This is a genomic window from Sphingomonas sp. NPDC019816 (genome assembly GCF_050274375.1).
Classification (GTDB): domain Bacteria; phylum Pseudomonadota; class Alphaproteobacteria; order Sphingomonadales; family Sphingomonadaceae; genus Sphingomonas.
This window is the reverse complement of sequence record NZ_JBNNOB010000001.1, coordinates 1-57,671: the sequence shown is the minus strand read 5'-3', so window position 1 is coordinate 57,671 and position 57,671 is coordinate 1. Positions and strand designations below refer to the sequence as shown.

Annotated in this window: 46 protein-coding genes, 1 tRNA gene and 1 pseudogene (1 of these 48 running past the window's edge); 31 read left to right on the top strand and 17 right to left on the bottom strand. The window is 66.6% G+C overall.

What is annotated here, in order from left to right; genetic code table 11:
* Window positions 1–265, bottom strand: the start of a protein-coding gene (locus ACQKJZ_RS00240; RefSeq protein WP_427729544.1) for a beta-carotene 15,15'-dioxygenase, Brp/Blh family. The gene continues 578 nt to the left of window position 1, outside the view; the window shows 265 of its 843 coding nt (coding positions 1–265); it begins with the start codon at window positions 263–265; its stop codon lies off the left edge, out of view.
* The gene (locus tag ACQKJZ_RS00235; protein WP_427729543.1) at window positions 262–972 is read right to left on the bottom strand and encodes a bacteriorhodopsin; all 711 of its coding nucleotides are present in this window, start codon (window positions 970–972) and stop codon (window positions 262–264) included. The genes ACQKJZ_RS00240 and ACQKJZ_RS00235 overlap by 4 nt, the downstream gene beginning before the upstream one ends.
* A gap of 301 nt (window positions 973–1,273) precedes the next feature.
* Between ACQKJZ_RS00235 and ACQKJZ_RS00230 the strand changes: the two genes are divergently transcribed.
* The 3 genes from ACQKJZ_RS00230 to ACQKJZ_RS00220 all read left to right on the top strand — a co-directional run bounded on the left by ACQKJZ_RS00230 (window position 1,274) and on the right by ACQKJZ_RS00220 (window position 5,683).
* Entirely contained in the window at window positions 1,274–3,031 is a 1,758-nt protein-coding gene (locus ACQKJZ_RS00230) for a PAS domain-containing protein (RefSeq protein WP_427729542.1), read from the top strand.
* A 779-nt stretch (window positions 3,032–3,810) separates the two neighbouring features.
* Window positions 3,811–3,966 (top strand): hypothetical protein, encoded by a 156-nt coding sequence (locus tag ACQKJZ_RS00225; RefSeq protein ID WP_427729541.1) that lies wholly within the window; start codon window positions 3,811–3,813, stop codon window positions 3,964–3,966.
* Between the two features lie 121 nt (window positions 3,967–4,087).
* Window positions 4,088–5,683, top strand: a complete 1,596-nt coding sequence (locus ACQKJZ_RS00220; protein WP_427729540.1) for an isocitrate lyase — start codon at window positions 4,088–4,090, stop codon at window positions 5,681–5,683.
* A gap of 605 nt (window positions 5,684–6,288) precedes the next feature.
* On the opposite strand, the gene ACQKJZ_RS00215 is transcribed toward ACQKJZ_RS00220, so the two are convergent.
* Window positions 6,289–7,725 (bottom strand): PLP-dependent aminotransferase family protein, encoded by a 1,437-nt coding sequence (locus tag ACQKJZ_RS00215; RefSeq protein ID WP_427729539.1) that lies wholly within the window; start codon window positions 7,723–7,725, stop codon window positions 6,289–6,291.
* A gap of 99 nt (window positions 7,726–7,824) precedes the next feature.
* On the opposite strand from ACQKJZ_RS00215, the gene ACQKJZ_RS00210 reads away from it, so the two are divergent.
* The 8 genes and pseudogenes from ACQKJZ_RS00210 to ACQKJZ_RS00175 all read left to right on the top strand — a co-directional run bounded on the left by ACQKJZ_RS00210 (window position 7,825) and on the right by ACQKJZ_RS00175 (window position 19,099).
* The gene (locus ACQKJZ_RS00210) at window positions 7,825–10,569 is read left to right on the top strand and encodes a M16 family metallopeptidase (protein WP_427729538.1); all 2,745 of its coding nucleotides are present in this window, start codon (window positions 7,825–7,827) and stop codon (window positions 10,567–10,569) included.
* 83 nt (window positions 10,570–10,652) lie between these two features.
* Window positions 10,653–12,950 carry a TonB-dependent siderophore receptor gene (locus tag ACQKJZ_RS00205; RefSeq protein ID WP_427729537.1) on the top strand — a complete coding sequence of 766 codons (2,298 nt, stop codon included), beginning with the start codon at window positions 10,653–10,655 and terminating at the stop codon, window positions 12,948–12,950.
* A 19-nt stretch (window positions 12,951–12,969) separates the two neighbouring features.
* Complete coding sequence (locus ACQKJZ_RS00200) at window positions 12,970–14,772, top strand: ABC transporter ATP-binding protein/permease (protein ID WP_427729536.1); 1,803 nt, start codon at window positions 12,970–12,972, stop codon at window positions 14,770–14,772.
* 32 nt (window positions 14,773–14,804) lie between these two features.
* The gene (locus ACQKJZ_RS00195) at window positions 14,805–15,128 is read left to right on the top strand and encodes a thioredoxin family protein (RefSeq protein WP_427729535.1); all 324 of its coding nucleotides are present in this window, start codon (window positions 14,805–14,807) and stop codon (window positions 15,126–15,128) included.
* On the top strand, window positions 15,125–15,982 hold the full coding sequence (locus ACQKJZ_RS00190) for a hypothetical protein (protein WP_427729534.1): 858 nt from the start codon (window positions 15,125–15,127) through the stop codon (window positions 15,980–15,982). Before ACQKJZ_RS00195 ends, ACQKJZ_RS00190 begins: the two co-directional genes overlap by 4 nt.
* 29 nt (window positions 15,983–16,011) lie before the next feature.
* A pseudogene (locus ACQKJZ_RS00185) lies at window positions 16,012–17,250 on the top strand (M3 family metallopeptidase); the annotation flags it as partial.
* A 128-nt stretch (window positions 17,251–17,378) separates the two neighbouring features.
* A complete protein-coding gene (locus ACQKJZ_RS00180; protein WP_427729533.1) occupies window positions 17,379–18,035 on the top strand; it encodes a M3 family metallopeptidase in 657 nt (218 codons plus the stop codon).
* The gene (locus ACQKJZ_RS00175; RefSeq protein WP_427729532.1) at window positions 18,035–19,099 is read left to right on the top strand and encodes a PLP-dependent cysteine synthase family protein; all 1,065 of its coding nucleotides are present in this window, start codon (window positions 18,035–18,037) and stop codon (window positions 19,097–19,099) included. The genes ACQKJZ_RS00180 and ACQKJZ_RS00175 overlap by 1 nt, the downstream gene beginning before the upstream one ends.
* Window positions 19,100–19,336: 237 nt before the next feature.
* Here ACQKJZ_RS00175 and ACQKJZ_RS00170 read toward each other — a convergent pair whose 3' ends face one another.
* Together ACQKJZ_RS00170 and ACQKJZ_RS00165 are read right to left on the bottom strand one after the other, a co-directional pair.
* The gene (locus ACQKJZ_RS00170; RefSeq protein ID WP_427729531.1) at window positions 19,337–19,867 is read right to left on the bottom strand and encodes a hypothetical protein; all 531 of its coding nucleotides are present in this window, start codon (window positions 19,865–19,867) and stop codon (window positions 19,337–19,339) included.
* 279 nt (window positions 19,868–20,146) lie between these two features.
* Entirely contained in the window at window positions 20,147–22,996 is a 2,850-nt protein-coding gene (locus ACQKJZ_RS00165; RefSeq protein ID WP_427729530.1) for a TonB-dependent receptor, read from the bottom strand.
* Window positions 22,997–23,255: 259 nt separating this feature from the next.
* Here ACQKJZ_RS00165 and ACQKJZ_RS00160 point away from each other — a divergent pair, with 259 nt between their 5' ends.
* The 14 genes from ACQKJZ_RS00160 to galK all read left to right on the top strand — a co-directional run bounded on the left by ACQKJZ_RS00160 (window position 23,256) and on the right by galK (window position 37,710).
* Window positions 23,256–24,371 carry a mandelate racemase/muconate lactonizing enzyme family protein gene (locus ACQKJZ_RS00160; protein WP_427729529.1) on the top strand — a complete coding sequence of 372 codons (1,116 nt, stop codon included), beginning with the start codon at window positions 23,256–23,258 and terminating at the stop codon, window positions 24,369–24,371.
* Window positions 24,368–25,690: an MFS transporter gene (locus ACQKJZ_RS00155; protein ID WP_427729528.1), complete on the top strand. Its 1,323-nt coding sequence runs from the start codon at window positions 24,368–24,370 to the stop codon at window positions 25,688–25,690. The genes ACQKJZ_RS00160 and ACQKJZ_RS00155 overlap by 4 nt, the downstream gene beginning before the upstream one ends.
* 3 nt (window positions 25,691–25,693) lie before the next feature.
* Window positions 25,694–26,527, top strand: coding sequence for an amidohydrolase family protein (locus ACQKJZ_RS00150; RefSeq protein ID WP_427729527.1), 834 nt, complete (start codon window positions 25,694–25,696; stop codon window positions 26,525–26,527).
* On the top strand, window positions 26,524–28,623 hold the full coding sequence (locus ACQKJZ_RS00145) for a right-handed parallel beta-helix repeat-containing protein (protein ID WP_427729526.1): 2,100 nt from the start codon (window positions 26,524–26,526) through the stop codon (window positions 28,621–28,623). Before ACQKJZ_RS00150 ends, ACQKJZ_RS00145 begins: the two co-directional genes overlap by 4 nt.
* Window positions 28,620–29,408 (top strand): GntR family transcriptional regulator, encoded by a 789-nt coding sequence (locus tag ACQKJZ_RS00140; RefSeq protein ID WP_427729525.1) that lies wholly within the window; start codon window positions 28,620–28,622, stop codon window positions 29,406–29,408. Before ACQKJZ_RS00145 ends, ACQKJZ_RS00140 begins: the two co-directional genes overlap by 4 nt.
* A 76-nt stretch (window positions 29,409–29,484) precedes the next feature.
* A complete protein-coding gene (locus ACQKJZ_RS00135; RefSeq protein WP_427729524.1) occupies window positions 29,485–29,826 on the top strand; it encodes an L-rhamnose mutarotase in 342 nt (113 codons plus the stop codon).
* Between the two features lie 27 nt (window positions 29,827–29,853).
* Window positions 29,854–30,585, top strand: coding sequence for an SDR family oxidoreductase (locus ACQKJZ_RS00130; RefSeq protein ID WP_427729523.1), 732 nt, complete (start codon window positions 29,854–29,856; stop codon window positions 30,583–30,585).
* Window positions 30,563–31,735, top strand: coding sequence for an FMN-dependent L-lactate dehydrogenase LldD (gene lldD / locus ACQKJZ_RS00125; RefSeq protein WP_427729522.1), 1,173 nt, complete (start codon window positions 30,563–30,565; stop codon window positions 31,733–31,735). The genes ACQKJZ_RS00130 and lldD overlap by 23 nt, the downstream gene beginning before the upstream one ends.
* A gap of 31 nt (window positions 31,736–31,766) precedes the next feature.
* On the top strand, window positions 31,767–32,624 hold the full coding sequence (locus tag ACQKJZ_RS00120) for a fumarylacetoacetate hydrolase family protein (RefSeq protein WP_427729521.1): 858 nt from the start codon (window positions 31,767–31,769) through the stop codon (window positions 32,622–32,624).
* 69 nt (window positions 32,625–32,693) lie between these two features.
* Window positions 32,694–33,755 (top strand): aldo/keto reductase, encoded by a 1,062-nt coding sequence (locus tag ACQKJZ_RS00115; protein ID WP_427729520.1) that lies wholly within the window; start codon window positions 32,694–32,696, stop codon window positions 33,753–33,755.
* The gene (locus tag ACQKJZ_RS00110) at window positions 33,752–34,732 is read left to right on the top strand and encodes a 2-hydroxyacid dehydrogenase (RefSeq protein ID WP_427729519.1); all 981 of its coding nucleotides are present in this window, start codon (window positions 33,752–33,754) and stop codon (window positions 34,730–34,732) included. The genes ACQKJZ_RS00115 and ACQKJZ_RS00110 overlap by 4 nt, the downstream gene beginning before the upstream one ends.
* Window positions 34,722–35,531, top strand: coding sequence for an AAA family ATPase (locus ACQKJZ_RS00105; RefSeq protein WP_427729518.1), 810 nt, complete (start codon window positions 34,722–34,724; stop codon window positions 35,529–35,531). The genes ACQKJZ_RS00110 and ACQKJZ_RS00105 overlap by 11 nt, the downstream gene beginning before the upstream one ends.
* Complete coding sequence (locus ACQKJZ_RS00100; RefSeq protein ID WP_427729517.1) at window positions 35,528–36,559, top strand: UDP-glucose--hexose-1-phosphate uridylyltransferase; 1,032 nt, start codon at window positions 35,528–35,530, stop codon at window positions 36,557–36,559. The genes ACQKJZ_RS00105 and ACQKJZ_RS00100 overlap by 4 nt, the downstream gene beginning before the upstream one ends.
* Window positions 36,556–37,710, top strand: a complete 1,155-nt coding sequence (galK, locus tag ACQKJZ_RS00095; protein ID WP_427729516.1) for a galactokinase — start codon at window positions 36,556–36,558, stop codon at window positions 37,708–37,710. The genes ACQKJZ_RS00100 and galK overlap by 4 nt, the downstream gene beginning before the upstream one ends.
* A gap of 344 nt (window positions 37,711–38,054) precedes the next feature.
* Here galK and ACQKJZ_RS00090 read toward each other — a convergent pair whose 3' ends face one another.
* The 11 genes from ACQKJZ_RS00090 to ACQKJZ_RS00040 form a co-directional block, all read right to left on the bottom strand.
* A complete protein-coding gene (locus tag ACQKJZ_RS00090) occupies window positions 38,055–38,354 on the bottom strand; it encodes a DUF6538 domain-containing protein (protein ID WP_427729577.1) in 300 nt (99 codons plus the stop codon).
* A gap of 95 nt (window positions 38,355–38,449) precedes the next feature.
* Window positions 38,450–38,524 (bottom strand) — tRNA-Glu (locus ACQKJZ_RS00085).
* A gap of 93 nt (window positions 38,525–38,617) precedes the next feature.
* A complete protein-coding gene (gene recJ / locus ACQKJZ_RS00080) occupies window positions 38,618–40,372 on the bottom strand; it encodes a single-stranded-DNA-specific exonuclease RecJ (protein ID WP_427729576.1) in 1,755 nt (584 codons plus the stop codon).
* A gap of 97 nt (window positions 40,373–40,469) precedes the next feature.
* On the bottom strand, window positions 40,470–41,156 hold the full coding sequence (locus ACQKJZ_RS00075; RefSeq protein ID WP_427729515.1) for a prolyl hydroxylase family protein: 687 nt from the start codon (window positions 41,154–41,156) through the stop codon (window positions 40,470–40,472).
* Between the two features lie 84 nt (window positions 41,157–41,240).
* Window positions 41,241–42,122: an RcnB family protein gene (locus tag ACQKJZ_RS00070; RefSeq protein ID WP_427729514.1), complete on the bottom strand. Its 882-nt coding sequence runs from the start codon at window positions 42,120–42,122 to the stop codon at window positions 41,241–41,243.
* Between the two features lie 114 nt (window positions 42,123–42,236).
* Entirely contained in the window at window positions 42,237–42,794 is a 558-nt protein-coding gene (locus ACQKJZ_RS00065; RefSeq protein ID WP_427729513.1) for a (2Fe-2S)-binding protein, read from the bottom strand.
* Window positions 42,795–42,830: 36 nt separating this feature from the next.
* The gene (locus ACQKJZ_RS00060) at window positions 42,831–43,955 is read right to left on the bottom strand and encodes a CaiB/BaiF CoA transferase family protein (RefSeq protein WP_427729512.1); all 1,125 of its coding nucleotides are present in this window, start codon (window positions 43,953–43,955) and stop codon (window positions 42,831–42,833) included.
* 49 nt (window positions 43,956–44,004) lie between these two features.
* Entirely contained in the window at window positions 44,005–45,189 is a 1,185-nt protein-coding gene (locus ACQKJZ_RS00055) for an acyl-CoA dehydrogenase (protein WP_427729511.1), read from the bottom strand.
* Between the two features lie 239 nt (window positions 45,190–45,428).
* Complete coding sequence (locus ACQKJZ_RS00050) at window positions 45,429–47,555, bottom strand: TonB-dependent receptor (protein ID WP_427729510.1); 2,127 nt, start codon at window positions 47,553–47,555, stop codon at window positions 45,429–45,431.
* 77 nt (window positions 47,556–47,632) lie between these two features.
* Entirely contained in the window at window positions 47,633–47,998 is a 366-nt protein-coding gene (locus ACQKJZ_RS00045) for a hypothetical protein (protein WP_427729509.1), read from the bottom strand.
* Window positions 47,995–48,171 (bottom strand): hypothetical protein, encoded by a 177-nt coding sequence (locus ACQKJZ_RS00040; protein ID WP_427729508.1) that lies wholly within the window; start codon window positions 48,169–48,171, stop codon window positions 47,995–47,997. The genes ACQKJZ_RS00045 and ACQKJZ_RS00040 overlap by 4 nt, the downstream gene beginning before the upstream one ends.
* A 95-nt stretch (window positions 48,172–48,266) precedes the next feature.
* On the opposite strand from ACQKJZ_RS00040, the gene ACQKJZ_RS00035 reads away from it, so the two are divergent.
* Window positions 48,267–48,884, top strand: coding sequence for a S24 family peptidase (locus ACQKJZ_RS00035; protein ID WP_427729507.1), 618 nt, complete (start codon window positions 48,267–48,269; stop codon window positions 48,882–48,884).
* A gap of 41 nt (window positions 48,885–48,925) precedes the next feature.
* On the opposite strand, the gene ACQKJZ_RS00030 is transcribed toward ACQKJZ_RS00035, so the two are convergent.
* Entirely contained in the window at window positions 48,926–49,111 is a 186-nt protein-coding gene (locus tag ACQKJZ_RS00030) for a hypothetical protein (RefSeq protein ID WP_312489740.1), read from the bottom strand.
* A gap of 111 nt (window positions 49,112–49,222) precedes the next feature.
* Between ACQKJZ_RS00030 and ACQKJZ_RS00025 the strand changes: the two genes are divergently transcribed.
* The 5 genes from ACQKJZ_RS00025 to ACQKJZ_RS00005 all read left to right on the top strand — a co-directional run bounded on the left by ACQKJZ_RS00025 (window position 49,223) and on the right by ACQKJZ_RS00005 (window position 57,582).
* On the top strand, window positions 49,223–49,477 hold the full coding sequence (locus ACQKJZ_RS00025; RefSeq protein WP_312489739.1) for a hypothetical protein: 255 nt from the start codon (window positions 49,223–49,225) through the stop codon (window positions 49,475–49,477).
* A 116-nt stretch (window positions 49,478–49,593) separates the two neighbouring features.
* Entirely contained in the window at window positions 49,594–51,615 is a 2,022-nt protein-coding gene (locus tag ACQKJZ_RS00020; RefSeq protein WP_427729506.1) for a BamA/TamA family outer membrane protein, read from the top strand.
* 17 nt (window positions 51,616–51,632) lie between these two features.
* Complete coding sequence (locus ACQKJZ_RS00015; protein ID WP_427729505.1) at window positions 51,633–55,781, top strand: translocation/assembly module TamB domain-containing protein; 4,149 nt, start codon at window positions 51,633–51,635, stop codon at window positions 55,779–55,781.
* A 49-nt stretch (window positions 55,782–55,830) separates the two neighbouring features.
* The gene (locus ACQKJZ_RS00010) at window positions 55,831–56,805 is read left to right on the top strand and encodes a quinone oxidoreductase family protein (RefSeq protein WP_427729504.1); all 975 of its coding nucleotides are present in this window, start codon (window positions 55,831–55,833) and stop codon (window positions 56,803–56,805) included.
* 159 nt (window positions 56,806–56,964) lie between these two features.
* Window positions 56,965–57,582, top strand: coding sequence for a peptidylprolyl isomerase (locus tag ACQKJZ_RS00005; protein WP_427729503.1), 618 nt, complete (start codon window positions 56,965–56,967; stop codon window positions 57,580–57,582).
* The last annotated feature ends 89 nt before the right edge of the window (window positions 57,583–57,671 follow it).

Here is a 57,671-nt window from a genome sequence, read left to right as displayed (position 1 = left end):
AGGCGACCAGGAACAGCGGCAGCGCGATGGCGGGAAAGGCGGTCCACCACGCCAGGCAGATCAGCGACACGGCCGCGTAGAACAACAGGAATGCGGGTCGTCGCGCCGGGGCCACCACGCCCAAATCGCTGGCACCGTGCGCCATGCCGACGACCCCCAGCGCCAGGATCGCGAAGACCAGCTGCCCGGCGCGGGGGCCGGCGCTGGCGGCCAATGCCACCAACACCAGCGCACCCCGTCCGATCAGCGGCGCCGATCGCGTCACGCGCGCGAGTCGGAAACGCGCGACGAATGCAGCGCGGCGTCCAGATTGCCGGACGCGTAGAAGGCGTAGACGACCTTGGCGACGATATCCATGATCAGGATCGCCCAGACGGAGGCCGGATCGCCGATGATCTTCAGCCCCTCCGGCCCGATCAGGAAGATGATGGGGTACAGGAACCAGATGACGGTCAGGAAGGTGACGTTCTTCCGATAGGCGGAGGCGATCGGCTCGCCCCGTTCCACCGCCGTCGCGCGCAGCGGGCCCCAGAGCAGATAGAGCACGCCCGCAAAGGCCGCACACGACCAGAAGTACCAGACCCATTTCATTACCGGCACCGTCGCCAGCGACGAGATGAGACCAGTCGCGATCATCAGCACATCGAGCACGATGATGGCGGTCAGATAACCGCCGACCTCACCCGTGCGCCCGCGATCGTGAAACGCGGTCAGCACCAGGCCCGCCAGCAGGATGGGGGTGGTGACCGACCAGTCGGCATAGCGGGCGAGATAGACGAGCGAGCCGTCGACATGCACCAGCGTGCCGATCCCGAAGGTCATCGCCAGATACGCGGTGGCCGCGATGAAGGGTACGGTCGCGTGCAATAGCGTGTGATGCAGGGCCGGGGGCGTCTTGCTGCCCTTCGCATAGATTGCCAGCGACCCTAGCGACATGATCGTGAAGCCGATCAGGAACGCGGTCCACTCCATAAACACTTCTCCCCTTGCGGGACGACAGGAGGCCGACCCTGCCAGTTTAACAGAGGTTGGGTCGCGTTGATCCGAGATGACGAAAATGTTAGTTTCGCAGCGTCGGGGGCGATCGTCTGGATGTGGCATGCTTGATCCGGGCCGGCGGCCGTGTGGAGGCGATGTCGGATGATCGCGACCTGACGGTCCGATGGGACAGGACGGATGCGGTGATCGCGCCCCACCCTGTTTGCCGCCGGCAGGGGAAACACACCGCATTTGATGTGTTGAAGCGATCAATTGGCCAAATCCGGGATCGATAATGACCGAACACTCGACACCTTCCGATCCCCATGACCGTGACGATGTCGATCCCACCGGCCTTGCGGCGGGCCGTCAGGCGCAAGGCAAGATGGACCAGGGGGCGAACGAACCCACCGAGCGTCCCGGCCTTCACCACTGGCGCGAAAGTACCATCACCGATCCCGATCTGGACGACCGGGGTGGCGTGTTCTTCGCCGCGATCGAAATGACGCGGATGCCGATGATCCTGACGGACCCCAATCAGGACGACAATCCGATCGTCTTCGCCAACAAGGCTTTTCTGGACCTGACGGGTTACGAGGAACGCGAAATCCTGGGCCGGAACTGCCGCTTCCTCCAGGGCGCGCAGACGGATCGGGAGGCGGTGTCCGAACTCGGCCGGGCGGTCGAGGCACGGGACGCCATCGCGCTGGAGATCCTGAACTATCGACGCGACGGCACGCCCTTCTGGAACGCGGTCTTCATCGGGCCGGTATACGACAAGGCGGGCGACCTACGCTATTTCTTCGCCAGCCAGCTCGACGTGACCCGGCGCCGCAATTCCGAACAGAGCATGCGCCAGTTGCAGAAGATGGAATCGATCGGCCAGCTGACCGCAGGGCTTGCCCATGATTTCAATAACCTGCTCCAGGTGGTTAACGGCAATCTCGAACTCGCGGCGGCCAGCCGAAACCCGGAGAAGATCGGCCGCTATCTCACCGCCGCACAGTCCGCCGGCGAGCGGGGGGCCAAGCTGACCCGGCAACTGCTCGCCTTCGCCCGCAAGTCGCGCCTCGACCCCCGTACCGCCGATCTATCCGAGGTAGTGGCGAATTTCGCCGAGCTGTTGGAGAGCGCGACCGATGGCCGGGCCGTGGTGGTCCTCGATCTGGCGGCCGATCTGCCGCACGTTGCGATCGATGCGAACCAGTTGGAAATGGCGCTGCTCAACATCGTCACCAATGCGCGCGACGCGATGGACAAGGGGGGCGACATCACCGTCGTGACCCGCGCGGTCACACTGGACGGCGTCGACGAGGCGCACGATCTGCCCGCCGGCGATTATGTCGCGGTGGAGGTGATCGACGAGGGCGAGGGCATGAGCCCGCATGTCGCCGAGCGCGCGGTCGAACCGTTCTTCACCACCAAGGGGGTCAATAAGGGCACCGGCCTGGGGCTGGCGATGGCGAGCGGTTTCGCGCGACAGTCGGGCGGACGCCTGGAGATCGAAAGCGAGATGGGGGCCGGCACGACCGTCCGCCTCCTCTTTCCTACCCAGGTCGGCGCCCCCGCCAGCGCGGAGGAGCGCGCCCTGCATACGCCCGCGCAGGCCTTCGTCCAGGAGGGGTATGTCCCGCGCATCCTCGTCGTCGAGGATAATGAGGACGTGGCGAAGGTCGCATGCGAGGTGCTGGAAAATGCCGGCTACGCCATTCTGTTCGCCAGCAACGGGGACGAGGCGCTTCGGCTGTTCGACGCCACCCATCAAGACGCCCGTATCGACCTGTTGTTCACCGACCTGATGATGCCGGGCAGCCTGGACGGGCTGGCGCTGGCCGACGCCGTGGCGGAGCGCGATGCCAGCGTCTCGATCCTGCTGACCACCGGCTATAACGAGGAACTGGTCGCGAAGGATACGCCGACGCGCCGGACCGACGTGCTCAGCAAACCCTATCGCCAGCCCGACCTGCTCGACCGCGTCAGCCAGGCGCTCAATCGCCGCGGGCAGGGCGGTGAACGACGCACGCCCTCCGATTTTGGGTCGGTCGAGGCGTAACCGGGACGGCGGCGACGGCCGGCCATGATCTGGCAGGTCGGCCTGGGGGTGATGACGTCCATGGCCGCCAGGTCACACAGACACGATCAAACGCCGGGCAATTCCGTCGCTGTCGGCGCCGGGCAATCCATTCGACGAACACGGCATCCCGGTAGACCCTTGCCACCGAAATGATAGCCGATGGCAGCGAACACGTTGTCGCTTCGCCAAAAGTATCGCGAAGCACGCGCTTTTCGATGCGCTGGCGTCCTGATGTCAGGGACCCCCGTGCCCGCAACGGCAAGCCGTGCGTCCGCCATCTGACGATGCGCCGGGCGTCAGCGCCGACCCCGAACAGGTTGTCACCGGCAGCGCGCTAGACCGCGATGACATCGTATCGAATCAAAGCGAGCTCCTCCCCTTCAGGAGAGGGGTTGGGGTGGGGCATCGCCTCACACTGTCTGCCTGTGGAGGCGCCCCATCCCCGGCCCCTCCCCTGAAGGGGAGGGGTGGATTCACTTCATGTCATCCTTCTCTAAGGTTTCGATCGAGGTTGATCGCGATAGCACGTCCGGTGCGAGCGGAGCCCCATTCCCATTTTAAGCGGACTCCCGCCATTCGCCCTAAGCAAGCCGGGGTCATAACCCGGTAAATATTTTACAGCATCACAATCGAATGTTGGCTGATGCGCTACGCATGAACGCGATTAGTACCTGAGACTGGTTGGTTCGGTAGCATTCAGTATGCTTTTTACATCCCGGAGGGCGACGGATGGCACGTCGCCGATTGGGAGACAGTTTATGGCAAGCGAACCCACGCGCAGTCGGGCGGTGTTCTCGACGGAGGATTTCGGCCTGTTCAAGGAAGCCGTCGGCGCCCATCTCTGCCGGATCGCGGACGAGCCCCGGTCGGCAAAATTCTCCAACCTCTACCATCGTCTGGGCCGGCTCGGCTGATCGCCGGGCAAACGCGTCCCGAAACCCCTTGGCAATGGCCGATCCTCGCCCCCCGCGCCACCTGGCGCGGGGAAGACCGATGCGTCGTGTCCATGCCCCCTGCCTCCGAAGGACCCCGCCAATGACCTATCACGAACAGACCGCCCGAACGGCCGCGCTCATCCGCCAGCATGGCGGCACATGGGACGGGATCGACGCCGAAGCGGTGGCGCGGATGCGGCTCCAGAACCGGTTCAAGACCGGGCTGGACATCGCCCGATACACCGCCCGCATCATGCGCCGCGACATGGCGGCCTATGACGCGGATCCCGCCGCCTACACCCAGTCGCTGGGATGCTGGCACGGCTTTATCGGCCAGCAGAAGCTCATCAGCATCAAGAAGCATTTCGGCACCACCAGGGGGCGCTATCTGTATCTGTCGGGATGGATGGTCGCTGCGTTGCGGTCGGACTTCGGCCCGCTGCCCGACCAGTCGATGCATGAGAAGACCAGCGTGCCCGCGCTGATCGAGGAACTCTACACCTTCCTCAAGCAGGCCGACGCGCGGGAACTGGGCATGATGTTCCGCGATCTGGATCAGGCGCGTGAGAGCGGCAACGACATGGAGGCGCAGCGCCTGCTCCACGCCATCGACAATTACGAGACGCATGTCGTCCCGATCATCGCCGACATCGACGCGGGCTTCGGCAATGCCGAGGCGACGTATCTGCTCGCCAAGAAGATGATCGAGGCGGGCGCCTGCGCGCTTCAGATCGAGAACCAGGTCAGCGACGAGAAGCAGTGCGGGCATCAGGACGGCAAGGTGACCGTCCCGCACGAAGACTTCCTCGCGAAGGTCCGCGCCTGCCGCTATGCCTTTCTGGAACTGGGGGTCGATGACGGCATCATCGTCACGCGCACCGACTCGCTGGGCGCCGGCCTGACCAAGCAGATCGCCTATAGCAAGGCGCCGGGCGACATCGCCGACCAGTATAACGCCTTCCTCGATTGCGAGGAGATCGCCGAACTGTCGAGCCTGCGCGGCGATGTCGTCATCGAACGCGACGGCAAGCTGATGCGGCCCAAGCGCCTGGCATCCAACCTCTTCCAGTTCCGGGAGGGCACCGGAGCCGACCGCTGCGTACTCGACTGCATCACCTCGCTTCGGAACGGCGCCGACCTGCTTTGGATCGAAACCGAAAAGCCGCACATCGAACAGATCGCGGGCATGGTCGATCGCATCCGTGCGGTCGTGCCCGACGCCAAGCTGGTGTACAACAACTCGCCCAGCTTCAACTGGACGCTCAACTTCCGCCAGCAGGTCTTCGACAGTTGGACCGAGGAAGGGCGCGATCTGTCGGCCTATGACCGTGCGCGACTGATGAGCGCCGACTATGATGAGACCGAACTGGCGCAAGAGGCCGACGAGCGCATCCGCACCTTCCAGAAGGATGCCAGCGCGCGTGCCGGCATCTTCCACCACCTCATCACCCTGCCGACCTATCACACGGCGGCACTGAGCACCGACAATCTCGCCAAGGAATATTTCGGCGAGGCGGGGATGCTCGGCTATGTGAAAGGCGTGCAGCGTCAGGAGATCCGCCAGGGAATCGCGTGCGTCAAGCATCAGAATATGAGCGGCTCCGACATCGGCGACGACCACAAGGAGTATTTCGCGGGCGAGGCCGCACTGAAGGCGGGCGGCGCGCACAACACGATGAACCAGTTCGCCGCCTGAACCGCCTCGGATTTACGGCATGGGCCACGGCTATCCGCGCGATGGTCGTGGTCCATCAATGGCATCGCCATCCTCGCTATGCCGGACCTGCGCCGCAACACATGCAGGCATCGTAGTTATTGCGTGTCGGCTTGTATAACCCCGACACGCAGCGACAGGATGGGCAGAGCATTGCGGCTACCCGTCGACCGCAACAAGTCTTGCCGTGGAAACTTTGGGGGAGTGGCGATTAGGATCGCTGTGGACACATGCTCTACGAACTAAGATGATAAAGCGCCGACAAAGACCATCAAATCCGCAATTCTAACGGGCGCTGGTGCCCTAAACGGGGGGCGTTGGTTCTAGCAAAAAGCGGGCATTTTTCAGGGTTTGTGAGGAGATTTTTTCGATCGCTTCGCAAACACGCCATGTACGTGTGCGACACCCGATGTCGGGGTTGGTTATGGCCGCTTGTTAAGGTGACGCTTGCGAGAACGGCGGTGCGTTTGAGGACGAAGATCTGTGCTTCCGCGAAATGATCTTGCTTTAATTGCGGAGAACGCCTCGACTTTGGAATTCGAAGGCAACATCGTGGAGCATATAGATAAGTTAAGTGGCCTGAATGGCTAAGATGACGCGCTGCTGAGGACTTCGGCAAATGCTTGTAACGCAGACGTGCTGCTGGTTGTCACATTGAAGCGCATTTTCGACGATGGCACTCCGGGCGGGCAAAAATGCCGGCCGGGCGCCATCAGGAAGCCACGGTTCAACATTTGCCGCGAGAGGCCGCGGGTGTCGGCGCCTTCTCCGCAATCGACCCAGAGGAACATTCCTCCGACCGCTGGCGCCACGTCCAGCCTCAATCGCGTGACGTGCTGTTGCAGCGCGACCATGCTCTGCGCCAAGTTCGCGCGCACGCGCTCACATCGGCGGCGGTACAGCCCTTCGTCCAAGAAGCGATAGAAGACCCGTTCGGCGAGGAGCAGGTTGCCCAGCAAATGCGATGATCGAAAGCGGCGTAGCATGTCGACGTAGCGATCCCCGGCCACGATGTAACCGATGCCGACATCGGGTGTCAGGATGCGCGACGTGCCCCCGACATGGATCACGCGATCGAGATGGTCGAGCAGCATGAGCGGTGCGCTCAAGCGGCCGTTGCCTGGCGGTAGAAGGTCGGCATAAGCGGCATCGTCCACCAGAATCATGTCGAATTCCGCTGCGATCTCGATCAACTGGCGTGCCTTGTGCAGCGAGATGCAACTGCCGGTCGGGTTCTGGATCAGCGACGACAGCAGAAACATGACCGGCCGATGTCGCTCGCACAGCTCGCGCAGCACATGCATGTCCGGCCCATCCGCGAGGCGCGGCACGTAGAAGATCGAGGCGCCCTGGGACAGCAGCGCATTCAGATGCATGTAGGACGAGGGATTCTCGATCAACACGGGGCGCCCCGGCCGAACGAAGGCACGGACGACGATCCCGATCCCGGCGATGCACCCGGGGACGGTGAAGATCGAATCGACCGGCACATCGATGCCCTCGATCGCGAATTTCTGGCGTAAGTGTTCGCGCAAGGGGCGATAGCCCGCCAGTTCACCATAGCCGTTCGCGCGCATACCGAAGGCCGCGACGCTTTTTACCACCCGATTGAGCTCGTCGATGGCGGACGCTTCGTGGCGCAGCACGCCGCTGCCAGGCGCACAGTCGAGGGGGGGGGACGCGTAGATAAGCTGGAACGCGACACGATCGTCGGGTGGTACGGCAGCGGGGGCCGAAGGCGGCGGGGCGGCGGGCGGGGCGGAGACATAGAAGCCCGATCCGCGACGTGCGTAGATCCGTCCGCTTGCCACCAGCCTGTCATAGGCGCGCTGTACCGTATCACGGCTGACGCTATGCACGCCGGCCATGGCACGGATCGAGGGCAGCCGCTGACCTGCGATCAGCATGCCCTGTTCGATCTGCCGTTCCACCGCGTCAATCACGCGCGCCATCTGTCCGGCACCGATCGCACAATCGCGTTCGTAAAAAGTGTCCTGGTCAGCGAAGTGGGACAGGCTGGTCATTTTTTATGGCGTTGCCTGCAAGTCAGGTGCTTCGCAATCGGTAATGTTCGCCAGATGGCAAAAACGAATGCAATAATTGCTTTGATGGCCGCTACCGCGATGAATATGATCGCGACGACGCCCGCTGGTGCGTGCGAGCGGACGACGGGCCGTCCGGTTGCCGCCGCAGCCCCGGCGAACGCAGCCGCCAGCGCCATTACCGATCCGGTCACGCGCTTCACCCTGCCCAACGGCCTGAAGGTCATCGTGCAGACGAGCCGGACTGTGCCGCTGGTATCCGCAACCGTCATTTACAATGTCGGCGCCAAGGATGAGAAACCGGGCCAATATGGCTATGCCCATCTGTTCGAGCATCTGGCGATCGACGGCAGCACGCACTGGAACCAGAGCGCGCAACGCTCGCTCCTCGACCTCGGTGCCACGCGGTTCGATGCGCGGACGACGCGCGACACCACCACCTTTCTCGAAACCTTTCCGCGCGCCGCACTGGAACGAGTGTTGTTCCTGGAAGCGGACCGGATGGGCTTTATCGGCGCGGCGCTGACACCCGAGCGGGTCAAGCGTGAGGTCGGTGTGGTATTGAGCGAGAAGCGGCTACGCGCATCAAGGCCCTTCGGCACATCCGACGCGGTGATCTTCGGGGACCTGTACCCGGCCGATCACCCCTATCATCACGGCGTAGTGGGTGAGGAAGCCGATCTGAACGCGGTGACGGTCGACAAGGCGCGGCAGTGGTTCGACACCTATTACGGGCCGTCGAACGCCACGCTGATCCTGGCGGGCGACGTTACCGGAGACGAGGCGCGCACGCTGGTGACCCGTTATTTCGGAGGACTCCAGCCGCAGCCGCCCGTCGAACGGCTGGAGACCTGGGCACCAGCGCTGTCCGGCCCGATCCGGCGGCAGATGTTCGATGCGGTGAGCGACGGGCGGCTCTATGTCGATTATCCGGCACCGCCGGCCGGATCGCCCGCCATCGCAGCGCTGGATCTGACCGCGCAGATTATGGCCAATGGCGTACGTTCGCGCTTGCATCGTCGATTGATCGACGAACTGGGCATCGTCAAATCGGCCTATGTCATGTTCGATGACGGCGTCCTGTCCAGCGTCATGGGTTTCGGCTTTTCCGGCATAGCCCCCGATCAAATGGCTCGGGTGGAGGCAGAGGTGGACGCGATCATCGCGCGCTATGTCGCCGAAGGCCCGACGCCCGAGGAACTGGAGAATGCGCGAGCCGCGCGTATCAATTTCCTGCGGACCCTGCAGGAGACGACATCGGGTAAGGCGTTTCTGCTGGCGCAGGGAGCGCGTCAGAGCCAGACGTCGGATTATGCGGACCGTTATTACCAGCAATTGCTGAGCGCAACGCCGGACAGCGTCCGGCGGGCGGTGGCGGATGTCTATGGCCGTCCGGGCTATCATTTGGTCATGCTGCCCACCCCCCCGTTCAAGGCGACATCCGGTGGATATGATCTGGCCAAGGGGCCTCCACCGGTCGGGCCGATCACGCCGATCGCTTTCCCCGCCGTCCAACAAGCGCGGTTGTCGAATGGCCTGAAGATCGTACTGGTGCCGCGCCCAGGCAGCGTGTCGGACGCGATGCTGCTGCGCTTCGACCAGGGCGGCAGCGCGGGCGCCTCGCACGAAATCGCGCCGATCGTGTTCGATTTGCTGGGGGCCAAGGGCAAGACGGCGCCGCAGCAGGCGCGCGCCCAAGCGGCGGATGCGCTGAGTGGCCGGTTCAACGACAAGGTCGACCTGGATCATGCCGATCTGACCTTCAACTGGGACGCGGCGCACCTGGCACCGGGCATCGCGCTGTTCGGCCGCGCCCTGACCCAGTCGGATGTCACGCCCGAGGCGCTGGCTCAATTGAAGACAGCGCGTATCGATCGGCTGCGGGCGGAGGCGGCCAATCCGAACGCCGGAGCCCAGCGGGCGCTCTATACCGCCATCTATGGCGCGGGCCATCCTTATGCCCCGGCGGCTACGGCTGGGGATGCCATCAAGCAGGTGGAGGCGATCGACGCGGCGACGGTTCGTGTCTGGATGAATGCCCATCTGCGCCCCGACCGGGCGACGCTGTACGTCGCGGCAGATGCCGATATGGCGACGCTGAAGCCATTGCTGGAAAAGGCGCTGGGCGACTGGAAGGCAGAAGGGCCAGCCGCACCGATCGTACCGATTCCGCCGGCGCACGGCCGATCCGCACCGTCGCTGACCGTGCTGGACAAACCGGGAGCGACCCAGACCTATATCCTGGCGGGCAGGGTAATCCCGCCAGCGGATGCGCCCGGCGGCACCGATGACGCCGCGACCCAGGTCGTCAACGAAGTGTATGGCGGCAATCTGACCTCACGCATCGGCACCAACCTGCGCGGGGACAAGGGGTGGACGTACGGCATCGGATCGGGTGTGTTCGACACGCGCGGTCAGCGCCGCTGGATGATCGCCGGAACCGTCAATCGCGATCACAGCGCCGACTCTGTTGCCGAACTCGCCAAGGAGATGCGGGCACTGACGGGCGATCACCCGCCCGAACAGGGCGAGCTTGATCGCATCGTCACGACTGCGGCGAACCGCAACGCCGCGCGGCTGGAAGGCAATACCGATCTCGTGGCCGCGATGGCCGACGCGCAGTCCGAAGGCCTGCCCTATGACGATGTCGTGCGCGAACCGATGCGGCTGCGCGCGCTGACGCTGGATCAGGTGAGGCGGGCAGCGGGCGTCTATGCCGATCCCGATGCGGTCCACTGGGTGCTGGTCGGCGACTGGCAGCGGATTCGCGATCAATTCAAGGATTTGAAGCTTGGCAAGCCGGGTGTGATCGAACCGGCGCGCTGAATAAAATCACGGTCTTTCAAAACATAAGCAAGAGGAACGGGGCCGTGACGTTCGATCGTCGAACCTCAAAGGGGGGGAATCCCATGGGTAAACGTCATATCGTTGTCGCCAGCCTGCTGGCACTCGCTACCGCCGCCGCGCCCGGCACCGCCTGGGCTCAGGCGCGCACATTGTCGCAACCTTCCATGCCGCTGGCTCAGGCGCTTCAACGCATCGCCGCCGAATGGGGCGCTCCGCTCAATATCGATCCCGACGCGGTAAAGGGCATCACCGCCAAACCCGTGGTCAATGCGAGCAGCGAACGCGAGGCGGTGGCCCAGGCCACGCGTGGCCTCCCCGTCGCGGTGCAGGTCGCCGATGATGGCCTGATTTCCATCCTCAACGACGTCATCGTCGTCGCGCGCCCCAATGAGGCGGAAACCAGCGTGCTGGTGCGCGGTCCCACCAGCTCGTCGCGACTGGGCCAGTCGCTGCGCGATCAACCGCGCAACACGCAGGTGATCTCGGCCAAGCTGCTGGAAAAGCAACAGGCGGTGAACCTCACCGAAGCGCTGGCCAATGCCGGTGGCGTCGTCGTCAACACGGCGACGGTGCAGGGCGGCGTCAGCTTTTCGGTACGCGGTTTCGACTCGAACGGCGCCGTCAACGGTCTGCCCAGCGCCTCCAGTTCGTCCTTCGCCGCCGGTACGACGCTGCCGCTCGCCAATATCGAGCGGATCGAGGTGCTGAAGGGGCCCGACGCGATCCTGCTGGGCGGCGACAATCTCGGCGGCACGATCAACATCGTGACCAAGAAGCCCAATGCCGAAGAACGGCTGTACGTCACCGGCGAGACGGGATCGTTCGGGCTGGTCCGTGGCGTACTCGATGCCAATCGGGCGCTGACCGAAGACCATCGTTTGAGCGCGCGCGTCATCGCCTCTGCCGCTACCGCGGACCGGAACTTCGGGGGCTATCGGGGCAATGAGGATTATCTGTTCGCGCCGTCGATCCGCTATAAGAATTCGGTTACCGACGTCATCTTCTCGGCGACGCTCGGCAACCAATTATTTGGCGTAGTGCCCTATACCGTCATGAACACGGCCACCAAGATGCCGTTCGACGTGGCGTTCAACCGGCCGCTGATTGGTGGCAAGGATCAGGGAGTCCAGATCCAGACGACGCAGTTCAATGCCGAAGTCAGTCAGAAGGTGACGGACTGGCTATCTGTCGTCGTTCGCGGACAACACCAGATTGTCGATTTTTCGCTGAAGCAATATTCACCATTTGCGGTGTTGAACCCACAGGGCCAGATTCTCGTGTCGACCGGCGGCGCTCGCCAGCGTGCGAATACCGATGTGCTCGATTCGTTTGCACGCGTGTCGTTCAGCACTGGTGCGATCACGCACAAGATCGTCGGCGGTATGACCATCGTCGACTCGGATGTCGACAAGGTATTTGCAAACGACGGTCGAATGCTCCCGTACAATATCTTCAACCCGACGGGAACGCTGCCGCCGCTGGCGAGAAATTTCAACTCGTCTTCCGTACAGGATTCGAAGCTGTACGGTTATTACGGCCAGTATCTGATCGGCCTGGGGCCGATCCACCTGATGGCGGCCGTTCGAAACAACAGGCGGGAACTGTCATCCAAAGTCACAGGACGTCCAGCCTCCTTCACGAAGAACAACGCCACCACACCCAGTTATGGCGCGGTCGTCGACATCACCGACAAATTGTCGGTCTTCGGCTCGCTCGCTTACGGATTTCAGCCGACAACGGCACTCGACCGGTTCGGTGCACGCTTGCCTGACATCCGCACGCGCAATGCCGAAACGGGGGTGAAATGGGACCTGTTCGACAAGCGCGTCCTGCTGAACGCATCGTGGTTCAGCATCCGCCAAAGCAACCTGCTGGATCGCGACCCCGCTGCGGCGCAGTTCCAGATCGCGCTCCCCGGACAGCTGGGGCAGGGCATCGACATCAACGTCACCGGCAACCCGCTGCGTGGCTTGACGGTCACCGCCGCTTTCACGCGGACGAACTATAGGTACCTCCAGCCGACGCGGAGCCTGGGCAACACCGTGAACGGCCAGCCGCGCGACGTCTATAACCTCTATGCCGCCTATGAGCGCAAGGTGGCCGATGATGTGAAGCTGGGGATCGGCGCCGGCGTGTCCGGGCGATCCAGTTCGGCCATCGATCGCCTGAACGTCTATCGTATTCCCGGGTCGGCTCAGGCGCTGCTAAACGGTTCCGCCTCGATCGGCGCGTTCGACGTCACCATCGGCGTGCGCAACCTCTTCGACGCGATGGCCTATAATCCCACTCGGGCGATCAACTACATCCCACTCGTCGAGCCGCGCACCTGGCGTTTAACCGTCGGCTATCGCTTCTTCTGATCGACAGGAACCTTATCCCATGATGCCGCAACCCAGCCAAAGCGGGGAGGTCCGTCGCGAGACGGGCCTCGCCCCACCCCAGTCGACGCGCGCGCGGTGGCGTGACGCCTGGCGGCTGGTGAGCGGTTACTGGACGTCGCCGGACTGGAAATTTGCGTGGTTCGCGCTGATTATGCTGTTCGTCTTCCAGTTCGGCACGGCCTTCATCCTGCTGCGCGCCAATCGCTGGCAGCGGCAGTTCTTCGACGTGGTCGAGGCGCGTGACGGCAGCCAGCTCGGTCGGCTGATGATCGTCTTCATCGGCATCCTGGCGTTCCAGGTCGCTCTCATTCTCATCGAGAACCTGATCGACGGGCTGTTGTCGATCCGCTGGCGCACCTATCTGACGCGCGACTATCTCGACCGTTGGATGAGCCGCAACCGCTATGCCGAGATCGAGCGGCTGCGCATCATCGACAATCCCGACCAGCGTATCGCCGACGACCTGAACGCCATCACCGCAGCCCTGGGCATGTCGGTCGGCGTACTGCACATCGCCATGCGGGTGATCGGATCGATCGTCACCGGCGTCACCTTTGCGATGGTCCTGCTGGAAACCGCGCCGCCGATCCGTTTCTCGCTGGCGGGCCAGGCCGTTTCGATACCGGGCAGCACCGTCTGGTACGCGGTCGCCTATGCGCTCGTCGGGTCCTACCTGATCACCAAGATCGGCCAGCCGTTCGTCCGCGCGATGATGCGTCAGCAGCACCGCGAGGCCGATTTCCGCGCCGGGCTGATCCATGTCCGGCGCAACGCGGCACAGATCGGCCTAGCGGGCGCGGTGGGCACCGAGCGACAGGCGCTGGAAGAGTCGTTCGACGCGGTACGGCTGAACTTCCGGTCGGTGATCTACAGCTCGCTGGGCATCACGGCGGCGGGCAGTGTCTATGACCGCATGGGGACGGTGCTGCCGCTGTTCATCATGGTGCCGACCTATTTCGCGGGGGGCATGACCTTCGGACAGTTGATGGCCGGGCAACAGGCGTTCGGGCAACTGGGTCAGCAGCTCGGCTATTTCATCAAAAGCTATCAGCTGATCGGCCAGCAGATCAGCTATTTCAATCGTATCAAGGGACTGGACGACGCGATCGACGATGCCCGTCCGGTCGGTATTGCCGTGGGGGCGGGTACCGCGCCCGGCATCGTCCTGGCGACGCACGACCTGGCGCTGCACCGCCCGCATGGCGAAGCGCTGGTCGAGGTCGGCGACTGGCAGGTCGGCGCGCGTGAGCGGTGGGCGCTGCGCGGCGCGTCGGGTGCGGGCAAGTCGACCCTGGTCCGGGCGCTGGCTGGCCTGTGGCCCGATGGCAGGGGGCGCGTCGCGATGGCGAACGATAGCCGCGCGATGTTCGTGCCGCAGCGGCTCTACCTGCCCATGGGCACGCTGAAGGCGGCCGTCTGCTTCCCCGACCGGGCCGAGGCGCATGACGACGCCACCATCGTCGCGCTGCTCGAACAGGTGCGCCTGGGGCATCTGGCGGGAGACATTCATGGACTGCGGCTGTGGCAGGAGGAGCTGTCACCCGGCGAGCAGCAACGCATCGCGCTGGCTCGCATCCTGCTCCACCGCCCGACGCTGCTGGTGTTGGACGAGGCGACCAGCGCGCTGGATGCCGACAACGCCCGCCACTTCTACGACTCGGTGCGCCGGGACCTGCCCGATGCGACGATCATCAGCGTCGTTCACGACGAGACCTTGCTGGTCCACCACACGCACACACTGACCTTCACCGACGGTCGCGCGCATCCCGCCGGCCTGAACGACGGGGCGGGGCGCGGCTGACCGCGCCTGCCATACAAAGGACGAGAACGAATATGGCTGGCAAGGTAATCGACGTCACCGGCGCGGACTTCGCCGAGGTGACGGGGCAGAGCGGCTTGACGCTGTTCGACCTTTGGTCGCCGACCTGTGCGCCGTGCCGCATGCTGGCGCCGGTGCTCGACGATCTCGCAGTCGACTTCACCGGGGAAGTGCGGATCTGCAAGGCGGACGTCAGTGCGGACGTGGCGCTGGGCGAACGCTTCGCGGCGCGCGCGCTGCCGACCCTGGCGCTGTATCGCGACGGCCGGGAGGTCGACCGGATCGTCGGCACACGATCGCGCGCGCAGCTGAGCAATTGGCTCGAGAGCCATTTGTGAGCGAGGCACCTGCAGGCGCATTCCGGGGTGATCCGGCGATCAAGGAGGACCTTCTCGCTCGTCTGCACCATCATGCGAAGAACGGCACCCTGATGTTCGGGGCGACCCATTGGGACGGGCGGGGCGGAAGTCCCCTCGGCGTCTCGATACAAGGCGACGATCGGGCCGAATATGCGGAACGCTTCGGCTATCCGCTGGCGCTTGCCGGTTTGCTGGACCCCCTGATGGCGCTCGCTGCCACCGACGCGGCGGTCGGGCATAGCCTGCGATGGGTGTCCTGTGTCGAACCGGGAGCCGATCTGTCGTCCGTGCTTATCCGGATCGTCGACGGTTTGCTGAGGGAAATGGGCGTCGATCGACTGGCCGCGCCTTATCATTCCGCCTTGCTTGACCTTTACCGCCGGGAAGCGAGCAGCGATCCGCCCGGTCGCCGTGGCTGGTCCGAGTTGCGTGCCGCCATTGAGCGGAGCGAAGCGGCGGAGGAGCCTGGCAGCGACGCGCGAGCGGCGCTTGCGGCCTGTGCGACGGCCTGCTGGCCGCTGCGCACCAGTATGTCGGTGCTCTCGACTTTGGTCGCGGCCTGGGTTCAGGACGCGACCCGTACATCCGACCCGGCCTTCTCCGACACCGTGCAGGCACAGGCCCATGCGATGCTGGATGAGATCCGCCGCGAAACCCAGGCGCAGCGCGATGCCGGGGAGGTCGTGGACATCCCGGCGCTGTTCCGATCCCGCGCACCGGATCTGGCGGCGGCGTTCGAAGCACGGCTGAAGCAGAGCAACGCGCGCTACGCCGAACGGGCGCGCAGTGCGCCCGGCTTCGTGCTCGACCTGATCGCGGCGCACGCCGCCTGATCCGCGTATGACTTTCCCGAGGATTTGACATGACCCATGCTCTTGCGGACGCGACCAAGCTGCCGCCCTTCGACGCTATAACTCCCGCTGCGATCGGTCCCGCACTCGACGGCATTATCGCCGAGCAGGACAGGACTGTCAGGGACATCACAGCCGCCGCGTCGCCGACGTTTGCCGATGCGTGGTTGCCGCTGGAGCGCCGTCAGGTTGCGATCTCGGCTTTGTGGTCGGCGGTGTCGCATCTGAAAGCGGTGGCGGACACGCCCGCGCTGCGCCAGGCTCATGCCGAGGGGCAGGCGAAGCTTACCGCCGCCCATCTGCGCGTACGACAGGATCCGAACCTGTATGATCTCTTCGTGAAATTGAGGGCGGGGGAGGGATTCGCGGCACTGCCGCAGGCCGATCGCGTCGCTATTGCGTACGCCGTGCGCGACGCCACCTTGGCGGGCGTCGCACTGGCCCCCGATGCGCAACGGCGCTTCGCCGACATCTCGATGGAATTGTCGGCCTTGGGGAACGCCTTTGCCAGCGCGGTGCTCGACGCGACCGACGCCTGGAGCGAGCATATCACCGACGAACGGCAGCTCGCTGGCGTGTCGGACGTCGACAAGACGATGTTCGCCGCCACGGCGCGTGGGCGCGGGCTGGAGGGCTGGCTCGTCACGCTGCAGCAGCCGAGCGTCGCCGCCATCCTGACCTTCGCCGAGGATCGCGAACTGCGCGAGCGGGTCTACACGGCCTATGGCACCCGTGCCTCCGAACAGGGACCTGATGCGGGCCGGTTCGACAATAGCGAGCGGATCGATCGCATCGTCGCGCTGCGTCGCGAAGGCGCGGTCCTGCTCGGCTTTTCCGATCCGGTCGCCTGGTCGCTGGCGACCAAGATGGCGCCGGATGCGGACACGGTGCTGGACTTCCTGCGCGATCTCGCGCGTCGGGCTCGCCCGTTCGCGGAGCGGGAACTGGCGACGTTGCGGGATTTCGCCGCGTCTGAGCTGGGCTTGAACGAGCTGGAACCATGGGACCTCGGCTTCGCGTCCGAGCGACTGCGCGCGCAAAGCCATGCTGTCGACGAGGCGGAGGTTCGCGGCTATTTCCCGGTCGATCAGGTCATCGCCGGTTGGCACGCGCTGATCGAGCGCCTGTACGGCATCCGCTTCGTGCCCCGCGCCGATGTGGCGCTGCCCCATCCCGATAGCTGCTATTTCGATGCGGTCGATGCGACAGGCCAGGTGTTCGGCGGCGTCTATGTCGACCTGCATGCTCGCGCGGGAAAACAGGGCGGCGCCTGGGTGGGGAGCGCCCGGCCGCGCCTCAACGACGGTACGCTTCGCCAGACCCGGTCGCCTATCTCACCTGCAATTTCGCACCGAAAAGCGATGGCGGCGAAGCGTTATTGTCGCACCGTCAGGTCGTCACGCTCCTCCACGAAACGGGGCATTGCCTGCACCATCTGTTCACCGAGGTCGATCGGCCCAGCATCGCAGGGATGGCGGGCACGGAATGGGATGCGATCGAACTGCCCAGCCAGCTGATGGAGGATTTCGCCTGGGACCGCGAGGTGCTGACCGGCATGTCGCGGCATCATGTCACCGGTGCGCCGTTGCCGCCTGCGCTGTTCGAGCGATTGATCGCGGCGCGGCATTTCCAGGCGGGGCTGGCGCTGCTGCGTCAGATCGAATTCGCGATGTTCGACCTGCTGCTCCACCTGGGTACGCTGGGCGACGATCCGATGACCGTGATGGCGGCGGTGCGGAGTGAAATCGCAGTCGTCCGGCCCCCTTCCTGGCATCGCTTTCCGCATGGCTTCCTCCACATCTTCTCGGGCGGCTATGCCTCGGGCTATTACAGCTATTTGTGGGCGGAAGTGCTGGCCGCCGACGGGTTCGAGCGGTTTGTGGAGGCGGGCGTCGTCGACCGCGCCACCGGCGAGGCGTTCCGTGCCGAGGTGCTGTCGCGCGGCGCAACACGGCCAGCGGCGGAGAATTTCCGCGCATTTCGCCGCCGGGATGCCGATCTCACGCCGCTGCTCGTCCGGCGGGGGCTGGTCTGATGCCGGCGGATCGCGCATGGCGCGCGGAGGCGGTGCGCCGGATCGAGGCGGACTATAACCGGTCCGCCGATACCCATCTCGTTCGCCTCGAACTGCCGCGTTATTCCGGCATCACCTTTTACCTGAAGGATGAAAGCAGTCATCCGACCGGCAGTCTGAAGCACCGGCTGGCGCGATCCCTATTCCTGTACGCGCTGTGCAACGGCTGGATCGGCCCGACCACCTGCGTTATCGAGGCATCGTCGGGATCGACCGCCGTCAGCGAGGCGCATTTCGCGCGCATGCTCGGCCTTCGCTTCATCGCGGTCGTGCCAGCCACGACGGCGGCGCCCAAGCTGGATGCCATTCGTTTCCACGGGGGCGAGATCCACGCCGTGGACGATCCTCGCACCGTCTATGCCGTCGCGCAGCGGCTCGCCGAGGAGACCGGCGGCCATTATCTCGACCAGTTCACCAATGCCGAACGTGCGACCGACTGGCGCGGCAACAACAATATCGCCGAGTCGATTTTCGCGCAGATGGCCCACGAGGAACATCCGGTGCCAAGCTGGATCGTCTGCGGCGCGGGCACCGGCGGCACATCGGCCACGATCGGGCGCTATCTGCGCTATCAGCGCCATGCAACGCAGCTGTGCGTGGCGGACCCCGTGCACTCGGTGTTTCACCGCCATTTCGCGGATCGCACGGTGACGGCGCTGCCTGAAGGGTGCGCCAGCCTGATCGAGGGAATCGGCCGACCCCGGTTGGAGCCGAGCTTCGTACCCTCCGTCATAGACCGTATGATCGCGGTGGGGGACGCGGATTCCATCGGTGCGATGCGCGCCCTGTCGGCACGGCTCGGACGCCCGGTTGGCGGATCGACGGGGACGAACTTCGTTGCATGTCTGGCCCTGGCGCGCGAGATGATGGAAACGGGAGTGACAGGCAGTATCGTCATGCTGCTATGCGACGGCGGTGAGCGGTACAGCTGCACCTACTATGACGATAACTGGCTCGCCCGACATGGCATCGATCTTCCGCAATCCATGCAGCGGTTCGAACAATGTTTGGCGGTGCAGACATGACGTTTTCGGGGACTCGCTGCACATTGGTGGTCGCCCCCATGGGAACCGCCTGTCGGCGTTCGGAAGGCGGCGCGGCGACGTGTTCGTCGAGGGGGGCGCTATCGAGGTTGGTCCGGGACAATATGACGCATGGCGTCACCCGGCAGAGATAGCGTTGAACGCGCGGTCTACGCCCACCACGTTCGGGCATTGCTCCGGCGTCAACAGCAGGACGGTCGCGACGCGATCGGTGCAACGCTATTCCGGGCCCGCTTCCGCGTGCAGGAGATAGCCCAGTCGATGGATCCAGCGACGCGAGGGTGTAAATCCGTCGTGGCGTTTAAAGCCTAGGCGGCGGCTGGAGTCCGGCACTGCTTCAAGCTTTGTCTTTCGGTCGCGGAAGATTTGGAGGTCACTCCGTTCCGGCGGGCTGCCGAAGTCGTAGCATGAAAGGGGGGCATAATTGGTTAGGCCGTGGACGTGCCGGAAAGCATCAAATTCCAGCGACGCCAGCTTCTGAGGCCATGCCTTACAGTTGCTGGTCGCTGACGCCGCCAAAAAAGGCTTCGACCATGGATCGCGCCGGAACTGTTGACTAGCAAGGCCGCGCCGCGCTGCCGCAAGCTTCTGGTCGTAAACTAAAGCGTGCGGGTGGTAGCGCTGGCGAGCTTTCTTCCGGTTCGCGCGTAACACGCCGTCGAAGAACGGCCGAAGCGCTGCGAGAATGACCCGACGAAAATAGAAAATGCCAGTATGAGGATCTTTGAAAGGAGCAGCCATGCGGACCACTTTTGCACGCATCCTTTTTGCGCAAGGGTAGGTGTCGATGGTGGTTTGGCGCAGATCTGATGACGCCGGGCGGCTGGCGACTGCCGATCCTTCCGACCGATTTACCGTCGATGGCCGGGACGAGGCGATAGTGTGCGGCGCACTGAATTTTCAGGGACCGCGTGGAGGTGCGCCTTGCGACTTCGTTCGTGGCAAACACTCCAGGGCGCCGAGGTAGGCCGTCCGATCATAAAAAAAGTGGCCCGGCGATTGCGCCGGGCCAGTTGGGGAAACGATCGATCAGAAGCTGGCGCGAACGCCGAAGTTGAAGCGTGTGCCAAAATTCTGGATATTCTTCACGCGCTCTTCCAGAACGGAATAGTCGAAGGTGTAAGCGTTGGTTAGGTTGACGCCCTGGACATAGACCTGGAATTGCGGGGTGATGTCATAGGAAGCGCTGAAGTCCAGCTGCCCATAAGCGCGACGATTCTCGGGCTGGCCGTAATCGCTGAAGCAGGTCCGCAGGAAGGACGAGCGCCAATTGTACGAAGCACGGGCCTGAATGCCGTACTTCTGGTAGAACAGGCTGCCGTTCACCGTGTGCGGCGACAGGCCGTTATAGCCGCAGCTGCTGTTGGTGTTGGCTGCACGCTTGGCCGTATCGCTGACATAGGTGTAGTTGCCCGCGACACCGAACCCGCCGAAGAAGCCAGAGCTGATCCGGTCGGCCGTCAACTGCGCGCCCACCTCGACACCGGCGACCGACCCGGTCGCGCCGTTGCGGGTGCGCGTATCCTGGAAGGTGTACTGGCCGATCTGCACCGGCAGGGTCTGCTGTTCGAGGAAGTCCGAGAAGTCCTTGTAGAAGCCCGCGACGCTCAGATAGCTGATGTCCGAGATGTAGAATTCATAGGACAGGTCGTAATTGGTCGACTTGAACGGACGCAGCGCCGGATTGCCGCCACCCGATACCGCGGCGGTGATACGGCCGTTGTAGAAGTTGTTGACGCCCAGATCGGTCAGGGTGGGGCGGGTGATCGTCTGCGAGAACGCACCGCGCAGGACCATGCGATCGTTCAGATTATATTTGACGTTCGCGGACGGCAGGAAGTTGCGATAGTGGTTGCGCACGTTGACCGCGGCCGCCGCACCGAGCGGGATGTTCAGGTTGTCGTCGCCGGGATTGACGAAGATGCCCAGGATCGGCTGCGCGAAACCGCTCGAAACCACCGAGGTGTCGGTCACGCGGAAGCCGACATTACCCGACCAGCTCGGTCCGCCAACGCCGATGTTGAGATATCCGGCCCAGACCTTTTCGACCACGTCGAGCAGCTGCGTGGGACGATTCCGAAGCCCGAACGGTCCACCCGGCAGCGCCAGTTGCTGGGCCGCGACCGCCGCCTGTTCCGCTGCGGTACGTCCTTGACGCGGTAGCGCCAGCACCGACGGCTGCGACAGATAGGCAAGGACCGCCGCCGGATCGAAGGTCAGGAAATTGACCGGCGCCTTGTCGCTGCCCGAGATCTTGGGGAGGTAGTTGGTCAGCGTGTAGGGCGACAACAGACTGGTCGGGATCGGGATGTCATAGCCGCAATAGGTGCAGACCGTGTCCGAATTGTCGGCCGTCGTCTGGGTCTTGTGACGCTGGTTATACGCCATACCGAACAGGATCGACTTGACCGGGCCGTCATCATCGTTGCGATAATCGCCGTCGAAGTGGAACTCGCTGCCCTGGTCGCGAACGCGACCTTCGCTGACCGAGCTATAGTGCGCCCGCATCAGCGACGGGTCGGTGATGTTGCCCAGGTTGCTCAGTACCGGGATGGTGACACCCGGCAGCAGGTCGTAACGCGGCGCGGTCTGCGCCAGCGAGCCGACCACGATGAAGGCGTTGGGCGTGCGGTTCTTGGCCTTCGTGGTCGAGGCGTCGAACTTGAGGTCCAGATTGTCGGTGACGCTCCATTTCAGGTTGCTGCCGATCTGATAGCTGTCGCTGAAGCGGTTGCTATAGGTCGAGGCATTGTCGTTCTGCGACACGGTGACGCGCTGATCGGCCAGCGACGGATCCGTCAGCCCCGGGTTCGCCGCTAGGAATTGCTGGCCCGGCCGGTTGAAGCCGTTCACGGTCCCGTTGGCATTGGTGGTCAGGCCGATGAAGCGCGGCGTGAAGAAGGCGCCGAAATAGCGGCCGTTGCTGGTCACGTCGAATTTCGAATAGATGCCGTCGACGGTCAGCAGCAGGCGGTCGGTCAGCTTGGCCTGGAAGGTCGAGGTGACGTTCAGGCGCTCGCGACTGTCGTTATAATGATAGAAGGTCGTGTCGCGCGGCGTGAAGATGTTGGCGGCGCTGTTGCCCAGGCTGGCGGCGGTCAGTCCGGTCGAATTGGCGTTGCCGTTGATCACGCCTTCCTGCCCCGGCAGCCAGCCATGGATGGCGAACTGGTCGAACGCGCTGTAGCGCTTGGTATAGGACGCCGCGACGACCAGGCCGATCGTCTTGTCCTTGTTGGTGAAGGACGCGGTGCCCGAGAAGTCGGGGCTCGTCTTCTTGGCCATCGTGTCATACATGCCGCCAGCCGACACGGTGACGTGCGCACCAGCCTTGCCGTCCAGCGGCTTGGCGGTGATGATGTTGACCGTCGCGCCGATGCCGCCTTCCTGCAGCTGCGGCACGGTGCTCTTGTAGATCTCGGTGCGCTGGATCATGTTCGGCGAGAGCACGTCGAACGAGAATTCGCGGCCCGGATTGTCGGTCGCCATGACGCGGCCGTTGATCAACACGGTATTGAACTGCGGACCCAGGCCGCGAACGGTGATGAACTGGCCTTCGCCGCCGTTACGGTCGATCGCGACACCGGTCACCCGCTGCAGCGAGTCGGCGATGTTGACGTCGGGGAACTTGCCCACGTCTTCCGCCGACACGGCATCGACGATCATCGTCGCGTTACGCTTGATCGCTTCGGAGGACCTCAGGCTGGCGCGGATGCCGGTGACGACGATGTCGCCCGTGCTGGGGGCGCCCGCGGTGGCGTCCTCGGCGGGCTGCACGTCTGTGGTCTGCTGAACGGCGGCGGTCGGTGTGGTTTGCGCGACGACGCTGCCGGGCAAAGCGATGCTGGCAACGGCGCACAGCCAATAAGCCTTTTTCATATCCCCTCCTCTTGTAACCGCGATCGATTCGATCATCAGTCTGGGGCGTATCTAATGTTACGCTGCAATTTTAGTCAATCAAAAAACTTCACTGATATTTCAAACAATCGAATTGGCCTTTTACTGGTTGACTTTCAGCAGGTTCGCGCGGCATGATCACGATATGGCATGAGGTCAGAGCCAGCCGGCATCTCGTCTCACGAGAAAATGTGATATTTCAGGAGGGGTAATGGTTGGGGATAGGATCGCGGATTTTCGCGTGACCCGATTGCAGTTTCGGCGCGACCGCAAGGTGGGGGACTCCCAAGTCGGCGCGACCCAAGCCAATATCGTCGCGCTGGAATTGATCGACGAGTCGGGCCGCGTCGGGTTGGGTTTCGTGCAGGTGCTGTTCCAGCCGCTGCTCCCCGAGACGCAACTCGAGTGGGCCTTCCGGCAAGAGGCCTTCCCGGCGCTCGAGGGGCGGACCGCTGCTTCCCTGGCCCTTCGCGTCGGGCGGCCGCGCGGCGGCAATGTCCGCAAGATGCTCGTTCCTTTCGAGGAGGCGATCCAACATGCCGTCTGGGACCTTTTCGCGCAAAGCTGCGATCAGCCGCTCTGGCAGTTGCTGGGGGCCGAGCGTCAGGCCGTCCCCGTCTATGCAAGCGGACTCGATTTCCATCTGCCCGATCATGACTTCATGGAATTGTTCGGCCGCGCGGCCGAAAAGGATTATCGCGGCTATAAGATCAAAGTCGGCCATTCGCTGATCGAACGCGATCTTCATCGACTCGATCTGCTCAAAAAGGCCACGGGCGATGACGGTCGCCCGGTCATGATCGACGCCAACGAAGCCTGGACTGCGGCCGAGACGCGCGCAGCGCTGGCCCTGTTCGAGCGGGCCGGGCACCGCATCTACTGGATCGAGGACCCGATCCCGCGCGACGATTTCGACGGACTGCGCCGCCTGCGGCTTTCGTGCCCGGATACGCGGGTCAACAGCGGCGAATATCTGGATCTGTCGGGCAAGCGCAAACTGCTTCAGGCCGAGGCATGCGACATGCTCAACGTCCATGGCCAGGTCAGCGACGTGATGCGCGCCGGATGGCTGGCGGGCGAGCATAATGTCGAGGTGACGTTCGGCAACAGCTTCCTGGAAGTCGGGGTCAACATGGCGCTGGCGTTGCCCGGCGTACGGTGGCTGGAATACAGTTTCCAGAATTTCGAACATCTGGTCGAGGAGCCGTATGTGATCCGCGATGGTCTGATCCATGGCCATGACCGACCCGGCCACGGCCTGCGGCTGAGCGATGCGGTTCGTACCAAGTATCGCACGCCGGAGCCGCTCGCTGAGGCTGACCTGCCGCCAGCGCCCAGCTGGGAGCGCCCGGCATGAGCGTGGGACTGACTCCACCGGTCGAGGAACCCGCAGCCGTACTGGCCGCTGCCGAGCCGGTCGGCCCCGCCGCCGCGCCCTATGTCGAGGGTACGCGCAAATGGGTGCTGTTGGTGTCGCTGGGCATCGTGTTCTTCACGCTGCTCACGCTCTATGCATCCTGCCTGGGCGTGTTGCTGCCCAATCAGATCCAGAATCTCGACCCTGTCGGGAAGGCGCAGACGCTGGGCGTGATCTATGCGATCACCTCGGTCTTCAGTACGCTGACGACCCCGATCGCGGGCGCGTTGTCCGATCGCACGCGCAGCCGTTTCGGACGGCGGACGCCGTGGATCGTCATCGGCGCGACGATCGGCGGTATCGCGATCATCCTGACGCCCTATGGCGGTGGGCTGGTCGGCATCACCGCGATCTGGCTGGTGTCGGTCGTGACGCTGAACGCGATGCAGCCAGCGATCACGACGCTCGTCGCCGACCGCTTTCCGCCCGAGGAGCGCGGGCTGGCATCCGGCGTCGTCGGCGGTGCGATGACCGCAGGCGTATCGTTCGGCACGTTCATCGCAGGCACGCTCGCGGATCGCATCCCGCTGGCCTATGGTCTGGTCGGCGGCGCAATCATCGTCGTGTGCCTTGCCTTCGTCGCGATCAACCCGGAGCCGCGTGTCGCGCTGCCCCCCGCGACGCCGTTCCGGCTCGGCGCGTTCCTGAAGGGCTTCTGGATTTCCCCGCGTGAACACCCGGATTTCGCCTGGGCGTTCCTGGGGCGCTTCGCGATCTACATGGGCTATCAGGCGATCCTGACCTACCTGCTCTACATCCTCCAGGATCATATCGGGCTCAGCCAGGCAAAGGCGAATGCGACGATCGCGACGATGTCGATCGTGACGTTCGTGGCGCTCGTCATATCCGGCCTGGGTTCGGGCGTGTTGTCGGACCGGTTGGGTCGGCGCAAGCCGCTGGTGTTCATCTCCAGCCTCATCATGGCGGCGGCGGTGGCGATGCCGCTGTTCGTGCCGACGGTGCAGGGCATGATGGCCTATGCGGTGCTGATCGGCCTTGGCTACGGCGCCTTCATGTCGGTCGATCTTGCCCTGATGACGCAGGTGCTGCCCCAGGCGAAGGCGGGCGAAGAGGATGCGACGGGCAAGGACCTCGGCATCCTGACCACGGCGGTCAACGTGCCGCAGATCCTCAGCCCCGTAATGGCCGCGACATTGCTGTCGGCGACCGGCAACAGCTATCCGTCGCTGTTCGTCGTGTCCGGTATCTTCGTGCTGGTGGGATCGTTCTTCGTCCTGCCGATCCGGTCGGTGCGCTGACCCATGCGCGTAATCGACGCCCATATGCATTGCTGGTCGCTGACGACACCGGGACACGAATGGCCGACGGCGGAGACGCCCGTCCTGCATCGTGATTTCGGCGTCGGTGACCTGCTCGCGGTAGTGGGCGACACGCCGCTGGACGGCGTGGTACTGGTCCAGTCGCAGCCGACGGATGCCGATACCGACTGGATGCTGGCGCTGGCGGCTCACGAACCGCTGATCCTGGGCGTGGTGGGTTGGATCGACCTGGCGAGCCCCGACGCGCCGGGCCGGATTGCCGATCTCGCTGCGAATTCGGCGCTGCGCGGACTGCGGCCGATGCTGCAGGGGATCGCGGATACCGACTGGCTGATGCGCGACGCGCTGACCCCCGCGATCACGGCGATGGTGGCGCATGGATTGCGGCTGGACGCGCTGGTCGAGCCGCGACATCTGCCCATGCTGGCGGGGTTCGTCGATCGCTGGCCCGAATTGCCGGTGGTGATCGATCATGCCGCCAAGCCGAGCGCGGCGCGCGGGGGCCTCGACCCATGGCGCGCTCACATGGCGGCACTGGGGGAGCGGGGCGTGTGGTGCAAGCTGTCCGGCATGCGTACCGAGCAGTCGGCGGGCGCCCCTGCCGACGCGCTCGCGCCCTATATCGACCATCTGGTCGCGACTTTCGGAGAGCGGCTGATGTGGGGCAGCGACTGGCCGGTGCTCGACCTTTCCGGTGACGGCTACACGCAGTGGTTCGCTGATGCGCGGCGCCTGTCAGGGCTGACGGGTGTCGCCGAAGAGCGGCTGTTCGCGGCAAGCGCTCGTGCGTTCTACGGATTGGAAGGAACGGTATGATGGGGGGACCCCGCTTCCTGCTGGCGGTCCTGACGCCCGGTGTGGTCGTCATGTCGCCCGCATCGGCGCAGCTGTTGCCGCCGTCTCCCGCAATCCCCGAGCCGTCCGCATCCACGGCCCGCCACCCATTTGATTCAGGTGGCTTTCTGCCGCCGCAGCCGGTCGCGACGCCAGCCATCCTTCATGTCGCGCCGGGCGGGTCGGATGCTGGCGACGGATCGCGCGATCGTCCGTTCCGGTCGGTCGAACGCGCGCAGCAGGAGGTGCGGCGGCTGAACGCAGTGCATGACGTTACCGTCGAACTGGCCGACGGCACCTATACGCTGGCCACGCCGCTCCGCTTCACCGCCGCCGATGGCGGTCAGGGCGGGCACGTCGTCAGATGGCGCGCGGCACACGGCGCGCATCCGGTTCTGTCGGGCGGGACGGCGGTGACCGGCTGGACGATCGCGGACCGTGCGCGCGACATATGGGTGGCGGACGTGCCGCGTGGGGTCGACCCTCGCCAGGTCTATGTGGGCGGCCGCACCGCCGAGCGCGCCAGCGTAAGGCTGCCACGCGCCGCCGTCGCGTTCACCGCCACCGGTATGACGATCGTCGATCCCGCCTGGCGTTTCTTGGCGAACCTGCCGGACCAGTCGCGGATCGAGGTCGAGCAGACCGGCTATTTCACCGACCGGCGTGCCGTGGTCGACCGGATCAGCGGCGACACGATCGTCATGCAGCAGCCAGGGTGGCGCAACAACCTGATCGGCTACGACACCCTGGCCCGCACGATCGCCAAGAACGGGGCGCGGCTGTTCCTGGTCAACTCGCTGGCGTTCCTTCGCAAGCCCGGCCAGTGGTTCATCGATCCGGCGCTGGGCAAACTCTATTACAAACCGCGCGCCGGCGAGGACATGGCACGGGTGGAGGTGGTTCTGCCACGGCTGCAATCCCTGGTGTCGATTGCGGGCAGCTATGATCGGCCGGTGACCGACCTGGCGTTCGACGGTATCGGGTTCCGCCATACCAGCTGGCTCGGCGCATCGAGTGCAGAGGGCTATGCCAGCCAGCAGAGCGGATCGTACCTCGCAGGCTGGATTCCCGGGTTCCCCGAAGACCCGATCCGCGATTGCAGCTGGGGCTGCTGGGCGTTCGAGACGATGCGCAACCGCTGGCGGCAACAGCCCGCCGCGGTGCAGGTGTCGGCTGCGGTGCGGGTGACGTTCGACAAAGCCGATTTCAGCCAGCTCGGCCAGATCGCGCTCGGCATCGGCAACAACCCGGAGGCCAATGAAAGCGGTATCGGCTATGGCGCAGCGGGGGTCGAGGTACGGCGCAGCCGCTTCCTCCATCTTGCGGGCGGTGCGATCATGGTCGGCGGCATCACGCCCGACGCGCACCATCCGCCGCGTGCCGAGATGGGCGTGCGCAACGTCGTCATCGCCGACAACCGCATCGAGACGGTGTCACAGGATTACAAGGAACAGGCGGCGATCCTCGTCACTTATGCCGCCGGGACCGTCATCACGCACAACGACGTGTCGGATACGCCGTACGACGGGATCGACGTCGGCTGGGGATGGGGCGTCAACGACCCTGGCGGCAGCGGCGCCTATCGCACACGCACGCGCGGCTATTACGACCAGCCGGGCAATATCGTGTACGACACGCCGACGATCCTGCGTGATACCGTCGTGCTCGGCAACCGGGTGCACAAGGTGAAGCAGTGGTTCTCCGATGGCGGCGCCATCTATCACCTGTCCGCCGATCCCGGCGCGCTGATCGCCGAAAATTATGTCTACGACGTGCCCGGCGGCATCGCTTTGTATCTGGACGAGGGTTCCCGCTACGTCACGCTGCGCAACAATGTCGTCGACCGGGTCGCCGTGTGGCTGAACGCCAATACGATGGATGCGTATCGACCGCATCGCACCACGATGGACAATCTGGCGATCGGCAACTGGCACGTCGGCGCGCGGACCAACGGATCGTGGGATGCGTATATGGACAATCGTCTGGTCGACAATGTCGAAGTCCCGGAAGGGGCATGGCCTGCGGCGGCACAGGCGGTGATCGACGCGTCGGGCATCAGCAAGGGCGAGCGTCAATGACCGTAAAATATCAGAGCGCGTCTTTGCATGGCGGTTCCTTGCGGAAAGCTGTAGTTGTGAAACCCATGACTAAAACACCCCGTTCCGCCCGTGCCCGCGCGCGCGCCGCCGATACCGATGTCGAGGACACGGGGGACTCCGGCGTTCGGCTTGGCGAGCTGGCCTATCGCCGGATCCTGGAGGGGTTGTTCGATCGGCGGATTTCGGCCGGTTCCTTCGTGTCGCAAAGCGATCTGCAGCGTCTGCTCGACCTGCCGATCCAGCCGCTTCGCGACGCGCTGCGCGTGTTGGAGACCGAGGGCATCCTGAAGGTGCATCCGCGCTCGGGCATCGAATTCCTGAAAGCCGACCTGGAGTTGGCGCGCTCCACGTATCAATTCCGGTCGATCATCGAACGCTCGGCGGCGCGCGCATATGCGGAAACCGCGGACGCGGCAGACATTGTGGAGCTGATCGACGCCCACCGTCACGTGCTCGACCGGGTACAGGCGGAAGGGGCAACCGAAGAGCTCAACGCCGCGATGGAAGAGCTCGAACAACGGTTCCACAGCAGCATGATCGCGGCGCTGCGCAACCCGATGATCGAGACGGCTGCGCGTCGATTGAAGAATTATGTCGCGGTTATTCGCCTCGACCTCACATCCACGGCGCCGCGCATGATCCGCACGATCCGCGAGCATCTGGACGTACTGGATGCGTGCCTGGCGCGCGACCCGGTGGCGGCGGAGGCGGCGCTCGCCCATCACTTCCAGGCGGCCCTTCAACGAATACTCGGCATGGTCTGACGACCCGCCGCTTTCATCAGGAGACAGGAATGCACCGGACCCGAAACCATCGGGGCGTCGGGCGAGGTCATGCGTCATGATCCGCCGCTTCGTCCGCATGATCGATCTTGCCGACGACCCCGCGACGATCGCCGCCTATGAGGCCGCGCACGCGGTCGGCAACACGCCGCCCGAGGTGCTGGCGTCGCAGCGTCGTCACGGCATCGCCGATCTGGCCATCTATCGCCACGGGCTGCGGCTGGTGATGATCATGGACGTGACCAATGCCTTCGATCCCGATGCGCTGGACCGCGATGCGGCGAGCGACCCGGTGCTGATCGACTGGCACCGGCGGATGGGCGCGATGCAGCGTCCGCTGCCTGGCGAACAGGGCTGGGTCGAGATGCCCTGCGTCTTTCGCCAGAGCGACCACCCCTGAAACTCAAACGACAGGACGGAGAAGACCATGGGCCGATTGCAGGGGAAACGCGCGCTGGTGACCGGCGCCGCACAGGGGATCGGGCGGGCGACGGCCGAGCTGTTCGTTTGCGAAGGGGCGCAGGTTTTTGCGGTCGACGTGAACGGCGACGCGCTGGCGACGCTGGACGGATGCGAGCCGCTGATCGTCGATCTGCTGGATGGCGCGGCGGTGTCGCAGCTGGGCGAGCGCGTCGGCACGATCGACGCGCTGGTCAACTGCGCCGGATATGTCGATGCGGGCGACATATTGTCGACCAGCGATCGCGGCTATGACCTGTCGTTCGATCTGAACGTCCGGGCGACGATGGGCGTCATCCGTGCCCTGCTGCCGGCGATGGTCGCGGCGGGGGGCGGGTCGATCGTCAACATCGCTTCGGTGGCGGGTGCGATGATCGGCGTGCCCAACCGCATGGCCTATTGCGCGTCGAAGGGGGCGCTGGCGGGCTTGACGCGCTCCGTCGCGGTCGATTTTGTCGCCCAGGGAATCCGGTGCAACGCGATCTGCCCCGGCACGGTCCAATCGCCCTCGCTCGACCAGCGGCTGGCCGCCACCGGTGACGCGGCGGCCGCGCGCGCCGCCTTCGTCGCGCGCCAGCCGATGGGGCGGATCGGCACGGCGGAAGAGATCGCTGTCTCCGCCCTTTACCTGGCCAGCGACGAGAGCGCCTACACCACTGGTTGCCTGTTGGCGGTCGATGGTGGCTGGACGATGGCATAAGGGGCCGGGGGGCGTGGCAACCATCGCATCCATGGCCGATTTTCGGACGGCGGCCCGGCGCAGGCTGCCGCGCTTCCTGTTCGACTATGCCGATGGCGGCGCATTCGCCGAGCAGACATGTCACAACAACGTGCATGATCTCCAGACCCTGGCGCTGCGCCAGCGGGTGCTGCGCGATGTGGCAAATATCGACCTGGGGACTCGTATCCTGGGCCGCGACCTGCCCCTGCCGGTCGTGCTCGGGCCGGTCGGGATCGGTGGCATGTTCCGGCGGCGCGGCGAGATCCAGGCGGCGCGGGCGGCGCACCGCCACGGCGTTCCCTTCACCCTCTCCACCGTGGGCATCTGTGGGATGGACGAGTTGCGCACCGGCGTGCCCGATGGGCCATTATGGTTCCAGCTCTACGTCATCCGCGACCGTGGCTTCATGCGCGAGCTGATCGCCAAGGCGAAGGCAGCGGGGGCGGAGTCGCTGGTCTTCACGGTCGATATGCCGATCCCCGGCATCCGCTATCGCGACGCGCATTCGGGCATGTCGGGACGCTTCGGTCCCGCACGTCGCGTCCTGCAGGCGATGGGCAAGCCAGGCTGGGCCTGGGACGTGGGCCTTCGCGGTCGACCGCATCGGCTGGGCAATCTGGAACCGGTGCTGGGCCGCGACAGCGGCATGAACGACTATATGGGTTGGCTGGGCGCGAATTTCGATCCCGGCATCGTTTGGCGCGACCTGGACTGGCTGCGTGCGGAATGGGACGGCCCGCTCATCATCAAGGGCGTGCTCGATGTCGAGGATGCGCGCGCCGCCGCCGATTACGGTGCGGAGGCGATCGTCGTGTCCAATCATGGCGGCCGACAGCTGGACGGCGTGTTGTCGAGTGCACGCGCTCTGCCGGGAATCGCGGCGGCTGTCGGCGATCGGCTGACGGTGCTGGCGGATTCGGGTGTACGCTCCGGCCTCGACGTCGTGCGTCTGCTCGCGCTGGGCGCCCGGGGCGTGCTGTTGGGGCGCGCGTGGCTCTGGGCGCTGGCCGCCCAGGGTGAGGCGGGCGTCGACCGGATGCTGACCATGCTGGCGCAGGAGATGCGCGTCGCCATGACGCTGACCGGCGTCGCCACCGTCCCCGCAATCACCGGCGACATCCTCGCCTGACCATTCAACCAATAGACATGAAGGAAGCATCATGAAACTTTGCCGTTATGGAAAGGCGGGCCAGGAAAAGCCCGGCCTGATCGACGACGCCGGTCGCATCCGCGACGCATCGGCCTATGTCGCCGATTTCGGTCCCGAGGCGATCGGTGCCGACGCGCTGCGCCAGCTCGCCGCGATCGACATCGAAACGCTGCCGCTGGTCGAGGGGCCGGTGCGCTACGGCCCGCCGGTCACGGGCACGCGCAAGTTCATCGCGATCGGCCTGAACTATGCCGACCATGCCGCCGAGTCGAACCTGCCGATCCCGGAGGAGCCGGTCGTCTTCAACAAATGGGTCAACTGCATCCAGGGGGCCAACGACCCCGTCACCATCCCCCGCAACTCGGTGAAGACCGACTGGGAGGTCGAACTGGGCGTGGTGATCGGCACCGGCGGGCATAACATTCCGCAGGACAAGGCCCTCGACCATGTCGCGGGCTATTGCGTCATCAACGACGTGTCCGAGCGCGAATGGCAGGCCGAGCGCGGCGCGACCTGGGACAAGGGCAAGGGCTTTCCGACCTTCGGCCCCGTCGGCCCATGGCTGGTGACGGCGGACGAGGTGGGCGATCCCCAGGCGCTGTCGATGTGGCTCGATGTCAACGGCAAGGGGGTGCAGGACGGCAACACCGCGACGATGATCTTCACCGTCGCCGAGATCGTCGCCTATTGCTCGCAATTCATGGCGCTGGAGGCGGGCGACATCATCACCACCGGCACGCCGCCGGGCGTCGGCCTGGGCCAGAAGCCCCAGCCCTGGTTCCTGAAGGCGGGGGACGAGGTCCGGCTCGGCATCGCGGGGCTGGGCGAGCAGCACCAGACGTTCGTCGCCGCCCCGGCTGCGAACTGACCCTCTGACCCGCGCGGACCGTGGCCGTCGACGGCGGCCACGGTTCCCCGTCCGCACGAAAGCCGACGCATGACATCTTCCCCCTCTCTTCCCCTGCGGGCCGTCGGTGATACCGGCCTGCACGTCACCGAACTCGGTTTCGGCGCCGCCTCGCTCGGTAATGCGGGACGGGCGATCGCGGACGACGTGGCGCGGGACGCGGTGGCGGCGGCCTGGGCGGCGGGTATCCGCTATTTCGATACCGCGCCCTTTTACGGTCGGGGCCTGAGCGAACGTCGCCTGGGCGATGCCCTGCGTGGGCAGGAGGACGACGCGCTGGTCCTGTCCTCGAAGGTCGGCCGGGTGCTCGTGCCCGATGCGAGCGTGGGCCGGGGCGGCGAGGTCGACGGTTTCCTGTCGCCCATGCCGTTTCGCGTGACCCATGACTATAGCCGCGACGGCATTTTGCGGTCGTTCGAGGCCAGCCTGCACCGGCTGGGGCTGGACCGGATCGACATGCTGTTCGTCCACGATATCGGGCGATGGAGCCGCGGCGACGCGCATGACGAGGGCTGGGCGCAGCTGACGCGTGGCGGCGGGTTCGAGGCGCTGGCATCCTTGCGCGAGCAGGGGGCGATCCGCGCCTTCGGGCTGGGCGTCAACGAGGTGGAGATATGCCTGGAGGCGATCGATGCGGCGCCGGTCGACGTGCTTCTGCTCGCCAATCGCTATACCCTTCTCGAACAGGCGCCGCTCGATGCCCTGTTTCCCGCCTGTGCGGCGCGCGGCATCGCGGTGATCGCGGGCGCGCCCTATAATAGCGGTATCCTGGCGACGGGTACGCGCGGATCGGCGACGCCCCACTATGATTATGCCCCGGCGCCCGCCGACATTGTCGCCCGCGTTAGGCGGATCGAGGCGGTGGCCGATGCCTGGAAGGTCCCTCTGGCGGCGGCGGCGCTGCAATTCCCGCTGATCCACCCTTGCGTCGTCAGCGTGCTGCCCGGCATCGGCGACCGCCGCCGGCTGGATCAGACAATGGACCTTTATGCGCGGGAGATTCCCGCCGGATTCTGGACCGATTTGGTGAGCGAAGGGCTGATCCGCGCCGACAGCCTGAATGCCGCCGCTATTGAAAAGGCCATGCCATGAGCGAAACGCCCTCCCGCCCCGCCATTCGCGTGACCCGCCGCCTGCCGCCCGCGGTGGAAGAGGTGCTGTCGACGCGTCTTGGAGCGACGCTGAACGCGCAGGACGTGCCGCTTGGACGCGATGCGCTGGCGGATGCCATGCGGCACTGTGATGTGCTGGTGCCGACGATCACCGATCGGATCGACGCCGATCTGTTTGCGATCGACGGCCTGCGGGTGAAGCTGATCGCCAATTTCGGGGCGGGGGTCGATCATATCGACCTGGCGGCGGCCAAGCGTGCCGGGGTGGTGGTGACGAATACGCCCGACGCGCTGACCGATGCGACCGCCGAGCTGGCGATCCTGCTGATGCTGATGGCCGCGCGTCGCGCCGGGGAGGGCGAGCGCGAACTGCGCGCGGGCGACTGGACCGGCTGGCGGCCGACCCATCTGATCGGCATCGGGTTGACCGGGCGGGTGCTGGGGCTGGTCGGCTTCGGCCGGATCGCGCAGGCGACGGCGGCGCGCGCACGCGGCTTGGGGATGACGATCCGCTATTACAGCCGCAGCGCGGCCGACCCGGCGGCGGTCGCGGCGTTGGGGGCCGAACGGGTCGAGAGCCTGGCCGAACTGGCGCGGGTGTCGGATGTCGTGTCGCTGCATGTGCCCGGCGGCGCGGCGACCCGGCATATGATCGACGCCGCCTTTCTGGGCGCGATGCGGCCCGACGCGATCCTGGTCAACACCGCGCGCGGGCCGGTCGTGGACGAAGCCGCGCTGGCCGAGGCGCTGGCCGCCGGGACGATCGCGGCGGCCGGGCTCGACGTCTATGAACGCGAGCCCGAGGTGCACGCGGGACTGCTCGCTCACCCTCGCAGCGTGCTGTTGCCGCATCTGGGCAGCGCGACCACCGAGACGCGCACCGCGATGGGGATGCAGGCGATCGCCAATATCGACGCCTTCCTTGCCGGTCGGGATCTGCCCAACCGTGTCGCTTGACGAGACGATCGCCGACGCCATCACACGCCGGTTGGCTGATAGCCCGGACCGCCCGATCGTCGTCGGCATCTGCGGTGCGCAGGGCAGCGGCAAGTCGACGGTGGCGGCGGCCTTGTGCACCCGGCTGGACGGCGCGGTGACGCTGTCGCTCGACGACCTGTACCGGACACGGGCGGAGCGTCAGCATCTGGCGGAGGACGTTCACCCGCTGCTCCGCACGCGCGGCGTGCCGGGGACGCATGATATCGGCCTGGGGCTGGCGGTGCTCGACGGAATTGCGGCGGGCTTGGCCACGCCCCTGCCGCGCTTCTCCAAAGCGATCGACGACCGGCTGCCCCGGTCGGAGTGGCCGGTCGCCCCGGCCGGGACGCGCATCGTGCTTCTGGAGGGCTGGTGCGTCGGCGCGATGCCGCAAGCGGAGGCCGATCTCGTTGCGCCGGTAAACGATCTGGAACGGCTGGCGGACGCCGATGGCGTTTGGCGCCGCTATGTCAATGCGGCGCTTGCCGGTGAGTATCAAACGCTCTTCGGGCGGCTCGACCTGTTGATCCTGCTCGCCGCGCCCGATTTCGAGACGGTCCTTACCTGGCGTCTGGAACAGGAACATGCGCTGCGGCGCAGCGGGGCGAGCGGGCAGGGGGTGATGGACGATGCCGCCGTCGCAGCATTCGTCAGCCACTATGAACGGCTGACACGCCATATCCTGGCCGAGATGCCCGCGCGCTGCGATCTGTTCGTGACGCTGGGGGCACGGCGGGAGGCAAGGGACCTCGTGCAGCATCGGGGGAGAGTTCAATGAGCATGTCTTTCGATCCGGCGGACCATCCGCATCGCCGCCGGAATCTGTTGTCGGGCGAATGGGTGCTGGTGTCGCCCCACCGCGCGAAGCGGCCATGGCAGGGCGAAGAAGCCCCGCCGCCCGCACCGCGCGGGGCGCGGCACGATGCCAGCTGCTATCTATGCCCCGGCAATCTCCGCATGAACGGGGAGCGCAATCCCGATTACACCGGGCCGTTCGTCTTCGCCAACGACTTCGCCGCGCTGCTCCCCGATACACCGTCTCCCGAGGACGATCCGTTGTTCCCGGCAGCGGGTGCGCGCGGCGAGGCGCGTGTGATCTGCTATTCCCCTGATCACACCCGAACGCTGCCCGAACTGAGCGATGCGGAGCGGCGCGTTCTGGTCGACGCGTGGGCGGCACAGTCGGTAGAATTGGGTGCGCGCTGGGCGCATGTCGAGGTGTTCGAGAACAAGGGCGCGATGATGGGCTGTTCCAGCCCGCATCCCCACGGCCAGGTCTGGGCGAGTGATTTTATCCCCCAGCATGTCGCGCGCGAGGATGAGACGCAGCGCGCATGGTACGCCGCGCGCGGTACGGTGTTGCTCGACGAGGTCGCCGCGGCGGAGGAGGACGGCCCACGCTTGGTCGAGGCCAACGACCACTGGCTGGCGATCGTGCCCTGGTGGGCGGCATGGCCGTTCGAAACGCTGATCATCGCGCGCGATCCCGTCCTGCGGCTGGAGGATCTGTCCGACGCCTCGCGCGATGCGCTCGCGGTGCTGTTGGGACGGCTGATGGCCCGGTACGACAACCTGTTCGCGACCAGCTTTCCCTATTCCTTCGGCTGGCACGGCGCGCCGCATGGCGGCGACGGCGTTGGTTGGCGACTACACGCGCATGTCTATCCGCCGCTGCTCCGCTCGGCGACGGTACGCAAGTTCATGGTGGGGTTCGAGATGCTGGGTGAGACGCAGCGCGACCTGACACCCGAACAGGCGGCCGAACGGCTGCGGGCGGCATCCCCTATTCTGGAGCGGCAAATATGAGCGATCTTGGACATCGGTTGGCGACCGGGTTTGCGGCTACGTTCGAAGGAGAGCCCGACGGCGTCGTCCGGGCGCCGGGGCGCGTGAACCTGATCGGCGAGCATACCGACTATAATGACGGCTTCGTCTTGCCTTGCGCGATCCCCGTCGAGACGCGGATCGCCTGGCGTGCGCAGCCGACGCGCCAGGTGCGGGTGACGGCGATCGAATATGGCGGGGAGACCGACATGTTCGATCTCGACGCGATCGCCTATCATCCCGGCGGTGGCTGGCGCGATTACGTGCGGGGCATGGTCAGCACCATGATGGCGGCGGGCGCGACGCTGCACGGCGCCGACCTGGCGATCGTCGGTGACATCCCGCGCGGTGCCGGTCTGTCGTCCTCGGCATCGCTGGAGGTCGCGGTCGGCCATGCCATGGCCGCCGCCGCCCGGATAACCCTTTCCCCCAAGACGATCGCGGTGCAGGCGCAGGCGGCGGAAAACCAGTTCGTCGGGGTGAAATGCGGCGTCATGGACCAGTTGGCCTCGGCCGCGAGCGTCGCGGAAGCGGCGTTGCTGATCGACTGCCGCGACCTTGCGACGCGCACGGTCCCGATCCCGGCCGATGTCGCCATCCTGATCATCCAGTCAGGTGTCGTGCGCGGGCTGGTCGAGGGGCATTATAATCGCCGCGGGGCCGAATGCGAAGCCGCCGCGGCCGCGATGGGCGTAGCGGCGCTGCGCGATGCGGACCTTGCGATGATCGCGGCAAGTAACATGTCCGCCGTGCTTGCGGCGCGGGCGCGCCATATCGTCTCGGAGAACGCGCGCGTCATCGCGGCGGCGGAGGCCCTCGCCGCAGACGATTTGCGGACCCTGGGCAGCTTGATGGCGGACAGTCACGCCTCGATGCGCGACGATTTCGAGATCACCGTTCCCAAGGTGGACGACTTGGCAGACATCGCCAACCACGCCATTGCCGAACTGGCGGATGGCGAAGGGGGCGCGCGCATGACCGGAGGGGGCTTCGGCGGCGCGATCGTCGCGATCACGCGCACCGATGCCGCCCTTGCTGTGGCTGAAGCCGTTCGGCTCCGGTACCGCACACCGAGCGGAGACGTCCCCGACGTAATGATCGTGAGCGCCGCAGCGGGCGCGGGTCCGATGTAAGGCGCAGAGGCCCAAAACAAGGAAAAGGTGTTCGATGTATGCCGTTCACCCATAATCGCTGGGCAGGCTATGGCGTTGCCGTAACGCTACCTCCCATCGGTCCATCAGGTGAAGGCCATCGAGCTGGACGAGGGCGCGGCCGACATTAAGGTTTACAGCGGTGGCCGCCGATGGATCGCGCGGGGCGCCTGACCTGCCGATCCTGACCTCACCCGATCAGGATCGGCAAGGGTCGGCTGCCTTACAGCTTGGATGGGAGGAAACGGAAAAAGCCCGGGCAGGATTTAGGGCGCAACAACGCAAACCGGCGGACCAATCTGCCGTGCGCCGTCACACCGATGCCGTCACGTTACGACGACCGCAAACGCGAATTGGTACTCGCTGACGCCGTCAAGATAGGCGTCGACCATGGATCGCGCCGATCGAAGCTGCTGACTGGCAAGGCTGCGCCGCGCTGCCGCAGGCTTCTGGTCGTAAACGATGGCGTGCGGGTGATAGCGCTGGCGAGCTTCATCCGCATCGCGCGTATCGAGGGTCCGCTTATACTTGGCCGACGCGCCATCGAAGAACGGTCGCAGCGTGGCGTGGAAGACCCGTCGGAAGTAGTAAATGCCGGTGCGAGGATCTTTGAAAGGGGTGGCCATGCGGAACACTTTGTACACATCCTCTGTACACAAGGATGGGTAAAGCGTCCATGAAGACCACCAAAGCCACGCAAATCCGCCATTTTGGCGGGCGCTGGTGACCCCTACGGGAATCGAACCCGTGTTTCAGCCGTGAAAGGGCCGCGTCCTAACCGCTAGACGAAGGGGCCGCCGGGTGGCGTGGAGGGGCCTCTAAGGGAGGGGGCGGAATCGGTCAAGCGCTTTTTTACATGGCTTGTCACATATCCCAGAAAGCGGGCCGGTCAGTCGGCCCAGGCGGCGTCATCGACATGCAGTTCGGCGACGTCGCGGCCCGACCAGTCGTCGACCTTGGCACGGCCCGCGAGCCACAGGCGGCGGGAGCCGCCTGCTGCCAGCAGGGCCTGGCCCAGCGCGGTTTCGGCCTGGCGGAAGGCCATGGCCTTCAGGCTGCGGCCATCGGCACCCGCGACGATCGCGCGGACATGGTTGGTGCCGACCAGATCGGCGCGGATCACGCGGAACGGCCCGGCCGCGATGCGCGGTGCGGGCCAGCCCATGCCGTAAGGACCACCGGCCTCCATCGCGCCGACTAGCGCCGGATTGACGCCACCGGGCGCCAGCACCGCATCGACCAGCAGCGCCCGGCCGGCGCTCGCCCGAATCACCGTCTCGGCCAGACGCGCCTCCAGGAAATCGGCGAGTTCGGGTATGCGATCCGCCGCCACCGTCAGCCCGGCGGCCATGGCATGGCCGCCACCGGCGATCAGCAAACCGTGTTCCTTGGCCGCCAGGATGGCCGCGCCCAGGTCGACACCGGTGATCGAGCGTCCCGAACCCTTGCCGATGCCATGTTCGTCCACCGCAATGACGATGGCCGGCCGGTCGAGCTTTTCCTTCAGACGGCCGGCGACGATGCCGATGACGCCGGGATGCCAGCCCTCGCCCGACACCAGCGCCACCTGTCGCCCGCGATCGACCGTGGTTTCGGCGGTCGCCTGTACGCCCGCCTCGATCGCGCGACGCTCGTCGTTGAAATGGTTCAGTTCCTCGGCGATGGCGCGCGCTTCGGCGGGGTCGTCGGTGGTGAGCAGGCGGACGCCGAGATCGGCACGGCCCACACGGCCACCCGCATTGATCCGCGGGCCCAGCGCGAAGCCCAGGTCGGAGCAGGTCGGCGCACGCGTCAACCGCGCGGCTTCGGTCAGGGCGGCCAGGCCGATATTGCGCCGTTGCGCCATGACCTTCAGCCCCTGCGCGACGAAGGCGCGGTTCAGCCCCTTGAGGGGTGCGACATCGGCCACCGTGCCCAGGGCGACGAGGTCGAGCAGGTCGAGCAGTCGGGGCTCGGCGCGATCGGCGAAGAAGCCGCGCGCGCGCAAGGTGCGGATCAACGCGGCGCCCAGCAGGAAGCAGACGCCGACCGCCGCGAGATGGCCATGGGCGGCGCCCTCGGTCTCGTCGAGCCGGTTGGGGTTCACCACGGCATGCGCGCGCGGTAGCTCGGTCGCGCATTTGTGATGATCGACGACGAGGATTTCGATGCCCGCCGCATGCGCCGCCGCCAGCGGCTCGAACGCCTGCGCGCCGCAATCGACGGTGACGATCAGGTTCGCGCCCTCGCCTTTAAGGCGAAGCAGCGCGGCCTCCGTGGGGCCATAGCCTTCGGTCAGCCGATCGGGGATATAGGCGCGGGGCGTCAGCCCCAGATCGCGCAGCAGGCGGACGAGGAGCGCGGCCGATGTCGCGCCGTCGACGTCATAATCGCCGAAGATCGCCACCGCCTCGCGGGCGACGACGGCATCGGCCAGTCGCGCGGCGGCGCGGTCCATGTCGCGAAAAATCGAGGGGTCGGGCATGAAGCCGCGGATCGAGGGCGCGCGGTGGTCCTCGACCGCGTCGGGCGGACAGCCGCGCGCGAGCAGCAGTTGCGCGACCAGATCGTCATGGCCCAGGCCATCGCGGGCATCGGCCGCGAGCGCGCGCCAGCGCCAGGGTTGGCCGAGGATCGATTGCGAAATGCCGAGAACGTCGGTCATCGGCGATACGGGGGGCAGGGGAACGTCACGCGAACGCCATGCCATGTTCGGCGCCGTCGCGACAAGGTGCCAGCGCGGCGCCGGCCGGGTGCCCGGGTCAGCTCACCCAATTGCCCTCGCGAAACCATTTGGTGATGACGTATTTGACGCCCTCCACCACCGGCATGCCTTCGTGCAGCGTGGCGTCGTTCGGGCTGCCGTCGAGCAGCATGTTGTTCCATGCGAGCAGCAGGCCCCGACGCGGCGCGACGCGGATGCCGGCCTGCGGGAACCAGGTGGCGCCACCCTCCGCCACATCGTTCAGATAGATCATCGCGGTCCAGGTCCGCTGGCCGCCATGGACCTTGACCGTTTCCCAATAGCTTTCGCTTTCGTGGAAATAGTCGTGGTGCGCGCGGAACTGCTGGCCGGGGGCATAACGCTGGCCCTGCATCGTCTCGCCCTGTTCGGGGGCGATGCCGAGCAGCCGGGCGATCGACTCGTCGATCGGCTGAATGTCGGGCGACCAGCGGTTCATGTCGCAGCTTTCCGAGGTGCGAAAGCCATAGTCGGGGCGATCGGACAGCAGCGTCGATGGCCGGCGATTGGAATCGATCATCGCGATCAGCGCGTCGCACTGGGCGGGCGTCAGGAAATCGGGCTGGTAATAGATTTGCGCAGCGTCGGTCGCGACGCGCGTCACCGCCGGATTGGCGTCCAGATGCTGGGGCACGCTCACCCCGAACCGGGCGCGGACGGGGGAGGCGGCGGGGTTGCCCTTGGGCTTCCTCGAAAAGAACGACATGACCCGGATGTGCGACGATGCGCGGCCAAAGACAAGAGGGATGGCAGAGATGGGGGGGGGAGAGGGCGAACCCCCTCCCTGAACTTACCAGAATATGTCGTAGACGATGTCGACCACCAGCCCGCTGCGCGTATCGACCAAGACCGCGTCATTGTAATAGCGGACCCAGCGATAGGGGCCATAGGCCGGCGGCAGGCGATAGGCATAGGGATCGGACAGCCAATAGGTCTGGCCGAAGAACATCGGTTCCAGGATCACGCCACTCGAAAAGCGTTCATAGCCATAGCCGCCGCCCGGGGCATAATAACGCGGCAGGTGATAGGCCCCGCGATTGAGCGAGCGCCAGCCCAGCCAGTCATAGCGGCGATCGCGCCGCCAGCCGCGATCCCACTGGTTCGCCCAGTTGCGACGCTCGGCAAAGCCATAGGCCTGATGGTCCTGGTCGCGCCAATCGCCATAGTTGCGGCGCCAGCGATCGCGATCGTCCCGCCGCCGACGATCCTCGTCGCGCCAGCGCTGATCCGGCGCCTGCCGCCCCCGCCATTGCTGATCGCGCCACTGGCCATCGGCGCGGGGCTGGCCTTGCCATTGGCCCGCACGTCGATCGTCGCGGCGCCATTGCTCGCGCTCGGGGCGGGGCGCGTCGGCACGGGGAGCCTCAGGGCGTGCATCGCCGCGCCCGTTCCATCGGCCCGCGCCTTCCTGGCGCCGGTCGGGGGCCGGCGGCCGGGGCGCCTCGGCATGGTCGGGGCGATAGGCGGGGCGGTTTTCGGGAAAGGCTTCGCGGTCGTTGAAGATCGGGCGCCCTTCGCTGCGCTCCAGCTGGCCGGCGGCGCGCGGGCCGCCGGGGCGACCTTCCGGGCCGCCGCGCGGGCCACGGTCCATCATGATGCCCTGTGCCGCTACGATCCCCGGCAGGACCGCCGCCGATGCCGCGAGCAGGACCGCCATCCAATGCTTCTTCATACCCACTTACCCCATGCGCCGGCGCACATGCCGACCCCGATCATGCGGTGAAGCCTGCCATGCGCGTGTTGAGTGGATGCTGAACCCGACTGTCAGCGAAGTGAAAGGATTTCGTCACGACGCGTCATGTGACAATGCGCCGGGGACGAGCGCGGGCGTCGTGCGGGCGGCGTCGGCGGGGTCGGTGCCGGGCACCGGTGCCGCCGGAATCGTTTCCTCGCCGCGTTGCACGCGCGCGGCCCGCTGGATCGCCTCGACCAGCCGGGGATAGATGCCGCAGCGGCACAGATTGGTGATCTGCGTTCGGATCAGTTCTTCGGATGGATCGGGATGCTTCTGGATCAGGGCGGCGGCGGCCATCACCATGCCGGGGATGCAATAGCCGCACTGGCTGACATTGGCGGCCAGGAAGACTTGCTGGACGGGGTGCGAGCGATCGCGCGACAGCCCCTCGATGGTGGTGACGACGCTGCCCTCGATCCGGCCGATCGGCACTTGGCAGCTGCGCACCGCGCGGCCATCGATATCGACCGTACACGCGCCGCACTCACCGGTGCCGCAGCCATATTTGGTGCCCGTCAGGTTCGACGCATCGCGCAGCGCCCAGAGGAGCGGCGTGTCGGGCGGCAGGCGATAGCGGACGGGCTGGTTATTGACGGTGAAGCTGGTCATCCTGGACGCGGGCTTAGTCGATGCCGGGACGAGCCGCTACCGCCCGAGTATCGGCGCGGCGCGGTCGATCGTAAGGTCGGCGTCGGAAAAACGGATCGGGGTGCGTACGCCCGGCACGGTAGAGCCGTCGGGGCGCTCGGGCTGGATGGCGAGACCGCGTGCGAGCACCTGCGGGTCGGCAAAGGCCTGTTCGACCGTGTTGATCGGCCCCGCCGGAACGCCGGCCGCCTCCAGCGCCGCGAGCAGCTCGTCACGCGGCCAGCGGGCGGTGGCCGCCTCGATCATCGGGGTGAGCGTCGGTCGATGTTCGCAGCGCAAGGCATTGGTCGCATAGCGGGGATCGGCACCGTCGAGGCCGACCACGTGCGCGAAGCGGCGGAACTGCGCGTCATTGCCCACAGCCAGGATGAACCACCCGTCGCTGGCCGGAAAGGCGGCATAAGGCACGATATTGGGATGCGCGTTGCCCAGCCGGCTGGGCGTCGTGCCCGAGGCGAGATAGTTCATCGCCTGGTTCGCCAGCACGCCAGTCATCGTGTCGAGCAGCGCCATGTCGATATGCTGGCCGCGTCCGGTCCGCATCCGCATGTGGAGCGCGGCCTGGATCGCGATCACCGCGTAAAGCCCGGTCATGATGTCGGCGAGCGCGACGCCGATCTTCTGCGGCGCGCCACCGGGTTCGCCGGTCAGGTCCATGATGCCGCTCATCCCCTGGACGATGAAGTCGTATCCGGCGCGCGCGGCATAGGGGCCGTCCTGACCGAAGCCGGTGATCGAGCAATAGACGAGGCGGGGATTGAGCGCCGACAGGCTGTCATAATCGAGCCCGTAGCGGGCAAGGCCGCCCAGCTTGAAATTCTCGATCACCACATCGGCGTCGGCGATCAGCGCGCGGACCTTCGCCTGCCCCTCGCGCGTCGCGAAGTCGGCGACAACCGAGGATTTACCGCGATTGGCGGCGTGGAAATAGGCGGCGTCCTGGCTGCCGTCCGGGTTGGCGATGAAGGGCGGGCCCCAGCGACGCGTGTCGTCGCCGTCCGGGCTTTCGACCTTCACCACCTCCGCGCCGAGATCGGCCAGCACCTGCCCCGCCCACGGACCGGCGAGGATGCGCGCGAGTTCGACGACCTTCAGGCCAGCAAGGGGGGCGGGCTTGGTCATCCATTCCTCCCCAAGCTATGCTTGGGGAGGGGGAGGATTGGAGGCCGGCTCAAAATGCCGCGATCCCCGTGATGGCGCGGCCCAGGATCAGTGCGTGGACGTCGGCGGCGCCTTCATAGGTGTTGACCGTCTCCAGGTTCATCAGGTGGCGCATCACCTGATACTCGCCCGAAATGCCATTGCCGCCATGCATGTCGCGGGAGGCCCGCGCGATGTCAAGCGCCTTGCCGACATTGTTGCGCTTGACGATCGAGATCATCTCGGGCGCGAACCGGCCGTCGTCCATCAGGCGGCCGACGCGCAAGGACGCCTGAAGCCCCAGCGCGATCTCGGTCTCCATATCGGCCAGCTTCTTCTGGAACAGCTGCGTCGCGGCCAGCGGGCGGTCGAACTGCTTGCGGTCGAGGCCATATTGGCGCGCGGCGTGGAAGCAGAACTCCGCCGCACCCAACGCGCCCCAGCTGATGCCGTAGCGCGCACGGTTGAGGCAGCCGAACGGCCCCTTCAGCCCCTCGACATGCGGCAGCAGCGCGTCCTCGCCGACCGCCACCTCGTCCATCATCACCATGCCGGTGATCGAGGCGCGCAGGGACAGCTTGTTCTCGATCTTGGGCGCGGACAGGCCCTTCATGCCCTTTTCCAGCACGAAGCCCCGGATCGCGCCGCCATGCGCCTCCGACTTGGCCCAGATCACGAAGACATCGGCGATCGGCGAATTGGAGATCCAGGTCTTGGCGCCTGACAGGACATAGCCGCCATCGACCTTTTTCGCGGTCGTGCGCATGCCGCCGGGGTCCGAGCCGGCATCGGGTTCGGTCAGGCCGAAACAGCCGATCCATTCGCCGCTGGCCAGCTTCGGCAGATAGCGATGCTTCTGTTCGTCCGAACCATAGGCGTGGATGGGGTACATGACGAGGCTCGACTGCACGCTCATCATCGAGCGGTATCCGCTGTCGATCCGCTCCACCTCACGCGCGATCAGGCCATAGGCGACATAGGACGCGCCGACGCCGCCGAATTCCTCCGGGATGGTCGGGCCGAGCAGGCCGAGCTGGCCCATCTCCCGGAAAATCTCGGGGTCGGTATGTTCGTGCGCGAACGCCTCGACGATGCGCGGGGCCAGCCGGTCGTCGGCATAGGCGCGCGCGGTGTCGCGGATCATCCGCTCGTCGTCGGTCAGCTGATCGTCGAGCAGGAACGGGTCCGCCCAGTCGAACTTGCCCATCAGGGACATGGAAATCTCTCCTTATGTCCGCCGCTTCTCGGCAAGGCGGCGCGCTTTGTCCACCCCCGTCGGGGCCGCCGGTCGCCGTGTCCGGCAAGGCGTGTCGTCGCCGACGACCCCGCCGAACAGGTAGTAGGGGCGATCATCGTCATCGGTCCGCCTGAGCGTAAGGGCGACAAAAAAAGGCCCCTCCCGCCGATGCGGAAGGGGCCCAGGTGACCGACGCATACCCAGGGGGGGATTGGGCGTCAGAGCTTGAAGCTGAGTGTCGCGCGCAGATCGCGCCCGGCGAGCGGGGCGAAGTCCTTCAGCACGCTGGTATGGCGGCGTGCATCGACGTCGAAAATGTTGTTCGCCGACAGGGTCAGGGTCGTCGGGTTGACCGGGCCCCAGGGCTTCAGCTGGATCGAGGCGTTGACCAGGGTGAAGCCGTCGGTGGGCGTCTCCAGACCCATGACGCGGGTCTGCTTGAAGCTGCGCTCCACCTCGACGCGCGCGTTCACGCGGTCCGACTGCGCTTCCAGTCCACCCAGCAGACGCAGCGGCGGGATGCGGGGCGCGGGGCCGTTGTTCAGGATCTGGGCGTTGACATAATCGCCCAGCAGATCGGCATTGATCGCATATCGGCCGATGGTGGCCAGGCGCAGCGATCCCTCCGCCTCGATGCCGTAATAGCGGGCATCGGCCTGCGCATATTGGAAGCAGGGCAGGTCGACATCGCGGCCCGAAGGTGCAGCGGCGTTCACGCAGGCGGCGGCCGGCACGAACGCGTCGTAGATATAGTTGGAGAAGCGGTTGTAATAGGCCGAGGCGTCGAAGCTGTAGCCTTCGCCATGCCCGTGCAGCGTGGCCTCGATGCCCCAGCTGGTTTCCTTGCGGAAGTCGGGATTGCCCAGTTCATAGGCTTCGGTCCCGGCATGCGGGCCGTTAGCGAACAGTTCCTCCGCGGACGGCGCGCGTTCGGTGCGTGACAGGTTCAGGCCCGCGCGCCAGTCGGGGGCAAAGCCATAGCTGGCGCCGATCGAGCCCGAAAAGGCGTCGAAGTCCCGCATGCCCCGGAAGAAGCGGTCGTCGGTGACGGCGGTACGCGCGGTCAGCGAGGTATGCTCGTACCGGGCGCCGGCTTCCATCTTGAACGCGCCGCGATCCAGCTGTTGCAGCGTGAACAGGCCGACCTGCGCGGTGTTGTTGCGCGGCAGGAAGGCTTCGTCGCCCTGCACGTCGAAGTCGCGGTTGAAGAACTGCACGCCCGACGCGCCCTGCCAGCCGTCACGCTTGGCCTGGACCAGTTCGAGGCGGCCCTCGATGCCCTTGTTGTAGAAGGCGGTGCCGACCTCGCCATCTTCTTCCAGCTCGAAATGGCGGTAATCGGCCATGCCGGCGCGCAGGCGGATGCGCTCGAGGAAGCCGCCGCCCGTCTCGATCTCGCCGCGCAGGTCGACGCGGTTCTGGACCAGGCTGAGGCGCGGGGCCTCGGGCTCCTCGCCACCGGGTTCCAGCGTGTAGCGGATCGGCACGCCGTACAGGCTGTCATAATGGCTGTACGAAACGCCGAGCGAACCGTTGTCGGCGATGAACGCGCCGCCGACCCCCGCCGTCCAGGTCTCGCTGGCGGTGTTGGGCAGGCGACCGCGCAGGTTGGCGACGCCAGCGAAGTCGAGCGGATCATTGGGCGCCTGCGTGGCGGCGGCCTGCGCCTCGGCCCGCGCGCGGCGCGACAGGACATAGCCACCGATCTTCAGGTCGTCGGTCTTCAGATACGAGCCATCGGCATGGACGACGAACTGCCTGCCGACCGCGACATCGGCCGCACCCGCCACCGACCGTTCATTGGCGGCCGAGCCATAACCGCCGATGCCCGACACGCGGTACCCGTTTTCGGGAACGGTGCGCGGGATGCGCGAGTCGATCACGTTCACGACGCCGCCCACCGCCGACGACCCGAACAGCAGCGCGGAGGGGCCGCGCAGCACCTCGATCCGCTCGGCGAGCAGCGGGTTGATGACGACGGCATGGTCGACACTGGTGTTCGACACGTCGATCGAGCCGATGCCGTCGGTCAGCACGCGGATACGTTCGCCCTGGAAACCGCGCAGCACGGGGCGCGAGGCGTTGGGGCCGAAGGACGTCGCCGATACGCCCGGCTGGCGGGCCAGCGTCTCGCCGATGGTCGGCCGGATCGAGCGAACGAGTTCGTCGCCGGTCACGATCGAGGTGCCCGACAGCACATCGGCCTCGGACTGAAGCACCGGCGCGGTCACGACGATCTCGCGGCCGCGATTGGTCGGCTGCGGCGCGGTCTGCGCGGCGGCAATGCCGAACGGAAAGACAAGGGCGACGGCGGACAGGCCGGACAGCAGGACGGGCTTCAGCAAGACGGGGCTCCGATGGTTGGCGAAGCCCCGTGCCTAACGTAGTGTTACATCATATCAAGCAAAAAGTGACTCGACCGTCATCCATCCGCCGCATCGCAGCAGATGAGGACGCGGAGCCGGCAACCGGCAGCGTCGCGCTCGACCGCGATATCGGCGACCAGATCGCGGCCCATCGGCAGGTCCGCCTCGGGCAGGTCCGCCAGCCAGCGGGTCAGCGCCGGGCCGGCAGGCGCGACCAGCGACAGCGTCACGACCGAACCGGTAAAGGTCGCCGAGGACCATGGCTCGACCGCCACGAGTTCCAATGCGATATCGCACCCCGCGCGTGCGGCATCGGCGGTCAGCACCCGCGTCAGCCGCCGGTTGCCATCGCCGCAGTGTTGCCGGTGACGGAATATTGGGGCGGAGCGGGGCGCGTGTTCGATGCGGGCCATCGCGGTCATGCCAGATGCTCGGCGATAAAGGCCTCGACCCGGCGGATCATCCCCGGGCCCGGCTCCCGCCCCCGTCGCAGATCGCCGACCAGACGCGGGTCGTTGACCGCCAGCCGCCCGAACTTCGTCTCGGGCATGTGACTGGCCTTCAAATAGCGCTCGATGCGCCCCAGCAATTCCATGGACGTTCTCCCATTGTCCGATTCTCGCCTCTGCGTTCTTGATCTGTTCTATTTTCCAACTTGTCTAGGAAAAATCCTATGCCTATAATCGGCGTATGACGGGACAGGAGGTCAGAAGCGCGTTGCAGGCGCTGGCGGAGCAGGCGGGCGTCAGCCTGGCGGCGCTGTCGCGTATGCTGGGGCGCAACGACGCCTATCTCCAGCAGTTCGTGCAGCGCGGGTCGCCGCGAACATTGGCGGAGGCGGACCGGCGACAACTGGCCGAATTCTTCGGCGTGCCCGAGGTGCGGCTGGGCGCGGCCCATGCGGCGGGGCCGGTGCTGCTCCCCCGGCTTGCGGTCGCCGCGTCGGCGGGGCCGGGGGCGACGGTCGATGACGAGGTGATGATCGGCGTCGAGGCGCTCGACCGGCGGCTTGCGCGGCGGTTGGGGCTGAGTGACGGGACCGCGTCGGTCATCCGGGTGCGCGGCGATTCGATGGCACCGGGATTGATGGAGGGCGATCATCTGGTCGTCGACGAGACCGATCGCCGGCCGGGGAAGCGCGGTGGGCTCTATATCATCCGCATCGGCGAGGCCCTGATGGTCAAGCGCGTCCGTGCCGAGGCGGGGGGCCTGGTCGCGACCAGCGACAATCCCGCCGCGCCCCCGGTGCCCGAAGGCCCCATGACCGTGGTGGGGCGGGTCGTCTGGCAGATGCGGCTGCCCGCCTGAGCCGGGGCCTTATCCTCCCGTCGGGACGACGCGATGGCATCCTATCGGTGGCGCCACCACAGCAACAGTGCGGCGACGACGCCGCACGCCAGTCCGGCAAGGACCGCCACGGTCACTTCGCCGGTCGCCACGCCGGCGATGATGCCCGCGACGATGCCGATGGCGATGAAGATGCCGCCCCCGCTGGCGGGGGAGCGCGACGGGCGGGGCTGGATGGGATCGATCATGTGCTTCGTCCTGCCACGCGTCGCGGGCGGAGGCCAGCCGTCCCGGCGTGGGGCGACGGCACTACCCGACGGGACTGGCAAAGCGGCCCGTCTTGGCTTAGGGACATGGGGATGAAACGGCACGGTCCTGACGAATTTCTGTCCGATATAGGCGCGGACCATGTCGTTCCCTTCGTCAGCGACCGCGATGTCGCCACCGCCGCCGAGATGATCGAGACGTTCGGCGAGTCGGCGGGTGGCGAGGCGGCCGCGCGCGCCGGGCGCAGTCGCGATGTGGGCAACCACATCCACTTCTGTCGCTGGCGCCAGATCGAACGGCTGATCGGCCTGCTCTCCACCGACGTGGCCTTCGGCACGGTGCATTGATCCGCCGGACCCGGACCCGGATCGCGCCGCGCTTCGCGGCGGCTGGCCCGGCAAATCTGTTCAATCGAGCATGGTTGGGGGTGTCGCGGATCGTTTCGCGCGGCTAGGGATCGGCCATGATCGTCCGCGTCGGGCGGCCGCGCGGCGCGGCCGTCATCGTCTTCATGGCAATGGGTTGGGGGAGCACCGGCTGGACGGCGGGCGCTCGGGCCCAGGACGCGTCCGCGCCGGCTCCAGCCTCGACGAGCGCGACCCCGGTCCCCCGGATTCCGGCCGGCGCGCAGGCGCCCGAGGATCCGACTATGCTCGATCCCTCCGCGCCGTTGGCCCCCTTGCCCGAGATCGGCGTGGCCTGGCCGGATCTGGCCAATGCGCCCGCCGACCCCGCCGCGACCATGACCGCCACGGTGGATGCCGCCGCCGAGCGCCGCTATCGCTGGCGGGTCGAGGGGATCGGCGATGCCGGCGCGATGGTGCGCGATCGCTTCGATCAGCTATCGACGCTCCGCGCGCATGACGGCGATCCGGCCAACGCCGCGCAGCTCGACCGACGCGCACGCGAGGACGCGCTGCTCCTCACCAACCTTTTGCGCGGTGCCGGCTATTATGATGCGCAGGTCGCGACCCGGATCGAACCCGGCGATACTCCGGCCGTGGTGTTGCAGGCGGTACCGGGCCCCGTGTTCCGCTTCGCCGATGTCACGCTCGACGGGGTCGTGGCGGCGGGGGCCAAGGCGGACGAGCTGACCAAGGCCTTCGGCCTGAAGCCGGGCGACCCGGTCGACGCCGACCGGATCGTCGCTGGCCAGGCGGCGCTGAAAGCGGCGGCGGGCGAGGCGGGCTTTCCCTTCGCCAAGGTCGGCGATCCGCAGATCGTCGTCGACCGCGCCGCCGGCACCGCGACGATCGACTTGGCGGTGCGGCCGGGGACCGAGCGCCGCTATGGCCGGATCATCGCCACCAACGGCAAGCTGTTCGACGCCGAGCATATCCAGGATATCGCGCGCTTCCGCCCCGGCCAGCCCTATGACGCCGATGGCATGGACGATCTGCGCCGGGCGCTGGTGCAGACCGGGCTGGTATCTTCGGTGGAGGTCAAGCCGGTGCCGGGCGACACGCCCGAGACGGTCAACGTCGCGGTCACGCTGGAGCCCGCGCCGCCCCACACCATCGCCGGGGAACTGGGCTATGGCACCGGCGAAGGCGCGCGCGCCGCGATCAACTGGACCGACCGCAACCTGTTCCCCCCCGAAGGCGGCCTGACCCTGCGCAGCGTGCTGGGTACGCGCGAGCAGTTGGGCGCGGTCGTCTTCCGCCGCAACAATTTCAACGGTCGCGACCGGGTGCTGACCGCGCAATTCTCCGCCGCGCATGTCATCCGCGATGCCTATGACGCCAAGACGCTGTCGCTGTCGGGCAATCTGGAGCGGCAGACGAACATCTTCTTCCAGAAGACCTGGACATGGTCGCTGGGTGCCGAGCTGCTGACCTCGGACGAGCGCGATGTGATCGAATCGACCGGCCAGCCGCGTCGCCGCACCTTCTTCATCGGCGCCTTGCCGACCAGCCTGAATTATGACGGGTCCGACGACCTGCTGAACCCGACGCGTGGCTTCCGGCTGGGCGGGCGGCTCAGCCCCGAATTGTCGCTTCAGGGGACCGCCTTCGGCTATACCCGGACGCAGATCGACGCCAGCCTCTATCGCCCCCTAGGCGACCGGGTCGTGCTGGCGGCGCGGACGCGGCTGGGCACGATCCTGGGCGCGCCGCGCGACCAGATCGCGCCGTCGCGGCGCTTCTATGCCGGCGGCGGCGCATCGGTGCGCGGGTACGGCTTTCAGGCGATCGGGCCGCGCGATGCCAATAACGATCCGATCGGCGGACGCAGCCTGGCGGAGTTCTCGATCGAGGCGCGGGTGCGGGCTTTCGGCAATTTCGGCGTCGTGCCGTTCCTCGACGCGGGCAACATCTCCACCTCGCCGCTGCCGCGCCTGACGGGGCTGCGCTTCGGGACGGGGCTGGGCGTGCGCTATTATTCCAATTTCGGGCCGATCCGCCTCGATGTCGGCACGCCACTCAACCCGCAGCGTGGCGACAGCCGGGTCGCGGTCTATGTCTCGCTGGGCCAGGCGTTTTGAGCGAGGCGGGGGACGACATGGCGGATACGTCGCCGCCGGGGCGCACGCGGCGCGGCCGCTGGTGGCGCTGGCCGGCGATCGCCGTCGCCGCGCTGGTGGCGGTGGTCGCGGCGGCGCTGCTGATCGTCGATACGCCAATCGGGCACCGCTGGGTCGCGGACCGGATCGCCACCATCCGCACCGACAATGGCCTGCGCTTCTCGGTCGGGCGGATCGAGGGTTCGCTCTACGGCGATATGCGGCTGACCGACGTCCGGGTCTATGATCTGGACGGCCTGCTGGTGGAGGTGCCGCGGGCGCGGCTCGACTGGCGGCCATGGCGCTGGGCCAGGGGGACGCTTGACATTCGCCGGGTGGAGGCGCGGGTGGCGACGCTCTATCACGTGCCGCATACCCGGCCGAGCGGGCGGCATGGCCCGATTCTGCCCGATTTCGACATCCGTATCGATCGCCTGCACCTCGACCGGCTGATCCTCGCCCCCGCCGTGCTGGGTCGGCGGCGTGTGGCGCGGGTCGACGGGCGCGCGGATATTCGGGACGGCCGCGCGATGGTCCGGCTGGACGGGATCGTGGCGGGCAGCGACCAGCTTCGCCTGCGGCTCGACGCGCAGCCCGATCGCGACCGGTTCGACCTGGACGTGCAGGCGCGAGGGGCCGCCGATGGCGTGCTGGCCCGCGCGATCGGCGCGCGCGAACCCGTCTTGCTCACCATCGGCGGGGCCGGCCGCTGGGCGCAGTGGAATGGCCGAGCGCGCGGTTGGATCGGCACACGGTCGGCGGTCGACCTGACCCTGTCGGCGCGAGAGGGCCGCTATGCGCTGGCGGGACGGATCGCGCCGTCGCTGCTGCTCAAGGGGCGTTTGCAGCGGTTGAGCGCGCCGAGCGTCACCGTCGCGGGTGAAGCCGATTTCGTCGATCGGCGGTTGAACGGTGCGCTCGCGCTGCGCTCGTCCGCGCTGCGCCTGCGCGCGCGCGGGGCGGTCGATCTGGGCGACAACCGGTTCGAGGGGCTGCGGATCGACGGCACGCTCCTCCGGCCCGAGGCATTGTTCGTCAATATGAGCGGGCGGGCGATCGCCCTGACGCTGCGGCTGGACGGTGCGTTCGACCGTGCCGCGTTCGACTATCGCCTGGCCGCGACCCGCTTCGCCTTTGGTCAGACGGGGTTCGAGCAGGCCCAGGCGATGGGGCGTGGCCGGCTGACCGGCGGCTGGCCGCTGACCCTGCCGGTACGTTTCACCGCCGCGCGGGTGACTGGCGTGGGCGAGGCGGCGGGCGGCATCCTGCGCAGTCTCAGCGCCGCCGGCACGCTGCGCATCACCCCCCAGGCGATCGTCGGCCGCGACCTGACGCTGCGTTCCGACAAGCTGACGGGGCGCCTGGGGCTCACCATCGACCTGCGCAACGGGCGTTACGGCGTGTCGCTGAACGGCGCGCTGCAACGCTATCTGATCCCCGGATTGGGCATCGTCGACGTCCGTTCGACGTTGAGCGCCATGCCGGGTGCCGATGGTCGTGGCACGCGTGTTCTCGGGCGCGGAGAAGCGCAGGTGCGGCGGCTGGACAACGGATTCCTCCGCTCGCTCGCCGGCGGACTGCCCCGGCTGACCACCGATCTGGAACGCGGCCCCGATGGCGTTTTCCATTTTCGCCGCCTGGTCCTGACCGGCCCCAAGATCCGCCTGACCGGAGAGGCGATCCGGCGGACCGATGGCACCTTCCGTTTCGTGGGCGGGGGGCGGCAAGCCAGCTATGGCCCGGTCCAGATGGTGCTGGACGGACGCATCGACCACCCGACGCTCGACCTCGTGCTGGCCGCGCCCAATGCGGCGATGGGGCTGTCCGACGTCCGCGCGCATCTCGACCCGACCGATCAGGGTTTCGCCTTCCGCGCGGCGGGCGGATCGCGGCTGGGTCCGTTCCAGGCGAGCGGCGCGATCCTGCTGCCCAAGGGGCAGGATGCCGTCGTCCAGTTCCAGCCGATCGCGGTCGCGGGTACCCGCGCCACGGGTGCGCTGACGGTGGGCGAGGGGGGCTTTACCGGTCGGCTGGGCGTCGCCGGGGGTGGCCTGTCGGGCGAATTGCTCTTCCGTCCGGTTGGCGACATCCAGCGGATCGAGGCGCATCTGGCCGCGCAGCAGGCGCAGCTGTCGGGCGTCACGGTGCGGCAGGGGCGGATCGACATGGTCGCGTTGCTCGATCCCGCCGGCGCCTCGGTCGAGGGCAGCGCGGCCGCGCAGGGTATGCGGCGCGGGGCCTTCAACATCGCCCGACTGAACGGCACCGCCAAGCTGCGCGGCGGGACCGGCGAGGTGCGCGTCGGCATTGCGGGGTCGCGCGGCCGCGCCTTCTCCATCCAGACGGTCACGCAGGTTACGCCCGGCCGCCTGTCGATGACGGCGCAGGGCACGCTCGACGGCCGCCCCTTGCGCCTGTTGTCGCCCGCCGAGATCACGCGGGGCGACAAGGGCTGGGCGCTCGCGCCAACGCGCCTCGGCTTTGCCGGCGGCGAGGCGAAGATCGCCGGCCGGCTGGACCCCGACAGCATGGAGATCGAGGCGGGGCTGACGCGGATGCCGCTCGCGGTCCTCGACATCGGCTATCCCGGCCTGGGGCTCGGCGGCAGCGCCAGCGGGACGCTGACCATCCGCCAGACCACCGGCGCGCCGACCGGCAAGGTCGACCTGACCATTCGCGGGCTGACCCGTGCGGGCCTCGTCCTCACCTCCCGCCCGATCGACATGGGCGTGGCGGGCGTGCTGTCCGCCGAGCGGCTGGGCGTGCGCGCGGTGATGGCGTCGGGCGGGCGGGTGATCGGGCGGGCACAGGCGTTGATCCAGCCCGCCGGGCCGGGCGACTGGGCCAGCCGGTTGCAAAATGGCAACCTGATCGCACAGCTTCGCTATGCCGGGCCGGCCGATACGCTGTGGCGGCTGACGCGGGTCGAGATGTTCGACCTGTCGGGGCCGGTCGCGATCGGCGCGGACGTCGGCGGGACACTTGCCGCCCCGGTCATTCGCGGCGCCGTGCGGGCGACGGGCGCACGGATCGAGAGCGCGACGACCGGCACGGTCCTGACCGACGTGCAGGCGACGGGGCGTTTCGGCGGGTCGCGCCTGGTCATCGATCGCTTCGCCGCCAAGGCGGGGCGTGACGGGCGGGTCAGCGGCACGGGTCAATTCGAGTTTGCCGCCGCCAATGGCATCGGCCTCGACCTATCCCTTCAGGCGGATCGTGCCGCGATGATCGCCCGCGACGACATCGCCGCGACCGTGTCGGGGCCGCTGGCCATCCATTCCGATGGATCGGGGGGCACCATCTCGGGCGATGTGGTGCTCAACAGCAGCCGCTATCGCCTGGGCCGCGCGACGGCGGCGACGGCGGTGCCGCAGCTGAACATTCGCGAGATCAACATTCCCGGCGGCGGCGAGGAGGATGACGTGCCGGTCAAGCCCTGGACGCTGGCGATCCGTGCGCGGGCGCCGGGCGGGCTGCTCGTCACCGGACTGGGGCTGAACAGCGAATGGTCGGCCGACCTGAAGATCGGCGGCGAGCCCGCCAATCCGGCGATCACCGGCCAGGCGACGCTGATCCGCGGCGACTTCGACTTCGCCGGCCGCGACTTCGACCTGTCGCGCGGTATCATCCGTTTCGGCGGGGAGGTGCCCGCGAACCCCGCGCTCGACATCGCCGCCAACGCCAATGTTCAGGGGTTGAGCGCGACGATCCGCGTCACCGGCACCGCGCTGAAGCCCGAGATCGGCTTTTCCAGTACCCCCGCGCTGCCCAATGACGAACTGCTCTCGCGGCTGCTCTTCGGCACCTCGATCGCCAGCCTGTCCGCGCCCGAGGCGTTGCAGCTGGCCGCCGCCGTCGCCGCGCTGCAGGACGGCGGCAACGGGCTGAACCCGATCAACGCGGTGCGGCGGGCGGCGGGGCTGGACCGGCTGCGCGTGTTGCCCGCCGATGTGCAGCAGGGGCGCGGCACCTCGGTCGCCGCGGGCAAGTACATCACGCGCCGGCTCTATGCCGAGATCATCACCGACGGACAGGGCTACAGCGCGACCCAGGTCGAGTTCCAGGTGACCCGCTGGCTGTCGCTGCTCTCCAGCATCTCCACCCTGGGGCGACAGAGCCTGAACGTGCGGATATCGAGGGACTATTGAGGCGTTGGCGCCAGCCGGACGATCCCGAACAGCATAAGGAGCGACAGCCATGGAAAAGACCGCCTTCATCGAGCGGACCGGCGGGCCCGAGGTCATTCAGTGGCGTGACGCCGACCTGCCGCCGCCGGGGGCGGGGGAGGTGCGGATGCGGCACCATGCGGTCGGCTTGAACTATATCGACACCTATCACCGCAGCGGCCTGTACCCGATCGACCTGCCCGGCGGCCTGGGATCGGAAGCGGCGGGTGTGGTCGAGGCGGTCGGCGAGGGCGTGACGGCGTTCAAGGTCGGCGACCGGGTGGGCGTGTTCGGCCCGGCGCGCGGCGCTTACGCCACCGCGCGCAACGTGTCGGCGGATCTGCTCGTGCCGTTGCCCGACGGCGTTGACGACCGGACGGCGGCGGCGATTCTGCTGAAGGGCACGACCACCGCCTTCCTGATCGAGGATTGCGCGAAGGTCGAGGCCGGCTGGACGGTTCTGGTCCACGCGGCGGCCGGCGGGGTCGGCCATCTGGCGGTCGGCTGGTTGAAGGCGATCGGCGCGACCGTGATCGGTACGGTGGGCAGCAAGGCCAAGGCCGAGCGCGCCCGCGCCGCCGGTGCCGATCACGTCATTCTCAACCGCACCGAGGATGTGGCGGCGCGGGTGCGCGAGATCACCAGCGGCGCGGGCGTGCCGGTGGTGCTGGACGGCGTGGGCAGGGCGACCTGGGACGCCTCGCTGGACAGTACGGCCCGGCGTGGGTTGGTCGTCAGCTTCGGCAACGCCTCGGGCCCGGTCGATGGCGTCAATCTGGGCATATTGGCGGCCAAGGGCTCGCTGTTCGTCACCCGTCCGACCCTGTTCGATTATGCGGTGACCGCGCAGGACAAGAGGCGCCTGGCCGAACGCGTGTTCGCGATGCTCGCCAAGGGCGCGATCGCGCCGGAGATCGGGCAGGAATTCGCCCTGACCGATGCCGCCGAGGCGCACCGCGCGATCGAGGCGGGCGAGACGGTGGGGAGCACGGTCCTCACGCCGTGAGGGTGGAGGCGTGGGCTTCGACTTCGCTCAGCCTGAACGGAAGTTAGGGAGGACCAAACCGCAAACGCCGTTCAGCCTGAGCGAAGTCGAAGGCCAAGGAATACGCCCCGCCCCGAAACCCAGCTAACCTTACCCCGATACCAGCAACCGGAGACCTGAATGATCGCGCTCCTCCCGCTCGCCCTGCTTGCCGTCCAAGCAGCGCCCGCGACGCCACCGGCCACCGCAGCGACCGAGGCGCCCAAGCCCGTCATGGTCCGCGTTGCGATGCAGACCAGCCTCGGCCCCGTCGTGATCGACCTGGACCGTACCCATGCGCCGATCACGACCGCCAACTTCCTGCGCTATGTCGACCAGCATCGGCTCGACGGCGTCACCTTCTACCGTTCGGTCCGCGTCGCGCCCGATTTCGGCTTCGTCCAGTTCGGCATCCAGAACGAACCCAAGCGTATCCTGCCCCCCATCGCGCATGAGCCGACGACGAAGACCGGCATCAAGCACATGGACGGCACCATCTCGATCGCGCGGCTGGCCCCCGGTTCGGCGCGTGGTGACTTCACCATCATGGTCGGCGACCAGCCTTCGCTCGATGCCGATCCGTCGAAGCCGGGCGACAATCTGGGCTATGCCGCCTTCGGCCATGTCGTCGAGGGGATGGACGTGATCCACAAGATCCTCGACCAGCCCGCCGATCCCGCCAAGGGGCCGTTCAAGGGGGAGATGCTGGCCGCGCCGGTGAAGATCCTGTCGGCCAAGCGGGTCTCGGCGCCGCGCTGAGGGAAAGGTCGCGGCGGCATGGGGCCGCCGCGAACCGGCAGCAGAAGTGGAAGTGCAGGGTGGTGATGACCGTGTGGCCTACAACGAAG

Excerpts from the sequence above, each read along its gene's own strand:
- ACQKJZ_RS00235 (WP_427729543.1), bottom strand. The coding sequence starts at position 972 with ATGGAGTGGACCGCGTTCCTGATCGGCTTCACGATCATGTCGCTAGGG.
- ACQKJZ_RS00230 (WP_427729542.1), top strand. The coding sequence starts at position 1,274 with ATGACCGAACACTCGACACCTTCCGATCCCCATGACCGTGACGATGTC.
- ACQKJZ_RS00225 (WP_427729541.1), top strand. The coding sequence starts at position 3,811 with ATGGCAAGCGAACCCACGCGCAGTCGGGCGGTGTTCTCGACGGAGGAT.
- ACQKJZ_RS00220 (WP_427729540.1), top strand. The coding sequence starts at position 4,088 with ATGACCTATCACGAACAGACCGCCCGAACGGCCGCGCTCATCCGCCAG.
- ACQKJZ_RS00215 (WP_427729539.1), bottom strand. The coding sequence starts at position 7,725 with ATGACCAGCCTGTCCCACTTCGCTGACCAGGACACTTTTTACGAACGC.
- ACQKJZ_RS00210 (WP_427729538.1), top strand. The coding sequence starts at position 7,825 with ATGAATATGATCGCGACGACGCCCGCTGGTGCGTGCGAGCGGACGACG.
- ACQKJZ_RS00205 (WP_427729537.1), top strand. The coding sequence starts at position 10,653 with ATGGGTAAACGTCATATCGTTGTCGCCAGCCTGCTGGCACTCGCTACC.
- ACQKJZ_RS00200 (WP_427729536.1), top strand. The coding sequence starts at position 12,970 with ATGATGCCGCAACCCAGCCAAAGCGGGGAGGTCCGTCGCGAGACGGGC.
- ACQKJZ_RS00195 (WP_427729535.1), top strand. The coding sequence starts at position 14,805 with ATGGCTGGCAAGGTAATCGACGTCACCGGCGCGGACTTCGCCGAGGTG.
- ACQKJZ_RS00175 (WP_427729532.1), top strand. The coding sequence starts at position 18,035 with ATGCCGGCGGATCGCGCATGGCGCGCGGAGGCGGTGCGCCGGATCGAG.
- ACQKJZ_RS00165 (WP_427729530.1), bottom strand. The coding sequence starts at position 22,996 with ATGAAAAAGGCTTATTGGCTGTGCGCCGTTGCCAGCATCGCTTTGCCC.
- ACQKJZ_RS00155 (WP_427729528.1), top strand. The coding sequence starts at position 24,368 with ATGAGCGTGGGACTGACTCCACCGGTCGAGGAACCCGCAGCCGTACTG.
- ACQKJZ_RS00150 (WP_427729527.1), top strand. The coding sequence starts at position 25,694 with ATGCGCGTAATCGACGCCCATATGCATTGCTGGTCGCTGACGACACCG.
- ACQKJZ_RS00145 (WP_427729526.1), top strand. The coding sequence starts at position 26,524 with ATGATGGGGGGACCCCGCTTCCTGCTGGCGGTCCTGACGCCCGGTGTG.
- ACQKJZ_RS00140 (WP_427729525.1), top strand. The coding sequence starts at position 28,620 with ATGACCGTAAAATATCAGAGCGCGTCTTTGCATGGCGGTTCCTTGCGG.
- ACQKJZ_RS00135 (WP_427729524.1), top strand. The coding sequence starts at position 29,485 with ATGATCCGCCGCTTCGTCCGCATGATCGATCTTGCCGACGACCCCGCG.
- ACQKJZ_RS00130 (WP_427729523.1), top strand. The coding sequence starts at position 29,854 with ATGGGCCGATTGCAGGGGAAACGCGCGCTGGTGACCGGCGCCGCACAG.
- lldD (WP_427729522.1), top strand. The coding sequence starts at position 30,563 with ATGGTGGCTGGACGATGGCATAAGGGGCCGGGGGGCGTGGCAACCATC.
- ACQKJZ_RS00120 (WP_427729521.1), top strand. The coding sequence starts at position 31,767 with ATGAAACTTTGCCGTTATGGAAAGGCGGGCCAGGAAAAGCCCGGCCTG.
- ACQKJZ_RS00115 (WP_427729520.1), top strand. The coding sequence starts at position 32,694 with ATGACATCTTCCCCCTCTCTTCCCCTGCGGGCCGTCGGTGATACCGGC.
- ACQKJZ_RS00110 (WP_427729519.1), top strand. The coding sequence starts at position 33,752 with ATGAGCGAAACGCCCTCCCGCCCCGCCATTCGCGTGACCCGCCGCCTG.
- ACQKJZ_RS00100 (WP_427729517.1), top strand. The coding sequence starts at position 35,528 with ATGAGCATGTCTTTCGATCCGGCGGACCATCCGCATCGCCGCCGGAAT.
- galK (WP_427729516.1), top strand. The coding sequence starts at position 36,556 with ATGAGCGATCTTGGACATCGGTTGGCGACCGGGTTTGCGGCTACGTTC.
- ACQKJZ_RS00090 (WP_427729577.1), bottom strand. The coding sequence starts at position 38,354 with ATGGCCACCCCTTTCAAAGATCCTCGCACCGGCATTTACTACTTCCGA.
- recJ (WP_427729576.1), bottom strand. The coding sequence starts at position 40,372 with ATGACCGACGTTCTCGGCATTTCGCAATCGATCCTCGGCCAACCCTGG.
- ACQKJZ_RS00075 (WP_427729515.1), bottom strand. The coding sequence starts at position 41,156 with ATGTCGTTCTTTTCGAGGAAGCCCAAGGGCAACCCCGCCGCCTCCCCC.
- ACQKJZ_RS00070 (WP_427729514.1), bottom strand. The coding sequence starts at position 42,122 with ATGAAGAAGCATTGGATGGCGGTCCTGCTCGCGGCATCGGCGGCGGTC.
- ACQKJZ_RS00065 (WP_427729513.1), bottom strand. The coding sequence starts at position 42,794 with ATGACCAGCTTCACCGTCAATAACCAGCCCGTCCGCTATCGCCTGCCG.
- ACQKJZ_RS00060 (WP_427729512.1), bottom strand. The coding sequence starts at position 43,955 with ATGACCAAGCCCGCCCCCCTTGCTGGCCTGAAGGTCGTCGAACTCGCG.
- ACQKJZ_RS00055 (WP_427729511.1), bottom strand. The coding sequence starts at position 45,189 with ATGTCCCTGATGGGCAAGTTCGACTGGGCGGACCCGTTCCTGCTCGAC.
- ACQKJZ_RS00045 (WP_427729509.1), bottom strand. The coding sequence starts at position 47,998 with ATGACCGCGATGGCCCGCATCGAACACGCGCCCCGCTCCGCCCCAATA.
- ACQKJZ_RS00040 (WP_427729508.1), bottom strand. The coding sequence starts at position 48,171 with ATGGAATTGCTGGGGCGCATCGAGCGCTATTTGAAGGCCAGTCACATG.
- ACQKJZ_RS00035 (WP_427729507.1), top strand. The coding sequence starts at position 48,267 with ATGACGGGACAGGAGGTCAGAAGCGCGTTGCAGGCGCTGGCGGAGCAG.
- ACQKJZ_RS00030 (WP_312489740.1), bottom strand. The coding sequence starts at position 49,111 with ATGATCGATCCCATCCAGCCCCGCCCGTCGCGCTCCCCCGCCAGCGGG.
- ACQKJZ_RS00025 (WP_312489739.1), top strand. The coding sequence starts at position 49,223 with ATGAAACGGCACGGTCCTGACGAATTTCTGTCCGATATAGGCGCGGAC.
- ACQKJZ_RS00020 (WP_427729506.1), top strand. The coding sequence starts at position 49,594 with ATGATCGTCCGCGTCGGGCGGCCGCGCGGCGCGGCCGTCATCGTCTTC.
- ACQKJZ_RS00015 (WP_427729505.1), top strand. The coding sequence starts at position 51,633 with ATGGCGGATACGTCGCCGCCGGGGCGCACGCGGCGCGGCCGCTGGTGG.
- ACQKJZ_RS00010 (WP_427729504.1), top strand. The coding sequence starts at position 55,831 with ATGGAAAAGACCGCCTTCATCGAGCGGACCGGCGGGCCCGAGGTCATT.
- ACQKJZ_RS00005 (WP_427729503.1), top strand. The coding sequence starts at position 56,965 with ATGATCGCGCTCCTCCCGCTCGCCCTGCTTGCCGTCCAAGCAGCGCCC.